Source organism: Halomonas tibetensis (genome assembly GCF_042643535.1).
Taxonomy (GTDB): domain Bacteria; phylum Pseudomonadota; class Gammaproteobacteria; order Pseudomonadales; family Halomonadaceae; genus Halomonas; species Halomonas tibetensis.
In genome coordinates this window covers 1-56401 of the sequence record NZ_JBHRSQ010000004.1, presented here as the reverse complement: position 1 = coordinate 56401, position 56401 = coordinate 1, and the positions used below count along the sequence as shown (strand labels likewise).

Here is a 56401-nt window from a genome sequence, read left to right as displayed (position 1 = left end):
GGAGCAAAATAAGGGCGGCGCAACGGTGCAGCATTAAAGGCATGCGAAGGTTCCTTGGCCGTCAAGGGGGCAGGAGTGAAAAGGGGCAATGGTGAGAGCCCCCGCGGGTTCAAGGGTGAGGGGCTGCTCCTCGATGGGCACGTACTGGAGATGGTCCGCCACTTCTTCAACCATGACAAGCCGGTGGTTGCTGTCTGCCATGCTCGACTGAGGCGTCCGGGCTCGGTTTGAAAAAGATAGACGACTGGTCTAATATTGACGTCATGAAAACACACGCCACCCGCGACAAGCTGATAGAGATTGGTGCCGAACTGATCGCCGAGCAAGGTTTCAACGCTACTGGTATCAATGCCGTGCTTAGTCGTGCGGGGGTCCCTAAAGGTTCCTTCTATCACTACTTCTCGAGCAAAGAAGATTTCGGCCTGGCCGTGATCGATGCCTTTGCGGAGCAGTATGACGGCCGGCTGGCGGCGATCTTCGAAGCCACCGACGCCTCGCCACTGGTGCGGTTGCGACGTTATTTTGCCGCCGGCAAGGCGGACATGCTTTCTTGCGACCATGCACGAGGCTGCTTGATCGGCAACTTGGGTCAAGAGCTTTCGGCGCGCAGTGAGGTCTTTCGAGCCCGCCTGGATCAAGTGTTTCGCGCCTGGGAGCGTCGGCTGGTGGCCTGCCTCGAGGAGGCCCGTTCCGCTGGGGAGTTGCCGGATGACCTCGACCCCGAGGCCCTGGCAAGTTTCATTATGGCCGGCTGGGAGGGCTCCATCCTGCGCGCCAAAACGGTTAAGTCGCTGGCGCCCATGGAGTGCTTCGAGGCGATTCTCTTCCGCCAGGTACTGGCCAGCAAGTTGCCCGAAACGGCCTGACGGCCCATGTTTGAGCCAAAAAGCAATGGGGCTTGCACCATAACTAGTAGACTGGTCTAAATAATTTGGACTCGGCAAAAATCGGCGTTAATGCTCATTCATGACCCGGTAACCCAACAGCGCTTTCCAAGGCCGTGACGAGAGCGGCTACACCGGCTATCCGAGTTTGTCCGTATGGCCGGCCTGACATCTTTGAAAATCCCCGCCGAGTTGGTCGGGGAGCAACACCACGAACTATTTCCAAGGAGAAGATTTTATGTCCGAGATCAATGGCAAGGTTGTCATCATTACCGGAGCCAGCAGCGGCCTCGGCGAAGCCACTGCCCACCGCCTGGCAAAAGGCGGCGCTAAGCTGGTGCTTGGCGCCCGCCGCGAGGAGCGTCTTGAGGCGCTGCGTGATGCCATCGTCGAGCAGGGCGGCGAGGCCATCTATCGTGTAACCGACGTGACCGACCGCGAGCAGGTCGAGGCACTGGCCACCGCCGCCAAGGAGGCCTATGGCCGCATCGACGTGCTGGTCAACAACGCCGGCGTGATGCCGTTGTCACCCCTTGATCAGCTCAAGGTCGACGAGTGGGAGCAGATGATCGACGTCAATATCAAGGGCGTGCTTTACGGTGTTGCCGCGGTGCTGCCGACCATGCGCGAGCAGCATGCCGGCCATATCATCAACCTCTCCTCGGTGGCTGGTCACGTGGTCTTTCCGTCTGCGGCCGTCTACTGCGCCACCAAGTATGCGGTCAAGGCGATCTCCGAGGGCATTCGCCAAGAAGGCGGCGAGGAGATCCGTTCCACCAACATCTCGCCAGGGGCGGTGGCCACCGAGCTGACCACCACGATCAGCGACTCTGACACCGCCAAGAATGTGAATGAGCTCTACGAGATGGCCATCGATGCCGATGCCATCGCCCGGGCAATCACCTACGCCATCGAGCAGCCGGCGGATGTCGACGTCAACGAGTTGATCATTCGGCCGACCAAGCAGCCGCTCTAAGTTCCATGTATCAGGTGCATGACCGCCCTGACACTTCGCCACCGCGACCGTGACACGGTCGCGGTGGCGTTTTCGTTCAGGACGGGTGTGGGTGGGGTGATGAGTCCCCAGCAGGCGGGCCGGCCCTCAGGTTCTGGACTGCAGACGTTCGAGCCCTGGGCTCAACTCGACCGGATAAGCGCTCTCGCCCTCTGCGAGATGCCGTATATCCTCGGGGAAGCGCTCGATGGCATCCGTGACCCGCTCCCGGGCGTCATCGGCCCGTGCCATCTCGTCATCGTCCAGCTTTCCTGCTCGCACCAGGGGACGCAGCAGCGGTTCACCCGAGATGCCCGACTCGTCGCGCAGGGCGATAATGTCGCCGACGTAACGGCCCTGAGCGTCAACCTGACGATAGATCTGCTTGCGGCAGGGGAGGTTGATTTTGCCGGGGGAGTGCTTGACCCGCGGGGTGCCGGCGTACTCCACCAGCTTGTAGGACAGATCGATCACCGGGGCATCCGCCGACACGCCCATCTGAGTGCCGACGCCGAAGGCGTCGATGGGGGCGCCGTCCTCGATCAGTGCCGCGATCTTGTGTTCGTCGAGGCCGCTGCTGGCGACGATGGTGATGTCATCGTGCCCCGCCTCGTCGAGCAGCGCGCGCGCGCCCTTGGCCAGTTCGCCCAGGTCGCCGGAGTCGAGCCTAATGGCCTTTACGCCGAGCTTGGGTTCGTCGCGCATTATCTCGATCACCTTGCGGACCCCTTCCAGGGTGTCGTGGGTATCGACCAGCAGGGTGGTGCCGGGGTAATGACGGGCAAAGGCACGGAAGGCCTCCCGCTCGTCGTCGTGGGCCAGGATATAGCTGTGTGCCATGGTGCCGTTGATCGCCAGGTCGTGTCGTAGGCCCCCGAGGACGTTGCTGGTTCCCGCCAGCCCCGCGGTGCGGTAGGCCCGCACGCCGCGAACCGCGGCGTCCACGCCATGCATGCGACGCATGCCGAAATCCACCACCGGGCGGCCCCGGGCGGCCATGACGAGGCGTACCGCCTTGGAGGCAAGCACCGTCTCCAGCTGCACCAGGTTCATCATCAGGCTCTCGAGCAGCTGGGCATGGGCGATGGGGGCATCCACTTCCAGCAGGGGTTCGTTGGCAAATACGGGTGTGCCCTCGGTAAGGGCCCAGATGTCGCCTTCGAAGCGCCAGTCTCCCAGCCAGTCGAGAAATCCCGGGTCAAACAGGCCGGTGCCGGCGAGGCGGTCTATGGCTTCGTCGCCAAAGCGCAACCGGCTGAGCAGTGCCGCTGCATGCTGCTGACCACAGGCCAGCATGAAGCGGCGGTTCGGAGGCATCTTGCGGAAAAACAGGCTGAAGGTGGCCCGCTCCTGCATGGATTCCTTCCAGTAGGCCTGGGTCATGGTCAACTGGTAGAGGTCGGTGAGCAGGGCCAGTTCGTTATCGTCCACCCGAGGGGAGTTTGTTCCGTTCATGAGCGTACCTCGGCACCGGCATCGCTGAATGCTTGTCGGCACTCGGTCACGGCATCGGAATCCACCGCCGCCGAGAGTCGCTCAAGCAGCAGGGTATCAAAACCTTCCCGACGGGCTTCGAGCACCGTGGCTCTGACGCAGACGTCCAGGGCCAGGCCGCAAACAATGACCCGCTTGATGCCCTTCTCCTTCAGATAGCCGCCGAGACCCGTGCCACCGAAGGCAGAGTAGGCGTCGGCATCGAAGGCGGTGGCTTTGCTGACGCGAATGGCGTCATCGGGAAGGGCGAGGTCGGGATGGAAGGCTGCACCCTCGGTGTCCTGCACACAATGCACCGGCCAGGGGCCACCGCGATGCGTGAAACTCACGTGGTCGACGGGGTGCCAGTCTCGTGTGGCCACCACCAGAGCGCCGGCTGCCTGCGCCGCGTCGATCTCGGCATTGATACCCGGCACCAGGGCGCTGCCTCCCTCCACTGCCAGGGCGCCGCCCTCGCAGAAGTCGTTCTGCATGTCCACGACCAGCAGAGCGTCGTGGGAACCATAATCCACTTGTATTGTCATCACTTACCTCCTTGGAGGCCGAAGACTGTCACGCGGTCAGCGTAAGGCCTGTGCCGGGCTTCGTGTAGGGTCGTGGCGTCGATCAGCTCAATAGCCAGCATCGGGGTCCACGGTCTCAAGAGGCTCGCCTGCTTCAAAGGCGAGCAGAGCTTCGGCTACCTGGTCCATGGCCTCGCCAAGCGGGGTGGGGCCGGCCATATGCGGAGTGATCCACACCCGCGGATGGCGCCATAGCGGGCTTGCCTCGGGCAGCGGCTCCTCGGGAAAGGCATCAAGGATGGCACCGCGCAGGCGCCCCACGCTTCCGGCGTCGTCGCCGGGTCCCAGGGCGGCGAGCAGGGCGGCCTCGTCGATCAGGGTGCCGCGGCCGGGATTGATCAGGCTGGCGCCCTCTGGCAGCCGGGCCAGCGCGCGGGTATCGATGAGTCGGCGGGTCGCGGGGGTATCCGGTAGCAGCAGCACCAGGGTGCGTACCTGGTGGAGCAGCGACTCGAGACCCGCGTCACCATGGTGGCAGTGAATGCCTTCCAGCGTTTTTTTCGAGCGGCTCCAGCCGTGAACCGGAAAGCCATCGGCAGCCACCATGGCGGCGACCTTGGCGCCGATGGCGCCCAGCCCCAGGACCCCTACCGGCCAGTCGGTCTTGTCGACCACTGCATGTTCGCGCCACTGGCGTGCGTGCTGCTGGCGGCGATAGCGGTCGAAATCGCGCTGGAAGTGCAGGATGCCGTAGCGCACATAGTCGCCGATCAGCTCCCCCATTCCCGCGTCCCGTAGCTTCACGATGGGAACCCCTTCGGGAAGCCCGGGATTGTTCAGCAGGGCGTCCACCCCGGCGCCGAGGTTGACGATGCCCTTGAGCGCTGTCGGATCTCGCAGCAGCGCCTCTGATGGCTTCCAGACCGCCAGGTAATCGACATCACGACGCTGCTCGGCGGGCGCAGAACTTGTGATGATCTCCGCCCCGGGCAGGCGTTTGGCCAGGGCGTTACGCCATTGCTCGGCATCATCGATATGTACCAGTACCTTCATGTCTTCTCCTGACTCATGGCGGGTGTCCATCATGGAAGCCATGGACGCGACGGACAAGCATTGCCGCGTCTGCAACGGCTACTGCAGTAAATGCTTGACCGCCTACCGTGGGTTGGCAGTAACCTCCTCCCATAGGCGGGTTATCCCGACTGCTGGTGCGACTTACCGGACTGCGGCCCATCGAGGCACAAGTTCGTGACATTGACCCTGGCCGGCCTTCTCCTCAACGAGAGGGCCGATTTTCTTGATGTTGCTTTGGCGAGTGGCCTAATGACCCAGGTAAACCTTCCCTTTACCCGAGACGAGTACGCCAGCCGGTTGTGGAAGGTGCGTGCCGAGATGGCCAGTCGTGGCATCGACGTGCTGATCATCAGCGACCCCTCCAACATGGCCTGGTTGACCGGCTATGACGGCTGGTCGTTCTACGTGCATCAGTGCGTGCTGCTCGGCCTCGAGGGCGAACCGGTATGGTATGGCCGGCGCATGGATGCCAACGGGGCGCTTCGCACCTGCTGGATCGACCCGGACAACATCACCTACTATCCGGATTACTACGTCCAGAACCCTGACATGCACCCCATGGATTACCTGGCCCAGTCGATCATGCCCGACCGTGGCTGGCACCTGGGCGTGATCGGCATGGAGATGGACAACTACTATTTTTCCGCCAAGGCCTACCAGAGTCTGCTTCGTGAGCTGCCCCATGCTCGCTTCATGGATGCCAACGCGCTGGTCAACTGGTGCCGCGCTATCAAGTCGTCTCAGGAGGTCGAGTACATGCGCGTCGCGGCGAAGATCGTCGAAGGCATGCATTCTCGGATCCTCGAGGTGATTGAACCCGGCCTGCCCAAGAGCAAGCTGGTTTCGGAGATCTACCGGGTGGGCATCGAAGGCTGGCGCGACGAGAATGGTCGGGTGTTCGGCGGTGATTATCCGGCCATCGTGCCCATGCTGCCAACCGGCAAGGACGCCGCGGCTCCCCACCTGACCTGGGACGACACGCCGTTCCGGAAAGGGGAGGGTACCTTCTTCGAGATCGCCGGGGTCTACAAGCGCTACCATGCACCGATGTCGCGCACCGTGTTCCTGGGGCGGCCCCCGGCGGAGTTCATCCGTGCCGAGTCGGCGTTGCTCGAGGGCATCGAGAAGGGGCTGGCCGTGGCCCGGCCCGGCAACCGCACCGCCGATATTGCCATGGCGCTGGGCTCGGCCATGGACAAGTACGGCTTCGACCGCGGCGGCGCTCGCTGCGGCTACCCCATCGGCATCAGCTACCCACCGGACTGGGGCGAGCGCACCATGAGCCTGCGTCCTTCCGACGAGACCATCCTGAAGCCGGGCATGACCTTCCACTTCATGCCGGGCCTGTGGGAAGACGAATGGGGTCTGGAGATCACCGAGAGCATCCTGATCACCGAGACTGGCTGCGAAACCCTGGCCGATTTCCCGCGCCAGCTCTTCGTACGTTGAACCTCTGCCGCTTAAGAACAAGGAGCCCAAGACAATGACCAAGCGTCCCAGCCCCATCTCTGCCACCGTCGACTTCGACGCCGATGGCGTCCAGCACGGTTTTCTCAAGCTACCGATCTCCGTGGATGATTCCGCCTGGGGCGCGGTGATGATTCCCGTCACCGTGGTCAAGAACGGCGACGGGCCCACAGCGCTGCTGACCGGTGGCAACCACGGCGACGAGTACGAGGGCATCACCTCGCTGCTCAAGCTCTCGAGCGCGCTGAAGGCCGAGGACGTCAAGGGCCGGGTGATCATCGTGCCCTGCATGAACACCCCCGCGGTGATGGCCGGCAAGCGCACCTCGGGGCTCGATGGAGGCAACCTCAACCGCAGCTTTCCTGGCGACCCGGACGGCACGGTGACCGAGAAGATCGCCGACTATTTCACCCGGGTAATGGTGCCCATGTGTGACGTGGTGCTCGACCTTCACTCCGGCGGACGCACTCTGGATATCATCCCCTTCGGCGCTTCCCACGTGCTGGAGGACGCCGAGCAGCAGCGCCAGGCCCTGGCGGGCGCCAAGGCTTTCGGTGCGCCCTACGCCATGATGATGTTCGAACTCGACGCCGCGGCTCTGTTTGACACTGCGGTCGAAAGCCAGGGGAAGATCTTCGTGGCCACCGAGCTGGGCGGTGGCGGCACTTCGACACCGGAGAGCATGGCGATCACCGAGCGCGGCGTGCGCAACTTCCTGGTGCACTATGGCCTGATGGGCGGCGAGGTGGAGATGCCCGAAGCGCCCCAGGTGTATCTCGATATGCCCGATGCCAGCTGCTATGTGCAGAGCCAGCATTCCGGCGTGCTGGAGCTGGCTTTTGCGCTGGGCGAGCGGGTGGAGAAGGGCGAAGTGGTGGCCCGGATCTTTGATCCGACGCGTAGCGGCACCCCTCCGGTGGAGTATCATGCTGCCCGCAGCGGGGTTCTGGCCGCCCGTCGTCACCCGGCCCTGGTCAACATGGGCGACACCATCGCGGTGATCGCCGACGTGGTGGACTCGCTGGACTGACCCCTTCACTAGAGAAATCCATGAAGCTCGATCGCTATGACCTGAAAATTCTCGAGATCCTCTCCCGGGACGGGCGCATCACCAAGTCGAAGCTGGGGGAGGCAATCAATCTCTCGGTCAGCCCCTGTTGGGAACGAGTGCGGCGCCTCGAGAAGGCCGGCATCATCGAGGGCTACAGCGCCCGCATCAACTCGGCGGCGCTGGTCAAGCGTACGCCGGTGTGGGTGCAGATCGAGCTCAAGGCCCACAACGCCGAGAGCTTTTCTCGTTTCGAAGCACTGGTCCACGCCACACCCGAAGTCACCGAGTGCGTGGCTGTGGGTGGCGGCGTCGATTATCTGATCAAGGTCGAGGCCGACTCCATCGATGCCTACCAGCGGCTGATCGATACCTGGTTGACCGGCGAGGCCGGCATCGAGCGCTACTTCACTTATATCGTCACCAAGACGGTCAAAAGCCCGGAATCAGGTTTTTCGGGCAACGATCTCGCCACATGATTCTCGCCTTCATATGCGTCCTCAGCGTCTGTGTTGCGCGAGCACAGCGTTGATTGTTTCCAGGGCTGTGTGGCATAAACTATTTCTAAAAGGTGGGTACGAGCTCACCTTGCCGGGCGATCTTTCCGGCATGCTGTAGACGGTGCCGGTCATGTTCGACAGATAATTGACAGCGCCCTCGAGGTTTCGAGATCGCCTGACGCAGAGAGATCAACATGTCTTATTTCACTATTGCCGGTGTGCAGATGCATGCCCTTCACCACGGCGACAATACCGAAGCCATGCGCCATCGGATAGACGTGCTGATGAGCCGCTTCCCTCAGGTACAGATGGTCCTGTTCAGCGAGCTGATGCCCATGGGCGCCTCGCCGCACCATGCGCAGACCATGCCCAGTCACGCCGAGCAGCTGTTCTGTCAGATGGCCGAGCAGCATCGCATCTGGCTGATTCCCGGCTCCATGTTCGAACAGACCGACGAGGGCATATTCAATACCCTGTCGGTGATTAATCCCCACGGCCAGGTCGTGGCTCGGTACCGAAAGATGTTCCCCTTCCTCCCCTATGAGGCGGGTGTGGAGAGCGGCAGTGAATTTGTGGTCTTCGATGTGCCCAACGTGGCGCGTTTCGGGGTGTCGATCTGCTACGACATGTGGTTCCCCGAAACCACCCGCACCCTGGCCGCCATGGGCGCCGAGGTAATCCTGCACCCCACCATGACCGACACTATCGATCGTGACATCGAGCTCTCCATCGCACGGACCAATGCCGCGGTGAACCAGTGCTATTTCTTCGATATCAACGGTGCCGGGGCCATCGGCAACGGGCGTTCCATTGTGGTTGGCCCCTCCGGTGACGTTATCCACCAGGCCGGCACCGGCGAAGAGGTCATGCCCATCGAGATTGACCTCAACCGTGTGCGACGCGAACGCGAAACCGGCCTACGTGGCCTCGGTCAGCCTCTCAAGAGCTTTCGTGATCGCCGCGCCGACTTTTCGGTCTATCGCAGTGAGAACAAATCTTCTCCCTTCCTCGACACTCTCGGGCCTCTGGTCAAGCCGCTGCGCGCCGACGTCGAAGAATATTGATCCGTTTTTCCCCGTCCGGTAAGGAGACCATGATGCTGGAGTCCCTCAAACGCGCCATTTGCCGCTTTTTCGGCCTACGGGACTCCGCAGCGACCCGGCCCGCCGCGAGAGCAGCCGCCCCCTCACCCTCCGCCATCGTTGGAGCGACAACAATGAACAAGATCACCAGCATCGCCGATGTCCGCCGTCACTTTCGAAATAACCAGGAGCCGATCTATTTTATTTCGGCGACCAATTTCAACCTGCTCGGCATCGGTGACTGGGTGGGCAACTTCCGCCACATCAACTACATCAATTGCTTCGACGGCCAGCAGCGCAATGTGTTTGTGCCGAAGGAGAAGTTTCCCCGAGACTTCGAGAGCATCGAGGACATCAATAACTACCTCTTGGAGCACAAGGAGGTCATCGATTTCATCCAGTCTCGGTCCGATGGAGATCACGCGGGAACCGCCGCCTTCCTGATGTTTGACGAGCACACCGAGGAAGTGTGCAAGCAGTTGGGGCTCAAAGTGGCCTTCCCGCCGGCGACGCTGCGACAGCGGATGGACAACAAGATCGAGACGGTGCGCATCGGCAACAAGGCCGGCGTGCCCAGCGTGCCCAACGTGCTGGCCAGAGTGGGTAGCTATCAGGAACTCTGCGAGGTGAGTCAGGAACTCGGCAATGACCTGGTGGTCCAGACCGCTTTCGGCGATTCCGGCCACACCACCTTCTTCATCGCCAGCGAGGACGATTACTACAAGCACGCCGAGGAGATCGAGGCCGAGGCAGAGGTCAAGATCATGAAGCGCATCAACTGCCGCGGCTCGGCTATTGAGGCCTGTGCCACCCGCTGTGGCACCGTGGTCGGCCCGCTCATGACCGAGCTTGTGGGCTTCAAGACGCTGACGCCCTACAAGGGCGGCTGGTGCGGCAACGAGATGTTTGCCGGCGCCTTCACTCAGGAGATCCGCGACAAGGCCCGGGAGTACACCTTCCTGTTCGGCGAGGCACTTCGTGAGGAGGGTTATCGCGGCTACTTCGAGCTCGACTTCCTGATCGACATGGACAACGGCGAGGTCTATCTCGGCGAGCTCAATCCGCGGGTCACCGGCGCCAGTTCGCTGACCAACGTGGCCGCCTTCGCCCACTCCGATATCCCGCTGTTCCTCTTCCACCTGCTGGAGTTTTCCGACGTCGACTTCGATCTCGATATCAACGAGATCAACGAGCGCTGGGCCCACCCCGAGAGCGTCGACAGCTGGAGCCAGCTGGTAATCAAGCACACCGATGAGAGCGTCGACCTGTTGACCGGCGCGCCACAAACCGGTGTGTGGAAGATGAGCGGCGACGGAAGTATTGCCTACGACCACTACAGCTATCATCCCCATGCCGCCGAGAACGACCAGGAGGGCTTCTTCCTGCGTATCAGTGGCGCCGGTGACTTCCGCTACGAGGGGGCCGACCTGGGCATTCTGATCACCCGCGGGCGGTTGATGGATGACGACTTCCAGCTCAACGAGCGAGCCAAGGCCTGGATCGACGGCATTCGCGGTCAGTATGCCGGTCAGTCGCTGCAGGATCCTGTGGTGGAAAAGGTCGCCGTCAGCCATGCCGTTGGCGGCGGCAACTTCAAGATCCTGTGAAGGGGGAGGGCGCCGTTCTCCTGAGGGCGGCGCCTACGGAAATGGACGACAAGACGCTGGTCTTTCGCACCTTGCACGAGGCGACACCGGGCCCCAAGTGGCGTTCGCTGTTTGATGCCCACTGGTCCGCCTACGAGTCGTGGTACCTGGCCGAGGGTGAACGCGAGCGTCCGGGATATCTGGCTTGTCTCAACGCACTGCGTCGGCATATGCCGGAGCTTCTGCCCACCTATCACGCGCTATGTGAGCTGGCGGGTGGAGGCGACCTGGCCTCCCGTTTCCTGAGCCTCTATCAGCCGCCGCCTTACATTACGGGGTGCTCCCAGGCAGTGCTTGCCCGGCCGGGTAGCACCCTGCTGGCGCGCAATTACGACTATCCGCCGGAGCTGTGCGAGGGATCCATTCTCTACACCCGATGGAATGACCGTGGCGTGATCGCCATGTCGGATTGCCTGTGGGGCGTGCTCGACGGCATGAACGACCGCGGGCTCGCGGTGTCGCTTGCCTTCGGGGGGCGCAAGGCGGTGGGTGATGGCTTTGGTGCGCCGGTGATCCTGCGCTATCTGCTGGAGTTCTGCGACAGTGTGCCCGAGGCCGCCGAGGTGCTGGCGCGCGTGCCTACCCACATGGCCTACAACATTACGGTGGCCGATGCCGCTGGACGCTATGTGACGGCGATGATCGGGCCGGATCGCCAGGCGAGCATCCGCCGAGTGCCGGTAGCTACCAACCACCAGAAGCGTATTGAGTGGTACGCGCATGCCCTGGCTTCGGAGACGCTCATCCGCGAACGCCAGCTCTCCATCCTGGTGGACGACGAGGCCACCAGCGAGTCGCGCCTGGAGGCGGCCTTCTCGGCGCCGCCGCTGTTTCGTCACGACTATCGCCGCGGCCTGGGCACCATCTATTCCGCTTTTTATCGCCCCGGAGAGGGTTGCGTTCGCTACCACTGGCCGGGCCTTGATCTGGATCTGAGCTTCGACCACTTCCCAGAGGAGCTGGTCACCGTGCGCTACGGCGTGCAGGAGAGGTTCGGCAGCTGATCGATATCGATTACGACATTCATCATGGAAGGGTATCGCCATGCAAGAGACCAGCCAGACAGAAACGCCCTACACCGCGTTGGGCTTTTATCACAAGATCTCCCAACTGCGTGCCGATACCTGGAACGCACTCAAGCGTGACCTGGGCCAGTTGATCCGCCTCACCGATGATAGCCGAGCCAAGAACCTGGTGAAGGCGATTGACGTCAAGCTGACGCGGCTCGAGATCATAGAGGACTACCACGCGTTCCCCTCAAAGGAGGACTTTCGCCACCTCTGGGCGCTGTTCAACCGCCAGGAGTACCTGCTGCTCGAGAAAGTGGTCAAGCGTCTGGTGCGAGCGCTGATCAGCGAATCCTATCGGCGCCGCCATGTCGACCTCAGCGAGACCGACGCCGATGCCGAGGACATGGAGACCCTGGATGCCCTGGCGCAGCTGCGGCGTGGCCATCCGACCTCCAACAGTTCTGCTCAGCCCTACTTCGAGCTGCTGATCGTCGACAATCTGTCGGCGCCGGAGGAGGAGGTCGTCCGCGAGGCCTTCCACAACATGCGTCGCCCCGAGGATCGCTTCGTCTACGATGTGGTGACAGTGAGAAGCTTCGAGGATGCGCTGATCGCGGTGCTGGTCAATCCCAACATCCAGGCCTGCCTGATCCGCTATGAATTCCCTTACAAGTCGAAGTACAACCTCAGCGCTCTGCGCAACTACCTCGAAGGGATCTCCGAGCAGTCCCTCGAGCACCAGTCCGAGGCCGAGCGAAGCATCCTGCTGAGCAGCATGATCCACGAGCTGCGTCCCGAGATCGACCAGTTCCTGGTCACCAGCGGCGACGTGGAAGCCACGGCCAGTCGTGACATCCGTCACTTCAATCGCATTTTCTATCGCGAGACGGATTATATCGAACAGCATCACACTATCCTGCGCGCCATCGACAATCGCTATCGCACGCCTTTCTTCGACGCGCTGCGCGAATACAGCAAGAAGCCCACCGGGGTCTTCCACGCGATGCCCATCTCGCGTGGCAAATCGATCACCCGCTCCCACTGGGCCGGGCAGATGATCGACTTCTACGGCATCAACATCTTTCTCGCCGAGACCTCGGCCACCTCCGGCGGGCTCGATTCGCTGCTGCAACCCTATGGACCGATCAAGAAGGCCCAGGAGTATGCCGCACGGGCCTTCGGCGCGCGCCAGAGCTTCTTTGTGACCAACGGCACCTCCACCGCCAACAAGATCGTGGTGCAGGCGCTGGTCAAGCCCCGGGATATCGTGCTGATCGATCGCGACTGCCACAAGTCGCATCACTACGGCATGGTGCTGGCCGGGGCTCATGTCAGCTATCTGGACTCCTACCCGCTCCACGACTATTCCATGTACGGTGCGGTGCCGCTCAAGGAGATCAAGAAGACGCTGCTTGGTTACAAGCGTTCTGGCCAGCTGCACAAGGTCAAGATGCTGCTGCTGACCAACTGCACCTTCGACGGCGTGGTCTACAATGTGCGTCGGGTGATGGAGGAGTGTCTGGCGATCAAGCCTGACCTGGTGTTCCTCTGGGACGAGGCGTGGTTCGCCTTCGCCGGTTTCAACCCCACCTACCGACCGCGCACCGCCATGCATGCCGCTCGCACCTTGCGCGACCGCTATCGCAGTGCGTCTTATCACGAGGAGTACGCTGCGTGGAAGGCGGAGTTCGACGCCTTGGATCCCGACGATGATGCGACCTGGCTCGATAGACCCCTGATGCCGGATCCCGAACAGGTCCGCATTCGCGCCTACGCCACCCACTCCACCCACAAGACCCTGACCTCCCTGCGTCAGGGCTCGATGATCCACGTCTGGGATCAGGACTATCGCCAGAAGGTTGAAGCGCCGTTCCACGAAGCCTACATGACGCATACCTCGACCTCGCCCAACTACCAGATCATCGCGTCGTTGGACGTGGGCCGTATGCAGGCCGAGATGGAAGGCTTCGAGCTGGTGCACGCCCAGGTGGAAGCGGCGCTGTCACTGCGCGAGCAGCTCTACACCCATCCGCTGCTGCAGAAGTACTTCCGCGTGCTGATCAACAAGGACCTGGTGCCGCTGGAGTACCGGCAGTCCGGGGTCGATACCTTCTATGACCCGGTCACCGGCTGGAACAAGATGGAGGAGGCCTGGGCCAACGATGAGTTCGTCGTCGACCCGAGCCGTATCACCATCGCCATCGGCGCCACGGGCATCGACGGGGATACCTTCAAGAACGAATACCTGATGAACAAGTACGGTATTCAGATCAACAAGACCTCGCGCAACACCGTGCTCTTCATGACCAATATCGGCACCACCCGGGGCTCCATCGCCTATCTGCTTGACGTGTTGATCAAGCTGGCCAAGGAGTTCGAGTATCGCTGGGAGGAGAGCAGCCGTCCGGAGCGCAAGATCATCGAGAATCGTGTCCACTCGCTGACCAAGGAACTGCCGCCGCTGCCGGATTTCAGCCGCTTCCACTCGGCCTTCCGCCCCAATCCCGACGGCATTACCCCGGAAGGAGATATCCGGTGCGCCTACTTCCTCAGCTATGACGAGGAGAACACCGAGTATCTGCGCTTCGATAACGGCGAGCTGCAGGCCGAGATGCGCGCCGGTCGTGACGTGGTCTCAGCGAGCTTCGTAATCCCCTATCCGCCCGGCTTCCCGGTGCTGGTGCCGGGGCAGGTCGTCAGCGAGGAGATTCTCTACTTCCTGCAGGCTCTGGATGTCACCGAGATCCATGGCTATCGTCCGGAACTCGGCCTGCTGGTGTTCACCGAAGCCGCACTGGCCAATCCCGGTGCGGGCTGACTGGTCGCATGGAAAATCTTCCTGTCAGGCGGCGGCGAACAAAAAAAAGCGCATCCGCTAAGGCGGCTAACGAAAAGTAACCGCCATCCATCTCCCTTAACATGAACCCATCGAGCCGCACTGGAGGAATTCCTTCAGGCGGCTCGACCGTTTCATCGCCGTCGGCCTCCAATGCCAACTCGGCCGGCGCGTCAGGGAGATACCGCATGAACCTATCCAGCAAGCTCAGCGATCCGCGCCTGTTCCGCCAGCACGCCTATGTCGATGGCAAGTGGACCCACGGCGAGGGGGGCCGCGAAGAGGCCGTGTTCGATCCGGCCACCGGCGATGCCCTCGGGTACATCCCCTGGCTCGAGCCCCACCAGATCCGCGCCGCCGTGGACGCCGCCGATGCCGCCTTCGTGCACTGGCGCGCGCTGCGCGCCGATGAGCGCTGCGAGCGCCTGCTGGCCTGGTACGATCTGCTCCAGGCCAACCGCGAGGACCTGGCCATCCTCATGACTCTGGAGCAGGGCAAGCCGCTGCCGGACGCCCGCGGTGAGGTGGAGTACGGCGCCAGCTTCGTGCGCTGGTTCGCCGAGGAGGGCAAGCGTACCTTCGGCGAAACCATTCCCAGCCACATCCCCAACGCCGCCCTGGGCACCCTCAAGGAGCCGGTGGGTATCGCTGCGCTGATCACGCCCTGGAACTTCCCGCTGGCGATGATCACCCGCAAGGCCGCCGCTGCCATGGCCGCCGGCTGCCCGGTGATCGTCAAGCCGGCCGGCGAGACGCCGTTCTCGGCGCTGGCCCTGGCCGAGCTGGCCGAGCGCGCCGGTATTCCGGCCGGCGTGTTCAACGTGGTGCTGGGCGAGCCCGCCGAGGTCTCGCAGCTGCTGTGTGCCGAGCCCCGCGTCAAGGCGCTCTCCTTCACCGGCTCCACCCGGGTCGGTCGCCTGCTGCTGGAGCAGTGCGCCAACACCGTCAAGCGGGTGTCGCTGGAGCTGGGTGGCGACGCGCCCTTCATCGTCGGCCCCGACATGGACCCCAAGGAGGCAGCCTTCGCCGCGGTGTCGGCCAAGTTCCAGACCTCCGGACAGGACTGCCTGGCGGCGGACCGTATCCTGGTCCACGAGTCGATCCATGACGAGTTCGTCGAGCACTTCGCCGAGCGCATGGCGGCGCTCACCGTGGGCAACGGCATGGAGAGCGAGGTCGACATGGGGCCGCTGATTCACGCCCAGGCGGTGGGCAAGGCTGCGGGCATCGTGGACGACGCCATCTCCAAGGGTGCGACCCTGGTGGCCGGCGACCAGAGCCAGGCGCCGGGCGAGAACTTCTTCATGCCTGTGCTGTTGACCGGGCTGACCCGCGACATGCGGCTGTGGCAGGAGGAGAGCTTCGCTCCCATCGCCGGTGTCATGGCCTATGCCGATGATGACGAGGCGATTGCCCTGGCCAACGACACCGAGTACGGTCTCGCCGCCTATGTCTATACCCACGATATCCGGCGCATCTGGAAACTGCTTCGGGCCCTGGAGTTTGGCATGGTGTCGGTCAATTCGGTGAAGATGACCGGCCCGCCGGTACCCTTCGGCGGTGTCAAGCAGTCGGGTCTGGGCCGCGAGGGCGGCATCACCGGAATCGATGAGTTCCTCGAGACCAAATACTACTGTCTCGGTGCCCTGGGTTCCGTATCGGGGAGCTGAGCAACAACCATTACCTATCATCCCAACCGATGGCCCTCCCCGGCAGGACGCCGGGGAGCCCCTCAAGAAGAGAAAACACGATGAGCCAGCAGCACCAGGACCTGATCGACCGCGACCGCAAGGTGACCTTTCACGCCTCCAGCCATCTGCGTGACTTCGCCCATGGCGATGCGCCGGGTCGCGTGATCACCGGTGGCAAGGGCATCCATATCCGCGACAAGGATGGCCGTGAGTTCATCGACGCCTTCGCCGGCCTCTACTGCGTCAACATCGGCTATGGGCGCACCGAGGTGGCCGAGGCCATCTACCAGCAGGCCCTGGAGCTCTCCTACTACCACACCTACGTGGGCCACTCCAACGAGCCGCAGATTGCGCTCTCAGAGAAGATCATCGAGCTCGCCGGCCCCGGCATGTCCAAGGTCTACTACGGCATGTCAGGGTCCGACGCGAACGAGACCCAGCTCAAGATCGTTCGCTACTACAACAACGTGCTGGGTCGCCCCCAGAAGAAGAAGGTGATCTCCCGGCTGCGCGGCTACCATGGCTCGGGCCTGGCCACCGGCTCCCTGACCGGCCTCAAGGCGTTCCACGACCAGTTCGACCTGCCCATGGCCGGCATCCTGCACACCGAGGCGCCCTACTACTACCACCGCGCCGCCGAGCAGGAGGGGATGACCGAGCGAGAGTTCTCCGCCCACTGTGCCCGCAAGCTCGAAGAGATGATCCTGGCCGAGGGGCCGGAGACCGTGGCCGCCTTCATTGGCGAGCCGGTGCTGGGTACCGGAGGCATCGTGCCGCCGCCCGAGGGCTACTGGGAGGCGATCCAGTCGGTGCTGGCCAAGTACGATGTGCTGTTGATCGCCGATGAGGTCGTCTGCGGTTTCGGGCGCATCGGTGCCGACTTCGGCAGCCATTTCTATGGTATCAAGCCCGACCTGATCACCGTGGCCAAGGGCCTGACCAGCGCCTATCAGCCGCTCTCCGGCGTCATCGTCGGAGATCGCGTCTGGACGGTGCTGGAGCAGGGTACCGGCCAGTACGGACCCATCGGCCACGGCTGGACCTACTCCGGTCATGCCCTGGGCTGCGCCGCGGCGCTGGCCAACCTGGCGATCATCGAGCGCGAGGGCCTCACTGCCAACGCCGCCGAGACCGGTGGTTACCTGCAGCAAGCCATGGCCACCGCCTTCGGCGATCATCCCATCGTCGGCAACGTGCGCGGTGTGGGCATGCTGGCGGCGCTCGAGTTCTCCGTCCACCCCGAGGCCCGCAAGCACTTCGACCCGGCACTCAAGGTCGGTCCGCGCATTGCTGCCGCCGCGCTGGAGGAGAATCTGATCGCCCGCGCCATGCCCCAGGGCGATATCCTCGGCTTCGCGCCGCCGCTGATCGCCACCCGCGACGAGATCGACGAGATCGTCACCCGCGCCCGCCGAGCGGTGGACAGGGTCACCGACGAACTGGTGCGCGAGGGCGTTGTCCAGGCCGTGCGCGCCTGACACGTAATCGTCGGTACCCCACCAAGGAGAGCGACGATGGCAACGGTATTGGCCTTCGATGTCTACGGCACCCTGATCGACACCCACGGCGTGGTCACCGAGCTGGAAGAGCGGCTCACCGCCAGCGGCAAGAAAGCGCTGGCTGCGGAGTTCTCGCGGCGCTGGCGCGACAAGCAGCTGGAGTACAGCTTTCGACGCGGCCTGATGGGCGCCTACGTGCCCTTCGGACAGTGCACCCGGGAGGCGCTTGAGTTCACCGACCGTGCCCTGCAGACGCGTCTCGCCGACGTTGACAAGGAGCACCTGATGGCCGTCTACGCGCGGCTGCCGGCCTTTGCGGAGACGGCCAGCGCCCTGGAGCGTCTGACCCGGGCCGGGTTGCGCTGCGTGGCCTTCTCCAACGGCACTCGGGAGGCGGTGGAGGGGCTGCTCACGCAAGCCGGCATTCGGGAGCACTTCGACGACGTGGTCAGCGTCGACGAGATCAAGCGTTTCAAGCCCGACCCGGCGGTCTATGCGCATCTGCGCAACCGTCTCGAAGTGGCGCCAGGAGATACCTGGCTGATCTCCAGCAACCCGTTCGATGTGATCGGGGCGCGGCACGCGGGACTGCATGCCGCCTGGGTGAGGCGCAGCCTGGATGCCCCCTTCGACCCCTGGGGTGTCGAGCCCGATATGACCGTCACCGATCTCGACGCCCTGGCCGAGCGGTTGGAATAGTGCCGGGGGCCTGTACGACAGGTCCGGAAGCACAGGCAAGACGCAAGCGCCCCGCGGCGATCATGCCGCGGGGCGCTTGCGTTCAGGGAAGCGCGGGGTGGCGTCAGTCGACCAGTTCGCCCACGCTGACGATGTCGCGATCGGCCAACTGCATGGGCCGCGCGTCGTCCTGTGTCCACTCGGCCATGGAGCCGTCATACATGGTGGCGTTCTCCAGACCGCCGAGTTCGCTGAGCTGGAACCAGCCGCTGGCGGCCCAGTGGCCGGTGTTGCAGAAGGCCACAGTGGGCGCCTGGCGATCCAGCCCCAGAGCATCGATGTTGGCATTCAACCGCTCGGGCTCCAGGTAGTAGGCGCCATCGCGCACGACCAGGGCGTCATCATGGGGCAGGTTCAGCGAGTCAGGGATGGTGCCGGGTGCCCGGGTCGCCGGCGACTGGGTCTCGCCGGTAAAGAAGCCTGGCGGGCGGGCATCGACCAGTGTTTCGCCGGCCTGGCGTGCTGCTTCTACCTCATCGGTGGTGGCCAGCAGATGCGCCTGCAAGGAGCCTTCGAAGTCGGCGGCCTCGTGTGCGTCGGGGGTGCCCGAGGCGATATCGAAGCCCTGGGCTTCCCAGCCGGCGAAGCCGCCATTGAGGATCGTCACTTCGTCGTGTCCCAGCACCTTGAAGGTCCAGTAGATCCGTGCAGCGCTGCCGAAATCAGTGGGGCCCGTTCCGCCGGCGACCACCACCACGGTGTCGTCGTTATCGATGCCCAGGTCGCCGATCAATGCCTCGAGATTGGCGACGTTCGGCATCAGCCCGGCTACCTCGCCGCGATTTTCGCGCCAGCCGGCATCGGTATAGCTGCTGTAGCGGCTGCCGGGAATGCGGGCGCCCTCGAAGGTGGCACGGTTGCCACCGTCGTCGATGGCAGAGCGTACGTCGAGTACCACCAGGCCATCGCTACCAAACTGCTCGTTCAGCCACTCGGCTTCGACCAGAGGAGAGGGGTGCAAGGCGTGGACAGGGCCGGCAATGGCCAGGGCGCCGGCGGCTAGCATCAGTTGGGGTCGCATCAAGGGTCTTCCTCGTCGGGAATGGAGCATGGCTGCCATCCTGCAACGGGATGGCGTTCCCTCGCCAAGAATGCTTCCTGACACATTTATTCTATAAAAATATATAAAGTAATTTTTATATGCTTTTAATATGATTCTGCTGAAGGCTTCATCGAGAAATGTGTCGACGCCAATTAAGGTTGTCCGCGACAGATCACACTCGAGTTGCTATCGCTGTAAGGAGCTCGTGCTTATGACGACACAATCACGAGAGCGCACTCCAGCTTGCGCCTCGGGGAAGAGGAGATGACCCGCATGACCGAGCAGCATTCGCCGACAAGGCGCTTCTGGCTGGGTGGCCAACGGGCCGCCGAGCAGGACCGGTTCTTCCGTGAGGCCCTGGAGCCCCTGGGCTGGGAGGTCGGGGACGAGCATGAGTGGGACACCGGATGGATCACCGGTATGCCGGCGTCCGCCCAGTTCCGGCGAGTCTCGCCGACGCGCCGGCTCAACCACTTCCCGGGCAATGCGGCGCTGACCGTGAAGAGCCGGCTACACGCGAGTCTCTCCACGCTGCGCGAACGCATGGTGGAGAGCCATGGCGCTGACAGCGAGCCGGCGTCGCGGCTGGCATTTTTTCCGCACTCCTGGGTGATGCCCCACAACTATCACGCCCTTCAGGACACCGCCCTGGCCAATCCCGACCAGCGCTGGATCCTCAAGCCCACCAATGCCTCCAAGGGTAAGGGTGTGCGTGTCCTGCGCGACGCCGGCGACGCGCCGCTGGCGGCCGACTGGATGGTGCAGGAGTACCTGGCGAATCCCCACACCATCCGCGGGCACAAGTATGTACTGCGTCTCTACGTACTGATCAGCTCGCTGGAACCGCTGCGGGTCTATCTCTACCGGCAGGGCTTCGCCAAGTTGGCCTCGGAGCCCTGGGATCCCGAGGATGTCGATAATCCCTACAGTCAGCTGACCAACCCCGACATCAACGCCCTCAACGACCGCGCCGACGTCCCGGTGGAATTCATCGATCTCGACCGCTATCGAGCCTGGCTGCGCGACCAGGGCCATGATGACGATCACCTTTTCGCCCGCATCCACGACCTGGTAGCCCTGACGGCCATTTCGGCGGTAGATGCCATGCGGGACCGCACCGCCGAGGTGGCGGCCGACCCGCGAGGCTGCTACGAGCTGCTGGGGCTGGACTGCCTGGTGGACGATACCCTCAAGCCCTGGATCCTGGAGTGCAATCTCAGTCCCTCGCTGGGTATCTGTGCCGCCCCGGAAAGCGGTGGACGCATCGAGGAGGCGGTCAAGGGTGGCCTGGTGCGGGACATGGTCGCGCTTCTGGATATCCCTGGCGCCGTTGCGACCGAGGCCGAAGAAGACATGGCCGCTGCACGCCTGGTCGCAGAGGCCGAGGCGGAGCAGGCCCGAGCCGGCGACTTCCTGCGCTTGCTGCCGGCCGAGGAGCCGGCCCGCTACCTGCCGTTTTTCACGCTGCCGACCCTGGCCGACCTGCAGCTGGCCGAGGGCCTCTCGGGTCGGCCCGTAACGCGGCCCGTGCTGCGCCGCCGCCAGGTAGCGGAACTGCTGGAGGATGACCAGCTGGCACTCTATGACACCCGCAGCGGACGTTACTATCGGCTCAATGACACGGCGGCAATGATCTGGCTGCTGGCCACGGAGGGGCTGGATCCCGACGCCATCGCTGACACGCTGACCCAGGCCGCCGCCCAGGCGGGAACGTCGCCGGACGTGGCGGCGCTGAGGCGGGATGTCTGGACCACCCTGGGTGAATGGTGCCGCGAAGGGCTGCTTTGCCAGCGTGGGGAGGCGCCAGTAGCTCGGCCGGTCGAGGCCACGGCAGAGATGGCGCCGGCGGCGGAGCCTCCCGAACGTTACCGCTTGCAGCTGAACCACGACGGACGGCGCTGGGCGCTGGACGTGGGCAGCGCCGCCGCCCTGGCCAGGCTGTCGATGCTTTTCGGGGAGCGACTCGCGCCGCTGGACGATGAAGCACAAAGCGAGCTGCCCCGCCTGGCCGTGCTGGTCGAGTCGGCCGGCTATGCCCTGGTGGCAGACAGTGAGGTGGTGAGGTCGCGGCTGACGCTGACCCAGCTTGCCCCGGCCCTGCTGGCCTACCTCGTCGGCCAGGCCGCGCGGCCCGGTCACCCGGTGGTCGATGCCCACCTGCTGGTCACTCCGGAAGGAAGTGGGGTGCTCTGCCTGCTGTCCGACGAGTCAGGGTGTTGGGACAGGCTGCAGCGATTGACGACCCAGGGCGCGACGCTGACCCGCGGCGTGCGGCTGTCCCTGACGGACCTCGACGCAGCCGAGCCGCTTGGCCTGCCGTTGACGATTCACGCCGGTGAGACCCGGCCAGTGCCTTTCCCCAAAGTGTCACTCCGTGCGGTGCTGGTGCCCACTGAAACGGGGGATCTCCTGGCCACCGCCGATGTGCTGGATGTTCTTGGTGCCCTGCTGCCGTGCTGTGTCTCGGCACCGGGCGAGCCCCTGACGCCTGATCAGGTGATTGCCCTGGGCGAGTGGGTGGCCCGGCTGGAGTGCCTTGGGGTGGGGGAGGCCGACCACATGCCCGCTACCGACCCGCTGGCCGACTGGCTGGCCAGCCGAGTCGCATCCGATGCCCCCGCGGAGGATCCCGCCGTGGCCAGGGAGCGACGAGAGTGGCGACGTCACAGTCACGAGTGAGTCGCCTGTCAGTTACCTGGCGACTACCGAGCAGAGGGCGATGCCCGTTCGAAGGGCGTCGCCGAGGGAAAGCCATCCCCGCCATGGGAGGCTGGCTTCACTGCACGGCGGCATGCTGGCATGCCGCCTACCGCATCGCGAGATGCACTATCGAGGAGGTCATGACAATGACACTGCAAGACGAGAAACGCCTTAGCCTGATGGGGCGGCTTGGCCGCCGGCTTGGCTACACGACCCCGGCGCTGCTGCTGGTCGCCAGCGGTGCCGCCTTCCAGGCGGTGGCCAGCGACACGGGCACCGAGCCCGCTTATACCAGCGGCCTGGAAGCCCCCCTGATGCTGGCGGAGGCCCACCACGCAGAGCCGGAAGCAGAAGGCGAAGCCGAAGGTGAAGCAGAAGGTGAAGCAGAAGGAGAGGCCGAGGGTGAAGCAGAAGGCGAAGCCGAAGGTGAAGCCGGAAACTGACGCGCCATAGGCGACAGGCTGAAGGCCGGGCCGCGCGTCATGGGCGCCGGTCCGGACTTCTCCGATGCCTTCGGCCCACCCCACCCAGGAACCTGGAGAGCCTTGCCATGACAACGCCTTTACCCGGAAGTCCCCCCTCCCTGGAGGGGCTTATCGAAGAGAATCGCCTGGCGATTGCCCAGCTAAGAGGCCTGCTGGATAAGCTGACACCCGTCATCTATCGGCAGCCTTTCGGTGCGGGCGGCCGTCATTCCCTGGGCAAGCACGTTCGGCATATCATCGATCACTATTCGGCCTTGTTCGGCGGCCTTGAGGGCGGTGGTGAGAGCATCGACTACGAGCATCGCCGCCGTGATGAGACCCTTGAGGCGTGGCCACACAGAGCTGCAGAGCGGTTGGTCTCCATCGAGACCTCGTTGCTGGCGCTGGCCGACCAGCCTCCAACTCGATTGACCCTGGACTACCCCCTCGATGAGGAGCGCCTGTTACTCGGTTCCAGTATCGAGCGTGAGCTGGCCTTCCTGACCAGCCACACCATCCATCATATGGCGATCCTTGGCCTGCTGGCCGAGCAGATCGGTGTGCCACTTCCCGAGTCGTTTGGCGTTCACCCCTCGACCCTGCGTCACTGGCGGCGGGAAGCCATGCTGTCACCCGTTACGGAGGAAGAAGCATGATGGCCATTCTATGTAAGGTCCGCCGGTCCGCTTCAGACCACTAGCCGGCGCGAGTCTCAGGGGCAGTCCGTGGGCTCGGCACTGACTGAGAAGCCGAGATTCGAGAACCAGGCGGTGGCATCGACGCCGGCATTGTCGCCATCGCTCATCAGCGCTACGCCGTCGATATGGTCGGCTCGGTCACCGAAGAGCGATGCGAAGTCCTCCCCGACGTGGCGGACCTCCGCTACCCACTCACCGACGCGTGATTCGCCACTCTGCAGCGCCAGCAGATGGGCGCGCGAGGTGAAGGCATTGGGCCAGTTCGCCCCCTCAGGCTGACTCGAGGCCCAGACATAGTTCACCGACTGGACCTGCCAGGGCAGGATGCCTGTCTTGCGTGCCACATAGACTCGGGCCGGATAATCATCACCGCCCCGGGTCGTCTCATCGAGGCCATGGTGGATGCCCGAGACCTGCCAGCACCAGTGGAGGTAGGGCGTCCTCGCAAGATCGACTTCCTTTTCCAGGTACTTTGCCGAGGCCTTCCCTCTCGATCTGGCCTGCAGCACCCGGGTGTCATCTTTATCGACTAGTCGGTATTCCGTTTCCCCCTCGAAGGAGCGCGTGGGCCAGGCCATGATCACCTCGGGGGAAAAGCTGTGGTCGGCCGCTGCAAGGGGCAGGCAGCTTGCCAGTAGAAGCATGCCGGCCGGGAAGTGAAAATTGATCACCGAAGCTTATTCCTGTCGCTTAGACCTGGGTCTGCGGTGTTCCGGTCGTCATCGGCGCCCTCATCGAGGCCGGTCTTGAAGCGCTCTCCTGACCGGTGCAGCAGAGAGAATTGTCGGTCGCATTGTCGGCACGCGCCGCACATCGATAGGTGGAAGCGCAGCGAGAGTCTCTCCTGGAACGTCAGCCGGCGATCCTGCTTGAGTGACATCAGGCGGGTTGCCCCCTTGCACATCATCATGCGGTTTCCTCCTTTAGCCAGCCCTGCTGTAGGCAAGCTCGCAGCCTCAGCCGTGCGCGATGCAGAATGACCCAGCAGTTGTTTTCCTTGATATCGAGCTCTCTACAGATCTCTTCGGTGGAGAGACCCATCAGCTCCCGCAGCGAGAAGACCCTGGCGATATTGTCCGGCAGCGTGATCATGCAGGCATCGAATACCTGCCAGAAATATTCGTTCTCGAAGACCTTGTCGGGGTTTCCCCAATGTTCCGGGCGGGCATCGTTCTGCCAACGTCCGTTCTGTTGGAACTGACGATCGATGGCATCGTCATCGCTCTCGTCATCCAGTGGCTGCAGGCGCCCCTGTCGCTTCTGGAAGCGCATCACATCGAGGATCTTGTACTTGAGTATGCCAAATACCCAGGTCTCATAGCCTGAGCGTCCGGCGAAGCTGGCATCCTTCTCGATAGCAGCCATCATCGCCTCCTGCACGGCATCTTCTGCCTGAGCGTTGTCTCTCAGGTGCAGTCGAGCGAAGGAGAGCAGCCGGGGCCTGACCGCCACCAGTCGCTCCATGCGAGTGGAGGGTGTCTCCGACACCTTGTCATCACCGAAAGTGGGCTCGTCTTTCATCGAATGCAGGCTCCAGTCTAGTGGGCGGATATTATTGTTGTGGGACGCGTTTTACCGGGTCCCGCTGCTCGTGACGCCACGATGTCTTCCACCAGCGTTGGGTGAAGGCGCGACAGCCTGGTCAAATCCTCGGGGCGGTCGACGTCCCACACCGTGGCGGGACAGGTCAGGCGCCAGCCGAGCGCCGTGATCCGTTCTCGCGTCCTGGCCATCACGCTCCCGGTCCCCCAGGGCACGTCGTCGAACAGACGCGGGTCGGGGTGTCGAACGCCGATCAGGCCATAGCCACCGTCCTCGGCGGGAAGGCAGACGACGTCGTGCTTCCCCAGCGCCTCGGCGCAGGTCCTCAGCAGCCCGGGGGATAGCATGGGACAGTCGCTGCCGATGACCAAGGCGGGCTCGCCTGCCTCTACCAGGGCGTGATGCATACGCTCGCCGAGATCTCCCGCCGGCTGGGGGCGGAGGGAGATACCGTGGCGTTCGGCCAGCTCGACAAACAGCGGATGGTCATGGTCCAGTGCCGTCCACAGGGTGATGCGATGGGTCGGCGTGGCGGCCACGGCGATCGCCAGCGTATGGCGCAGCAGTCGTTCGTGGAGTCTCGCGGCACCCTCGGGCCCGAGGGCAGGGATCAGACGGCTCTTGGCTTGGCCCGGAATCGGCGCCTTGGCCAGGATGGCCAGGGTGAAGCCGGCGTCAGCGCACATGGCGATACTCCCGGGCCAGGTGTTGTGGCGATGCGCCTCGCCAGTAGCGCCAGCGCAGTCGCCACATCAGGCGGATCGTGGGCCAGACACCCTGCTGTTCCCAGCGGCGGCCGCTGCTGACCACCTTCTGGCGCAGGCAGGCGGGGGAAGAGAGTCGCTGCAGTCGGCTCGATATCTCGACGTCCTCCATCAGCGGCTGGTCGGGAAAGCCCCCGACGGCGTCGAAGGCCTCACAGGTCATGAAAAACGCCTGGTCACCGGTGGCGATGCCGGTCAGCCGGGAGCGCAGATTCATCGCAGTGGCGATGATCGGCAGCAGAGGATGACGCCCCTCGAGCCGAATATCGAAGCGTCCCCAGCAGTGCCGACCTGATAGCGCCTCTTCGATCAGCCGTTCGGCGCCCCTGGGCAGGCGGGTATCGGCGTGCAGGAAGAGCAGCCTTTCGCCGCTTGCGGCCGCGGCTCCCCGATTCATTTGGCAGGCGCGACCGCGGGGGGCCTCGATGACCCGGGTGCAGAGGGGCGCAGCCAGGGTAGCGGTGGCGTCGCGGCTACCTCCGTCGACGACGATCACCTCCATCCCCCGCTGGATCAGCGGTTGAAGAGAGGCGAGCGTGGTCTCGATGTTGGCGGCTTCATCCAGCACGGGCATGATCAGGCTGAGCATTGGCGCTGTCATCCGGGTCTCTTTCGTCCAAAAGGTCGAGCTTGGTCGTCGCACGGCGGCGTGCCTTTCACCAGCAGGCACTCACAGGCGCTTTACCCCCGAAGGGGGCCTGGGCAATCGGATGGCTGTCCGTTCCCGGAAGAAAGTCGGGCCTTGTAAGGAAGCCGGGACCGCAGCGACCCAGAAGGCTAGCATACCCGTTCAGATCACCGAGGAACTCAGATGAGATCACGACGCCTGTTGTTGTTGCTGCTGGTGGCCGCCGCCGTGGCGGCCTTCTTCTTCTCGGGAGCCAGCGACTTCCTGGCGCTCGAGGCCCTGCAGACCGAACAGGTGAGGTTTCATGCCTGGCTGGAGAGAGAGCCGGTCACCGTGATCGGAGGCTTCTTTCTGCTCTATGTGGTGATCGCGGCGCTCTCTTTGCCCGGCGCGACCCTGATGACCCTGCTGAGTGGTGCCTTGTTCGGGTTGGGCTGGGGGCTGGTGATTGTCTCCTTCGCCAGCACCCTGGGCGCCACCCTGGCAGCGCTGATCGCGCGCACTCTGCTGCGCGGCCCCCTGGAGCGACGCTACGCTCGGCAACTGGAGCGCATCAATGCCGGCATCCGCCGCGAGGGGGCGCTCTATCTCTTTACGCTGCGCCTGATCCCGCTGTTTCCCTTCTTCGTGATCAACCTGGTGATGGGCTTGACGCGGATGCGGTTGACCACCTTCTACTGGGTCAGTCAGCTGGGCATGCTGCCGGCGACGCTGGTATTCGTGAATGCCGGCCGCGAGCTTGCCGAGCTGCAGGCCCTGGGCGATATCCTCTCGCCTTCGCTGGTGGCCTCCTTCGCGCTGATCGGCATCTTCCCCTGGCTGGCCAAGGGACTGGTGGCGCTGGTCAAGCGCCGCGCCCTGGCGCGTCGCCATCGGCGGCCGGCCAGCTTTGACCGTGACATCGTGGTGATCGGCGCCGGCGCCGCGGGACTGGTGGCCAGCTATATCGCGTCGGCCGTGCGGGCCAGGGTGACCCTGGTGGAGCGCGAGCGCATGGGCGGAGACTGCCTCAACACCGGCTGTGTGCCCTCCAAGGCGTTGATTCGCGCCGCGCGCTCGATCAGAGAGATACGGCGCGCCGGCCAGTATGGCGTGCGAGTTGCCGAGCCGAGCGTGGATTTCCCCGCCGTGATGGGGCATGTGCACGGCGCCATCGAGGCCATTGCGCCACACGACAGCGTCGAACGCTATCAGGGGCTGGGTGTGGAGGTGCTCAAGGGCGAGGCGAGCCTGATAAGCCCCTGGCAGGTTCGCGTGGTGACACCCAAGGGGGAGCAGACCCTGTCCACGCGCCATGTGATCATTGCCAGCGGGGCGCGGCCCCGGGTGCCCGATCTGCCCGGCATCGAGTCGGTGGAGGTGCTCACCTCGGACACCCTGTGGCGGCTCAAGGAGCTGCCCGAGCGACTGCTGGTGCTCGGCGGGGGGCCGATCGGCTGCGAGTTGGGGCAGAGCTTCGCCCTGCTGGGGAGCCGGGTCACCCTGGTGGAGTCGGCCGGCCAGCTGCTGCCCCGCGAGGATGCGGAGGTGGCCGAAGCGCTTCAAATTGCCATGGGCGAGGACGGCGTTCGGGTCCTGCTGGGTCACCGGGCGCTGGGGGTGGTGGCGGACGCGGCAGGCTCGGCACTGGAGGTGGCGAACGCCGACGGCCACCGCGAGCTCGTTCCCTTCACGCACCTGCTGGTGGCCGTGGGTCGCGAGGCCAACGTCACCGGCATGGGGCTCGAGGCACTTGGCATCGACACTCGCGGCAACGGCACCCTGGACGTGGACGAGACGCTGCGTAGCGTGCTGCCCAACGTCTGGGCCTGCGGCGACGTGGCGGGGCCCTACCAGTTGACCCATGCCGGGGCCCACCAGGCCTGGCATGCCACGGTCAATGCGCTGTTCGGGGAGTTCAAGCGCTTTCGGGTCAGCTACCGGGCGCTGCCGGCGGTGACCTTCACCACTCCCGAAGTGGCGAGGGTGGGGCTCAACGAGAGAGAGGCGCGCTCGCAAGGCACCGACTATGAGGTGACCCGCTATGCGCTGAGCGAGCTCGACCGCGCCCTGGCCGAGGCCGATAGCGGGGGCTTCGTCAAGGTGCTGACACCACCGGGGAGCGACCGCATTCTCGGTGCCACCATCGTCGGCGAGGGAGCGGGCGAGATGCTGGCCACCTTCACCCTGGCGATGACCCGCGGAATCGGGCTCAACCGCCTGCTGTCCACCATTCACCCCTATCCCACCCGCAGCGAGGCCGTAAAGGCGACCGCCGGCGTGTGGAAGAATGCCCACAAGCCCGAGCGTCTGCTGGGCTGGCTTGGGCGCTACTTCGCCTGGCGTCGCGGAGCGGGGCGCGTTACTCGAGGGTGATGATTCGACCGCCCGCCGCTGCGGCGTCCTGGTGGTCGTGGGTGACCAGCAGGCTGGGCAGCCCCGCTTCGCGCAGCCTGCTGAACACCAGCTCGCGCATCTCGTGACGCAGCGCCGTGTCGAGCTTGGAGAAAGGCTCATCGAGCAGCACGGCGCTGGGGGTCGAGAGCAGCAGACGCATCAGCGCCACCCGCGACTGCTGGCCGCCGGAGAGAGTCGCCGGGTCACGCTCGCCGAAGCCCGCCAGGCCGATCGCCGCCAGTGCCGCCTCGACCCTGGCGGCCTTGTCGGGAGTGGCGCGGGGCAGGCCGAAGCGCAGGTTGCCGGCCACCGAGAGGTGGGGGAAGAGCAGCGGATCCTGGAACAGCAGGCCGATGCCGCGCCGCTCGGCGGGTAGCGCGGTGATGTCATGACCATCCAGCAGAACCCGGCCCGCTGACGCGAAGGCGGGTGACAGGAAGCCGGCGGCGAAGGCCAGCAGGGTCGACTTTCCCGAGCCGGAGGGGCCCATCACGGTGAGCACCTCGCCGGGGGCGATCCGGACATCCAGCGCCAGCAGCGTCCTGCCCTGCAGGGCAATGTGCACCTTGTCAAACACCAGGTCGCATTCGGGTGAGGGGGCGGTCATGGTGATCCTCGCATTCCGCGTCGGTTGCTCCAGAGCAGCCGCGGCAATCCCACGGCGATGAGAAAGCCCAGCAGCGGCAGGCTGGCCTGGACCAGCGCCCAGACGCCGATCAGGCGGCGGTTGCCACCGGCCGCCAGGGCCACCGCCTCGGTGGTCACGGTGGGCACCCGTCCGGCGCCCAGCAGCAGGGTAGGCAGGTACTGACCGATGCTCACCGCCAGGCCCACCGCCATGGCGGTGAGCATCGGCGCCAGCAGCATCGGCAGGCGTACGCGCCAGAAGGCCCCGTCAGGCGTGGCGCCCAGGGTCAAGGCCACCCTCGACCAGCGCGGATCGAAGCGCCGATAGGCCTCCGATAATGACAGGAACACATAGGGCAGCACGAACAGCAGGTGGCCGAAGATCACCAGCCACGTTGTAGGGCGTGCCCCCAGTGCCTCCATGACCACCACCAGGCCGAACAGGAAGGCGATCTGCGGCACGATCAGCGGCAGATACAGCAGTCCCATGGCCGACAGGACACGGCCCTGGTCGGGATGTCGTCCGCTGCGCTGCTCGTGTTCCAGGGCGGCGAGGGTCAGACCCAGAGCGAGCAGCGTGGAGACGGTGGCAATCAGCAGCGTCGAGGCGACCGGCCCGGCCAGCGAGGGCAGGGCGCGTTGCCAGTGCTGCAGCGTGAAGGTCTGGGGCAGGCCGTCGGGAAAGCGCCAGAAGCCGGCCAGGGAGTTGAGCGCCAGACCGGCGATGCCGATCAGGGCGGTCCCCGCCGCCAGCAGGATCAGCGCCTTGCCGGCCACGCGCAGCGCCCCTTCGCCGCCGCGGCGATGCCCCCCCGCCACCCAGCTCCTACCCAGACGCCGCACCATGCCCTCCAGCCCCCACCAGGCGGCCAGCGCCGCCAGCGTGACCCCCAACTGAAGCAGGGCGCCGGCCGAGGCCATGAAACGCCGCGACAGGTCCGGGTCGTTGAACCAGGTAAGGATCGACACCGCCAGGGTCGGCGGCAGGGTCGGGCCGAGGATCATCGCCACGTCCACCACCGAGGAGGCGTAGGCGATGACGGCGAAGACCGGCAGGCGGATCAGCGGATAGAGCGAGGGCACCACCACCTTCAGCCAGGCAAGGGTCGGGCGGTAGCCCAGCGATCGGGCCATGGCCACGCGACGTTCGGCGTCGAGCTGGTACAGGGCGGCCAGGCTCATCAGCAGCAGGAAGGGAATCTCCTTGATGATGAGCCCCGCCATCAGCGAAAGCCCCCAGGGGTCCTGGACGATCAGCAGGTCCGGCGGTCGCTCCCAGCCGGTCAGCCCGGGGGAAGCCAGTCGCGCCAGCAGGCCCGAGGGGGCGATAAGGAAGGCCAGGCCGAAGGCCGCCGCCGCATGGGGAATCGACAGCAGCGGCGAGACCATGCGCCGGATCCAGTGGTCCAGTCGACTGCCCGAGGCCCCGGCGAGGAACAGGAGCACCACCGTCAGCGATATGGCCGTGGTGACCAGGCCGCTGGCGAAGCTTATCCCTACCGACCTTGCCAGGCCGGGCTGGGCGAACAGCTCCCGCCAGGGCGTCAGGCTGAAGGTTTCCCCACCCAGCGCCGGCAGGTAGCCGAAGGCGGGCAGCAGGGCCATGGCCAGACCGGCCAGGATCGGGCCCACCAGCAGAAGGGTGATCAGCCAGGGGGCGAGTCTGAGCATCGCGCTACCCGCCGATCAGCGGCCGACGTAGCGTTCTTGCCAGGCCTCGGCCAGGGCGTCGACCCAGGTCGGGTGGGGTTGGCCGAGCACCTCGCCGAGTTCGTCCGGCGAGAGGGTCGCGATGCCCAGATCGATACCCTCGAACCGGGCGCGGTCGTCGGGGGCGAGGGTCGCCAGCGAGAGCACGGTGTTGCTGCCCCAGACCCGGGGGTCCTGCTTGTGGGCCTGGGCCTCGGGACTCAGCAGGTAGTTGGCTACCACCATGGCGCCGGCCTTGTGCTGAGCGTTGTAGGGGATCGCCATGAAGCTCATGTTGCCGATCATGCCGTGGTCATGCACATAGCTGCGCACGCTGTCGGGCAGCTCGAAGTTGGCGATGGCGCCCGAGGCTTCGGTGGTGCTGAAGGATAGGGCGATGCTGATCTCGCTGTCGCCCATCAGGCGGCGCAGCTCCGAGCTGTTGGCGGGGAAGGCGCGGCCACTCCGCCACAGCAGCGGGTGCAACTCATCGAGGAAGCTCCAGAGCGGGGCCGTTACCGCGTCGAAGTCGGCTTCCTGCATGGGCCGATAAAGGATGTCTGTGTCTTCGGTCAGTTCGAGCAGCGCCTGGGTGATGAAGGCGTTGCCGAGAAAGTTGGGGACCCGGGCGTAGGTAAACTCGCCGGGGTTGTCCCGCGCCCAGTCGAGAAGGCCGGACATGCTGCGAGGATGGGCATCGACCAGGGCCGTGTCGTAGTAGAACACCACCTGGGAGCTGCTCCAGGGTGACTCCAGGCCGTCCACCGGGATCGTCCAGTCGTAGCGGACCGCCGGCGTGTGCTCCGGGTCGGTCAGGGGATAGTGCGGCAGCTGTTCCGACCAGGGGCCGAACAGGAGATCGTTGGCCTTCATGGTGGCGAAGTTCTCGCCGTTGATCCAGATCATGTCCACGTTGCCGCGATCGTCATTGCCGGCCTGCTTCTCGGCCAGCACTCGAGATACCGCCTCGGCGGTGTCGCTGAGTTTGACATGCACCAGATCGATAGCGAATCGCTCGGCGACCCGGTCGGCGGTCCACTGGATGTAGTCGTTGGTGCGCTCCTCCCCTCCCCAGGCATACCAGTAGACGCTCTGGCCGCGGGCTTCCTCGAGCACTCCGTCCCAGTCGGCGGGATCCGGGGCCGCCTGTAGAGGACCGGAGAGCAGCAGGGCAAGGGTGGATATCAGGGCAAGGGAGTGGGTCGGCATTCGGGCAGTCCTTGTTGGGAAGGTCGATAGAGGCATTAGTCGGCGAGGGCGACCTGGAGATCATCCAGTTCGTTGCGCACGCGGGCGATCACCGTCGGGGAGAGATAGTGGTCGACCCGTTCGCGGACATGGGCCACCAGGGCGTCGTCGCTGAGCTGGGCCGACCAGTCTTCGCCGGAGGCATCGGCATCGCGGTTACGGCCGTGCTGGGCTCGCCACTTGGCGCACCAGGTCAGGGACCACAGCCACATGGCCCGGCGACAGGCCAGCAGCGTGAAGGTGTCGCCGGCGAGGCCCCCAGCGAGCCGCCAGCGGCGATAGAAGTCTGCCACTTCTTCTGGGCTCAGCACGGCGGAGCTGTTCAGGTCCCAGGTGGTAGAGGTGTAGAGCGTGGCGTGGGCCAGATCGAACCCCGGCAGGCCATAGCGGCACTTTTCCAGGTCCACCAGCACGGCGCGGCCCGAGTCGGTCACCAGGAAGTTGCCGGGGTGGGCATCGAAGCTGATCAGGCGCGGTGCCGTGCCGGGCTCCGTCGGCAGGTGCTCCGGCAGGGCGGCAATCGCCTCCTCGATCTGCGCTCGTGCCTCCCGGCAGAGGCCGGCGTTGCCGAGCCACTCTGCCTGTCTGGCCACCTCCTCACGCATGGCTCGCCAGGGGTCTGCGGGGGTCTGGAGAGGAGGGCGGTCCGTCTCGGGCGGCACCTCCAGGCCGTGGATGGCGGCCAGCGCCTCGGCGATGGCGGGCAGGTCATCGGGCAGGCGGGCCGGCCGCCCCAGGACCGCGCTGACCAGCAGCCCGCCGCGGGGCAGCTCCGGACCGGGCGGCAGGACGCCGTGCAGCGCCGGCGTATGACCGCTCTGGCTGGCGCGGGCGAAGCAGGCCGCCTGGTATGCGAGGTTCTCGTCGGTCGGAAGCCCCATCTGGCTCTGCTTGGGCAGGCGTGCGACCCAGTCGATGGTGTCTCGCTCCAGCCACACGTGGGTATGAGCCAGGCCGGTATCGGCCATTGGGCGCATCGCGCGAATTTCGGCGGCCAGACCGCCCCGGGCCAGGGCCCCGGCCAGGGCAGCATGCGAGTCGAGTCGGGTGTCCGGGCAGGAGACGGAATCCGTCATGTGGTTCCTCGGTGTCGGGAAATCGGCGTCCATGGATGGTCGAGGGAAGTCGGCGTTCCTTACATTCTTGCCGGCCGGTGCGGCGATAGCGTCCAGATTCTGTCCATACTGAGCCTGTAAGCGATCCGGACCTGCCGCGACAGAACCAGACCGCGACCAGACGCGGTGGGCGAGGCCATCGGTGCCCGTCCGAACGACGCTCCAGCGTCGTCACGACTCGCCATCACGGAGGTAGATACCATGTCACAGCATGACGATAAACGCCGCAGGCTGCTAGGACGCCTGGGTCGACAGCTGGCCTACACGGCGCCGATGCTCGCCCTGATAGCGGGCGGCGTCACCTTTCACGGCACCGTCGGTGAAGATGTGACCTTGCCGGGCCTGTCCGGGTTCTCTGCCACCTCTCTGCTCGTCGCCAACGCCCATGCTGAGGCTCATGCAGAGGGAGGTGCCGAGGCCCAGGGCGAAGCTGAGGCAGAAGCCGAAGGTGAAGCGGAGGCAGAGGGCGAAGCAGAGGCAGAGGGCGAAGCAGAGGCAGAGGGCGAAGCAGAGGCAGAGGGCGAAGCAGAGGCAGAGGGCGAAGCAGAGGCAGAGGGCGAAGCAGAGGCAGAGGGCGAAGCCGAAGGTGAAGCGGAGGGTGAAGCAGAAGGGGAGGCCGAAGCCGGCGCTACCGATGCGGTAAAACGTCCAGAGGGCTACGAGCCGGTCTACAGCGAGAGCGGCAACAATGCGCCCGAATGGCTGGCACGTGGCGAGGCGCTCTACTACGACACCTCTCTGAGTACCAACGGCCTCTCCTGTGCCACCTGTCACGGCAGCGATGGTCAGGATATGGGTTACAGCGCAACCTTCGAGGAAGCCTTCCCCCATCGGGTGGCCATGGCCGAGAATCAGTTCGGTCTCTCCGAGGTTCACGCCGACGAGATGGTGCAGGTCTGCATGGTGGCACCGATGCAGGCGAGTCCCCTTGATTGGGGCGGCGAGGCGCTGCCGTCACTTGCTGCCTACATGGTGGAGGTGCAGCGACGCGTCGCCGGCCAATCCCACGACCTTTGACGCTCCGGCCGGCGTTTTTCGGGCACCGGTGTCTCCTTGGCCCGGTGTCCGTTCCTCCTCTCCTTTTCCCTTGCGCCTACCCCCGCCCCTTCCGCTTGATCGATGACGTGACGATTATCTCGATAGGCGTTGGCTGTTGCAGCCTGCGTATGTCACCACCTACGCTGACACCAGTATCGGCCACCTCCTTTTTTCGAGCCTTTATGTGAACGAGAGGCTTTGCCGGTACTCACATCTGTAGTGTGGGTCGCGCGGGGAACATCACCATGAGCCGAGTTCATGCCGCCCTGATTGGGCGACGCTTTCTGCTATTGAGCCTCTTTTGCCTGGCGCTGGGGGCGTCTCTGGCCCTCTTTCAGTCGGTGGTCCAGGCCCAGCAGAGTGAGCGCACGGCGCTGGTGATGACCGTCGAGGGAGCAATCGGCCCCGCCACCAGCGACTATTTTCAGCGTGGCCTGCGCCGGGCCGCCGAGGGCAATGCCGAGATCGTGGTGGTTCAGATGGACACGCCCGGCGGCCTTGATGCCTCCATGCGTGACATGATTCGCGCCATGCTCACGTCACCGGTACCGGTAGCCATCTACGTGTCGCCAAGCGGGGCCCGGGCGGCCAGCGCGGGCACCTACCTGCTCTACGGCAGCCACGTGGCGGCCATGGCGCCTTCCACCCACCTAGGCTCGGCCACGCCGGTGCAGATGGGCGGTGGTGGCCTGCCGGGTCTGGGTGGCGACGACGATGACGACAGCGACAGCGACAGCGGCAGCGGGGTCAGGGCCGATGAATCCGGGGAAAGCGCCGCTGAGGGCGACAACGACCAGGCCGCTGTTGAGAGCGAGGAGGCCGAGGCGGTCGACGAGGAAGCGTCCGAAACGGAGCCCCGCCGCGGCGAGACCGCCATGGAGCGCAAGGTGCTCGAGGACGCCGTCTACTATATCCGTGGCCTCGCCGAGCGCCACGGCCGCAACGCCGACTGGGCGGAGGAGGCGGTTCGTGAGGCGGTCAACCTCACTTCCCGGGAAGCCCTGGAGAAGAACGTCATCGACGTGGTGGCCAGCGACATCGAGGACCTGCTCGAGCAGATCGACGGTCGCACGGTGGTGATGGAGCGCGGAGAACTGACCCTCGAGACCGTGGATCTTGCCATCGAGCGCTTCGACCCCGACTGGCGCACCGAGCTGCTGTCGGTGATCACCAATCCCAACGTCGCCTACTTTCTGATGATCATCGGCTTCTACGGGTTGATCTTCGAGCTCTCCAATCCGGGCAGCCTGGTGCCGGGCACCATAGGGATCATCTGCCTGCTGCTGGCCCTGTTCGCCTTCCAGGTGCTGCCGGTCAACTATGCTGGCCTGGCACTCATCCTGGTGGGTCTGGCGCTGATCGTGGGAGAAGCCTTGATGCCCAGTTTCGGCATATTGGGAATCGGCGGCATCGTCGCCTTCGTGATCGGATCGGTGATATTGATGGATGCAGACAACCTGAGAATCTCGCTGCCGATGATTGGCGGCATCGCCCTGCTCGCCGCGGTCCTGATGCTGTGGGTCATGACCCGTTTCATGAGCATTCGCCGCCGCCCGGCCAAGGGGGGCCAGGAGGAGCTGATTGGCAGTGAGGCCCGGGTTCTCGAGGATTTCGAGGGCAGTGGCCATGTGCGCCTGATGGGTGAGCGCTGGAATGCCCGCAGCGACCGGCCGCTGGCCAAGGGCCAGATGGTGCGGGTCTCTCGCATCGACGGCCTGACCGTTGAGGTCGAGCCAATGGAAGAGCACCACTGAACCGTCGCGTTCGGCGCGTCAGGGTTTCACGCTGAACATTCCCGCCAACCCTTCCCCGCAAACCATTCCCTGTTAACCAAGGAGACAGGCCATGTTGATTTCCTATCTCGTACCGGTCGTCCTGCTGTTCATGCTGATCGCGGCCTCCATACGCATCCTGCCCGAGTACAAGCGCGGCGTGGTCTTCTTCCTGGGGCGCTTCCAGGGGGTCAAGGGACCGGGCCTGATCATCATTATCCCCGGCATCCAGAAGATGGAAGTGGTCGACCTGCGGGTGGTCACCATGGATGTGCCCGAGCAGGACGTGATCTCCCAGGACAACGTCACGGTGAAGGTCAATGCGGTGATCTACTTTCGGGTGGTCGATCCGGAGAAGGCGATCATCCAAGTGGAGAACTTCACCATGGCGACCAGCCAGTTGGCCCAGACCACCCTGCGTTCAGTGCTCGGCAAGCATGATCTGGACGAGATGCTCTCCGAACGCGACAAGCTCAACAACGACATCCAGGAGATCATCGACGGCTCGGCGGAGGGTTGGGGCATCAAGGTGGCCAACGTGGAGATCAAGCACGTCGACCTCGACGAGAGCATGATCCGAGCCATCGCCCGCCAGGCCGAAGCCGAGCGCGAGCGTCGCGCCAAGGTGATCCACGCCGAGGGTGAGCTTCAGGCCTCGCGCAAGCTGGTCGAGGCGGCTAACGTCATGTCCGAGAACTCGGCGGCCCTGCAGCTGCGCTACCTGCAGACCATGAGCGACATGAGCAACAAGAACGCCTCCACCATCTTCTTCCCGCTGCCCATGGACATCATGGAGGCCTTCAGGCACCTGAAGGCCTCGCCGGCCGCCCAGGCTCGCACCGGCGCCCGGTCGCCGGAAGAGGGCAGCGACAGCTGAGTCATCTCCCGTCCCCTTGCGCCACGGCCTTCCGGCCGTGGCGGCCCCTCCTGCATTAAGCTCCTGTTCCCCTTGAGCCCGGCCTCGGGGTGCGGTGCAGCAAAAGACCTGTTAAAATGCGCTGCTCGCTTTCTTGGCGACCTTGAACCCGGCTCATGCCGCGGTTCGGTGCCATAATGGATTTCCAGGCGCTTCCTTTGCGAGCGCCCTTCCAATACAAGGGACAGCACACCGTGATGACTCCCCTGGCAGGGCTGGCTACTCCGCCCTAGCGCACCTCCTCTCCCCCTTCGGCGACGTCCTCGTCATCGAGGCGCCACCGTGCGGCACCACCCTGTGGATGCCACGGCGCAACTGCGTCTACCCCCCGAGCGGCAATAACAACTAGCGTCAATACCGACTTAATGGTCACACCAGCATTGGCAACGCCTGACCCTGGCTGCCTGGTCCGTGCCGTCATAGTTACGGTCATAGGTACTGCGTTGCCCGCCACCTCCGGCGCCTGACGGCAAGACACTCACCCTGACTGGAACCCAGCATGTACGAAAAAATGAAGCTGAGTTGGTTCTCCAACTTGAAAGGCGACACCCTCGCGGGAATCGTGGTCGCACTGGCCCTGATTCCCGAGGCGATCGCCTTCTCCATCATCGCCGGCGTCGACCCCAAGGTGGGTCTCTACGCCTCCTTCGCTATCTGCGTGATCATTGCCTTCACCGGCGGCCGTTCCGGGATGATCTCCGGTGCCACCGGCGCCATGGCGCTGCTGATGGTCACCCTGGTTCGCGACCACGGCCTCGAGTACCTGCTGGCGGCTACCCTGCTTACCGGGGTTCTGCAGATCCTGGCGGGTTATCTCAGGCTCGCCGAGCTGATGCGCTTCGTGTCGCGCTCGGTGGTCACCGGCTTCGTCAACGCCCTGGCGATCCTGATCTTCATGGCCCAGCTGCCGGAGCTTACCGGGGTGACCTGGCATGTGTATGCCATGACCGCCGCCGGACTCGGCATCATCTACGGCTTCCCCCTCCTGCCCAAGATCGGCAAGTCGATTCCCTCGCCGCTGGTCTGCATCGTGGTGTTGACGTCGGTCTATCTGCTCACCGGCATGGAGATTCGCAGCGTGGGTGACATGGGCGAGCTGCCGGACAGCCTGCCGATCTTCCTGTGGCCAGATGTCCCCCTCAACCTCGAGACGCTTAAGATCATCTTACCTACTGCGCTGATGCTGACCGTCGTGGGCCTGCTGGAGTCGATGATGACCGCTACTATCATCGACGACCTGACCGACACCAAGAGCGACAAGAACCGCGAGTGCAAGGGCCAGGGCATCGCCAACATCGGCTCCGGCCTGATCGGCGGCATGGCGGGCTGCGCGATGATTGGTCAGTCGGTGATCAACATCAAGTCCGGTGGTCGCCGCCGCATGTCCTCGCTGATCGCCGGCGTGGTGCTGTTGCTGATGGTGGTGTTCCTCGCCGATTGGGTCTCGCAGATCCCCATGGCGGCACTGGTCGCGGTGATGATCATGGTCTCCATCGGGACGTTCAGCTGGAGCTCCATCAAGGACCTCAAGAAGCACCCCATGAGCACCAATATGGTCATGGTGGCCACGGTGGTGGTGACCGTCGGCACCCATAACCTGGCCATCGGCGTCTTCGTCGGCGTGCTGCTCGCCGCCATGAACTTCGCCAACAAGGTGGGCAACATTCTCTATATCGGCAGCGAGGAGGCCGAAGAGGGCAACGCGCGCATCTACAAGGTGGTAGGCCAGGTGTTCTTCGCCTCCTCCGAGCGCTTCAGCAACGCCTTCGACTTCAAGGAGACCGTGGAGAAGGTCACCATCGATCTGTCCCGGGCACACTTCTGGGACATCACCGCCGTCCAGGCGCTGGACCGTATCGTGATCAAGTTCCGCCGCGAGGGCACCGAGGTGGATATGATCGGCCTCAACGAGGCAAGCGCCACCATCGTCGATCGCTTCGCGGTGCATGATGATCCGGAAGCCGTCGAAAAACTGATGGGAGGACACTGATATGACCGAACAGGTGATGGCCGCCATCGACGGCTCGAAATTTTCCGAAGGGGTGTGCGACGCTGCCGCCTGGGCCAGCCTGGCTCTGGGCGCGCCGCTGACCTTCCTGCATGTGAACGACAACCATGCCGTTCCCGAAGAGCGCAATCTCTCCGGCAACCTCAGGGCAGGCGCCCGCGAGCGCCTGCTGGAGGAGCTTTCCCAGCTTGACGAGCAGCGCGCCAAGGTGGCCCAGGAGCAGGGCCGCCTGATGCTGCAGGCCGCCAAGGAGCGGGCGATCGAGGACGGTGTCGCCGAGCCTGGCACCCGGCAGCGCAACGGTACTCTGGTCGAGACCCTGGAAGAGCTGCAAAACGATATGCGCCTGTTGGTGATCGGCAAGCGCGGCGAAGGCGCCGAGCACAATGGCGATCACCTGGGCTCCAACCTGGAGCGGGTGGTGCGCACCCTGCACCGGCCGATCCTGATGGTGCCGGATGTTTTCAAGACGCCCGAGACGGTGATGCTCGCCTTCGATGGCAGCAAGACCACCCGCAAGGGCGTGGAGATGCTGGCCAAGAGCCCCCTGTTTGCGGGTATTCCGGTGCAGGTGGTGATTGTCGGCGCCGAGACCGGCGATAACCGCTCCCAGCTCGACTGGGCGCTGAAGACCCTGCGCGTCGCCGGCCATGAGGCCGAAGGTGCCATCCGCGCCGGCGAAGTGGAGGCCACTCTGCGCGGCTACAAGGAGGAGCAAGGCATCGACATGCTGGTGATGGGCGCCTATGGACACTCGCGCATCCGCCACCTGCTGGTGGGCAGCACCACCACCGAGATGCTGCGCCGCGCCAGCGTGCCGATCCTGCTGCTGCGCTGATCGTTCCCGAGCCGGCCCCGTCCTGCACGGTGTGCCGGCTTCCGTTATGACACTCCGCCTCGCTCATGGCGCCGCACGCCGTTTTGCCGAGTGCCTAATCCCTGGAGGGCATCATGTCCAGCAAGATCTACTGCATCGCCAGCTTCAAACCCAGGCCCGGTCGTGAAGAGGCCGTCTTCAAGGCCCTGCAGACGCTCGAGCCCAACGCCCATCGCGAGGATGGCTGCCTGCATTACACCGTGACCCGCCATATCGATCACCCCAACGCCCGGGGCACCAGCTACCCGATTGTCTTCCATGAGATCTGGGCCAGCCGCGAACTCTTCGAGGCGCACTGCAACCGTCGCGAGATCAGGGAGTTCTTCGCCCACCAAGTCGAATCGTCGAACGGCGACATCGAGGACGCCAACGTCTGCGTCTATACCGATGAACCCCTCGATTACGATGCGCCCCGGCAGTGAGCCCATCGCTCTCCGGAGCCCGAGTCAAGCCAGTCCCACAGGGTGCCAGCGGCATCTAGAAGCTGCCATCGCTACACACCGTTGAGCGATGGGGCTATGTTGGTTCCCTCGGTCGTTGGCGCGGCGATCGGCCGTGTCGCCGGCATTTGGGCCACTGAACGAGGAGGGCAAGCGATGAACCATCCGGAACTCGACATCCAGGCCATCATCCGCCAACTGGAGGACACCAGGGCTGTGCTGATCGACGACAGCCTCCAGAGCAAGGAGAGTCGCGCCACTGTCATGCTGGATCAGCAGTCGGTGGGGCGTCTGTCGCGCATGGATGCCCTTCAGGGCCAAGCCATGGCCAAGGCCGGGGAGGATCGCCGTCAGCTGTTGCTCCGTCGTATCGAGGCGGCGCTGGCCCGGATCGGCCGTGAGGAGTTCGGGGAGTGCATCGAGTGCGGCGAGTGGATTTCCGCCAAACGATTGCAGGGGGATCCGACCGTGCTCAAATGCATCGACTGCGCGGAGTGACATGAGCCAGAAAGACGTTGCCATTGACCGGGCGGCCGAGCGCCGCCATCTCGACCACACCCTGGAGCGCATCGAGGCCAACCTGGACGAGCTGGACCAGCGGCTGAAGGCCTATGCCCAGGAAATACAGTCGCAGAAGGAGTACCTCTGGTCGAACCGCGACGAGATGGACCATATCGAGAAGATCGCGGCGCGGGAGTCGATCGAGCAGTCCGTCATGTCCGGCGACAATGCCCTGGCCCGTCGCCAGAAGCTCGACAAGCTCCGCCACTCCCCCTACTTCGGGCGCTTCGATTTCGCCCGCGGCGGCAAGGCCGAACCGGTCTATATCGGCGTCCACCATTTCCATGACGACCTCGCCAGGGTCATCCGGGTGCATGACTGGCGGGCGCCCATCGCCTCGCTGTTCTACGACGTCGAGACCGGCCCGGCCACCTACGAGAGCCCCGAGGGCACGGTGGCCGGAGAGGTCACCCTGAAACGCCAGTTCCGCATCAAGGGCGGCGAGATCGAGCTGATGATCGAGAGCGCGGTGCACGTGGTCGATGAGGTGCTCCAGGATGAGCTCGGCCGCGCCTCCGACGAAGGCATGAAGAACATCGTTGCCACCATCCAGCGGGACCAGAACGCCATCATCCGCGACGATGAGTCCCAGGTGCTGGTGATCCAGGGGGTGGCGGGTTCCGGCAAGACCTCCATCGCCCTGCACCGCATCGCCTATCTGCTCTATCGCTTCAAGGACAGCCTGCGCTCCGAGGACATCCTGATCATCTCGCCCAACCGGGTGTTTTCCGACTACATCGCCAACGTGCTTCCGGAACTCGGGGAGGAGACGGTCAACCAGGTGGGCATGGAAGAGCTGGCCGATGAGCTGCTCGACGGCCAGTACCGCTTCGAGAGTTTCTTCGAGCAGACCGCCTCGCTGCTGGAGAAGAACGACGAGGCGATGAAGGCGCGGCTGCGCTTCAAGGCCTCGCCGGCGTTCCTGGCCGAACTCGATCGCTACGCGGGCCACGTGGAGGCCAAGCGCTTCGCCGCCGAGGACCTGTGGATCGCCCGGCGGCTGGTACCCGCCTGGCTGCTCGAGGAGGTGTTCCGCAAGCACCGGAACCTGCCCACCAATGAACGGCTCGGGCAGGTGAGCTGGGAGATCGAACGCAAGATCGGCAACCAGTACAACTACGACCTGATGCCGGAGGAGCGCAAGGCGCTCAAGGCCGCCGTGAAGACGATGCTGCGGCAGACCACCTTGCGCGAGACCTACAAGGGCTTCTATGACTGGCTGGAGCGGCCCGAGCTCTTCAGGACCGCCTCCAGGGGGCGGCTCGAGTACGCCGACGTCTTCCCTCTGATCTACCTGAAGATGCGCCTGGAAGGCGTGCGCTCGCGCTGGCGAGACGTCAAGCATCTGCTGGTCGACGAGATGCAGGACTACACCCCGGTCCAGTACGCGGTGATCGGTCGGCTCTTCGCCTGCAAGAAGACCATCCTCGGCGACGCCTTCCAGTCGGTGAATCCCCACAGCGCCTCCGGGGTGGAAGATATTCGCCGGGTGCTGCGCCAGTCCTCCTGCGTGACCCTCAACAAGAGCTATCGCTCGAGCATCCAGATTACCCGCTTCGCCCAGCGTATCTCACCCAACCCCGACCTTGAGGCGATCGAACGACAAGGTGAGGAGCCCGCGGTGATCCGCGCCCGCACCCGCAAGACGGAGCTTGCCACCATCGGCGAGCTGGCCCGCGAATTCACGACCTCCGAGCACAATACTCTTGGCATCGTCTGCAAGACCCAGAAGCAGGCGAAGCGGATCTTCGAGGCTCTGGAGGGTGGTGAGCACGGTGAGTTCCGGCGGCTTCAGATACTAGGCGAGAAGAGCGCCGCCTTCGGTCAGGGCATCGTCGTCTGTACCGCCCATATGGCCAAGGGCCTGGAGTTCGACCGGGTCATCGTGCCCGAGGTCACGGCCGGCAACTACGCTACCGACATGGAGCGCAACCTGCTCTATGTGGCCTGCACTCGGGCCATGCACCGGCTGGCGCTGACCCATGCCGGTCCCCTGACCTCCTTCCTGGACGAATCGTCGTTACGATGATCCACGTCCTATGCAAGGCACCGGTGATGGGGTAGAAACGTCAGGACAGATAACGACATACGCCAGCCAGGAAGTGACACGATGACCGAACAGGTGATGGCCGCCATCGACGGCTCGAAGTTCTCGGAAGGGGTGTGCGACTCCGCCGCCTGGGCCAGCCAGGCCCTCGGCGCGCCGCTGACCTTCCTGCACGTGGTGGATAACCATCCTCAGACCGTCGAGGCCGATCTCTCCGGCAATATCGGCCTGGGCTCGCGGGAGCACCTGCTCGAGGAGCTCTCCCAGCTTGATGAGCAGCGCGCCAAGGTGGCCCAGGAGCAGGGCCGGCTGACGCTCAAGGCCGCCAAGGAGCGGGCTATCGAGGTGAGGATTGCCGAACCGGGCACCCGCCAGCGCAATGGCACCCTGGTGGAGACCCTGGAGGAGCTTCAGGAAGAGATTCGTCTGCTGGTCATTGGCAAGCGCGGCGAGACGGCCCACCAGGACAGCGGTCACCTGGGCTCCAACCTAGAGCGGGTGGTGCGCACCCTGCACCGGCCGATCCTGATGGTACCGGACGCCTTCCAGGCCCCGAAGACGGTGATGCTCGCCTTCGACGGCAGCAAGACCACTCGCAAGGGCGTGGAGATGCTGGCGAAGAGCCCGCTGTTCGATGGCATCCCGGTGCACGTGGTGATCGTCGGCGCCGAGACGGGCGATAACCGTTCCCAGCTCGACTGGGCGTTGAAGACCCTGCGCGATGCCGGCCATGAGGCCGAAGGTGCCATCCGCGCCGGTGAGGTGGAGGCGACACTGCGCGGCTACCAGGAGCAGCAGGGCATTGACCTGCTGGTGATGGGCGCCTACGGCCACTCCCGTATTCGCCACCTGCTGGTGGGCAGCACCACCACCGAGATGCTGCGCAAGGCGAAGGTGCCTGTGCTGCTTCTGCGCTGATCGCGGCGATCCCCGGCCCACGACGCCCCGGTGCCCCTGAACTGATCAAGGGAGCCCGGGGCGTTGTCGTTTATCCGCCCTGCGTCTTTAGCCTGCCGAGCAGGCCCTGAGCCAGCCACCAACTCAGCATCAGAAAGGCCAGCATGCCGGCGAGGATCGCGGTGAAGCCGGCGCCGAGATCCAGGGCGATTCCCAGCACCGCGGGCGCCAGGCCGGTGGAGAAGACCATGGCCGCGCTCAGGGTGGCGCGTACCGTGCCGAGATGCTCGACGCCCCAGATGCGTACCAGGATGCTGGTGGCAATGGGCTCCTGGGCCCCGATAGCCAAGCCGCCCCCCACCATCAGTGCCCAGACGCCAAGGTCGCCTCCCACAGAGATCGCCAACACCAGGGCCAGCGCGTAGGGCAGTAGATAGAGCCGCGCCAGGCGGATGGGACCCAGGGTGTCCACCCAGCGCCCGCCGAAGAGGGCCCCGGGTAGCTTGGCGATGCCCATGCCGGCCAGCGCCATGGCATAGACACCCAGCGTGGAGCCGAGGTCGGCGGTCATCTGTGCCTGATAGATAAAGAGCCCGGTCATGGTGATCGGTAGCACCATCAACAGGGGCAGCAGTCGCCAGAAGCGTGCCTCGCGGAACGGGCGTGGGCCGTCGCGACGCTCTCCCTTGCGGGGGCGCTGGCCGGGCGCAGATGGCCACGGAGCGAACAGCAGGAGCGGCACCCAGAGCAGTGCAAGAAAGGCCACAAATAGCCACCACAGCTCTCGCCAGCCCAGCCACACCAGCAGCGTGGCCATCAGCGGCGGTAGCACCGTCTCGCCAAGCATGACCCCGATTCCCACCAGCCCGAGGGCACGGCCGCGCAAGGCGGTAAATTCGCGACCCGCCAGGGTGTTGCCCAGGTGAGTCATCATCCCCTGGCCGCAGAAGCGCACCAGGCCGAGCCCGAGCAGCCCCAGTCCCCACCAGGGCGCAGCGGTCAGCAGCAGGATACCGACAAGCAGCGCGGCGATCACCAGCAGCGCAAAGCGGCGCGGGGCCACCCAGTCGATGCTGGGGCCCAGACGCAGCACGGCGAAACCCGACACCAGGGTCACCGTGGCGTAGGCGGCGCCGAACTGCCCGGCAGAGAGCCCCAGATGCTCGCTGATCGGCGCCTGGAACAGGCCGATGAAGAAGCTCTGGCCCAGGCTCGAGGTGAACATCGCCAGGAAGGCGATGCCAACAAGGCCTCGATGGTGGCGCAGCAGAATGGCGTAGCTCATGGGTGCAGTGGCCTCCAGGCATCGACCTCGCGCGGTGATGCGGCGATACTTTCCCTCGTGTTTTTCATGATCGTCTCTCTACCCTTCTTTTTATCCAACCTCTAACGCTGCGAGATTGCCCATGACTATCGTTCGTCACGACACCAAGGCGCGCATGAGCCGTGCCGTCATTCACAACGGCATTGCCTACCTGTGCGGCCAGGTGCCCGGCCCCGAGGCGCGCCACGGCGATATCACCGAACAGACCCAGAGCATGCTGTCGCGCGTCGATGCCTTGCTGGCCGACATCGGTTCGGGCCGGGAGCACCTGCTCACCGCGACCCTCTACCTGAAGGACGGCCACGACGTCGCCGACATGAACGCGGTATGGGACGCCTGGATACCCACTGGCCACGCCCCGGCGCGCACCTGCGTCTGCGCACCGCTGCCCGCCGACGAGCTGCGGGTCGAGATTACCGTCACCGCCGCGGTGGTGAACGGCGAATACAGCTTCTGAAATGGGGCCCTAGCGCGCACAGGGGTCGTCCATGACGACCCCCTCCCGCGGCCGCCATCGCCGCGACAGCGCGTCCACGGCGATGTTGAGCAGTGCCGTGATCAGCAGCAGGAAGAAGGCCACGTCGAACATCAGGTAGTCGAAGCCCTCCTCGATGTAGAAGCCCAGCGTGGCCACCCCCAGCATCCCCAGGATCGCCGTCTCGCGAAGGATGACTTCTGCGCGGTAGTAGAGCAGCGCCAGCATTCCCGGGTAGAGTCGCGGCAGCAGCTCGTAGGCCAGGCGGCTTGAGCCGGAAAGCCCCGGCATGCCGGGCGTCAGGGCATCGGCATGGCGCGCCACCAGGAAGGCGATCAGCGCCCCGTTGTGCAGCGCCAGCGCCAGCCAGGCCGGCAGCAGCGAAGGCCCCAGCAGGAGCAGGAAGAGAAACGCCAGCATCAGTTCCGGGGTGGAGCGCAGGAAAATCAGCAGGCCGTGCCCGGCCAGGCGGGTGCCGCGGTTGCCGAAATGGCGGCAGGCCAGGGGCCACAGCACCATGGCCACCAGCAGCGCCCCCACGCTGCCCAGCAGCCCCAGCATGAGGGTGTTCCCGATGGCGGGGCCCAGGTCCGGTATGCGCGCGAACCATTCGGCCAGTCCCGCCCAGTCGCCGGCCAGCAGCGCCGCCGGCCAGATATCCTCCGACACGAAGCGCCACACCAGGGCACCATCCACGCTGGGCCAGGGCCCCAGCAGCCAGACGCCCCCGATCAGCAGCACCGGAATCAGCCGGCGGTGGCTCCACCAGGGAAGACTGGCGATCAGCAGGTAGAAGAGCCACATCAGCGCGCCCGCCTCGTGGTAGCGCCCCTCCCGGAAGGTGGTTTCCAGGTGGAAGCCCAGCGTCGGCAGCCCCACGAAGCCCAGCAGCACGCTGGCGCGCAGGGCGCACTCGAAGCGGTAGCGGGTATAGGCCAGAAGCTGCGACCAGACCAGCGGCAGCTCGGCATAGACGAAGCGCATGAGGCGCCCGGTGCCCGGTGGCAGGGCATCGCGTGGCGCGCGGGGTGTCTGCTCGAGGATCTCCGCATAGACCTTGGCGAAGATGCCGGCATAGGGAATCGCCAGCGCGGCCAGCGCGGTCAGTGCCGACAGCCCGAACACCTGCAGAAACAGCAGGGCCCAGAACAGCTCGTGGATGGCCCGCACGAAGGCGCAGCCGGCCCGCACCAGCCGCGAGTGGGCGAACAGCAGCGCCAGCGGAAAGCCCAGCACCACACCGGCCAGTGTTCCCCAGATCGCCACCGCCACGGTCAGCCCGATGGCGGTGAGCGGTGACTCCAGCGAGCCCCAGGCGGGCCAGGCCATGCCCATGGCCATGCGACCCAGTTCCGTCCAGGGGTCTCGGGTGTGAATGGCAAGATCCGCGAAGGGGGCAAGCACCACGGCCAGCGCCACCAGCGCCAGGGTGTGGCGGGCCAGTCTCAGCCCTGGCGTGTGCCCCAGCCACCAGTGGCGACCGTGACCGTGCTGGTGCGAGTGCGCGGTGCTCACGGGCGGCCCCGAGAGCAGGGCAGGGCCTCCGGGCCCGGCATGACCGCGGGGGCTTCCTCGCCGGGAGAAGAGGCGGGCGCCTCGGCATCCGGATAGAGACTATCGAGGTCGGCCAGCGTCAGCTCATACGCCGGCGCATCGATCACCAGACGGCCGTCACGTAGACCCCACACCCGATCGAAGTGGGTGAGTGCAAGTTCGCGCTGGTGCAGGGCGACCACCGAGGTGGTGTGGCGCTCATCGATCAGCGCCAGAAGGCGCAGTGCCTGGTGGGGGTCGACGCTGGCCACCGGTTCATCGCCGAGAAAGAGAGTGCGGCCCTGGTAGAGCGCGCGGCCGATGGCCACCCGCTGGCGCTGGCCGCCCGAGAGCTGGCCGACCGGGCGCCTCTCGAGCCCCTCCAGGCCGAGCAGCGCGCACAGCTCGCCCACTTCCCGCCAGGGGCGGGCCAGGGGGCGTACCAGATTCCACAGGCCCGCCAGCATCGAGTGCTCAGGTAGCCGCCCCATGAAGATGTTGTGGTAGACGGCAAGTGCCGGTACCAGCCCGTGGTGCTGGGGGCACCAGGCAGCTTGGTGAGCGAGGCGTGCACGCAGTTCGACGAGCAGGGTCGATTTCCCCGAGCCGCTCTGGCCCAGCAACGCCACTCGTTCACCGGCGTGCAGGGTCAGCGTCAGCCGGGGCAGTACCACGCTGTCGAGCCGTGCCTTTCGGCCGGATTGGCTGCCGTAGCCAAGGTCCTCGCCTGCGAAGGTGACCAGGGCTTGGCCGATCCGGGAGTGATATGGCTCGCTCTCCATGACGTCAGCCCTCAGCGCAGCAGACCGAGATCCTCGGCCACTTCCCCGATGGGCGCGTAGAGGGCGTTGTCGGCGGGGATGAAGGCTTCCCGGGGAAAGCTGGCCAGCAGATCGGGGTCGTCCATCTCCAGGAAGGCGGCCTGCACCCGGTTGGTGAAGCCCTCGCCGAAGCGCTCGTCGGCATCGCCGCGCAGGGTCCAGTTGTAGTCGGGGTAGGGCGGGGTGGCCCAGATCACCGAGACCTTGTCGGTATCCACGCGCCCATCGGCCACCGCGGCTTCCCATACGGTGTAGTTCACCGCGCCGATGTCCCAGGTGCCTGCTTCCACCAGGGCGATGGTGCGGGAGTGGTCGCCCGAGTAGCCGACACGGGAGAAGAAGTCTCCGGGGTCGACGTTGTCGAAGCGCTGGCGGAAGAAGTGCTCAGGCATCAGCCGCCCGGAGGTCGACGTGCGCGAACCGAAGGTCAGGCTCATCCCCTCGAGCTCGTCGGGTAGCTCGTCGGTCAGCGTCAGGCCGCTGGACGCATGAGCAATGAAGTAGCTCTTGAAGGCATCGTCCTCGCTGCCCTGGGCCAGGGCCAGGGAGCCCGGTACCAGGCGTCGTGCCTGCACGCCCGAGAGGCCGCCGAACCAGGCAAGCTGGACCTGGTCGTTGCGAAAGGCGGTCACGGCGGCGCTGTAGGATTTCACCGGCACGTACTCCACCTCGACGCCGAGACGCTCCGCCAGGTAGTCGGCGACCTGGCCGAAGCGCTCCACCAGGCGCGCCTGGTCCTCGTCGGGAATGGCGGTGAAGCGGAAGGTCTCGGCGGCCGCGCCCTGGGTGAACAGGACGACTGCGGCGGCGACAAGGGCAATGTGGCGCATGTGGCGGCTCCGGTAACGGGAATCGGGCCGCTATTGTTGTCGCTGGGTAGGTGTCTGGCAAGCCTGCGGAGGCACTCAGTCCCGCCTGGTGGCAGGGTAGCGGGTATCCTTAAGGCTATCCTTGATCTTCTTGAGATGCCCGAGGAAGTCCTCGCCGCGGCGCAGCGTCACGCCGGTCGCCAGCACGTCGATGAGCGCCAGCTGGATCATCCGCGAGGTCATCGGCATGTAGTAGTCGGTGTCCTCGGGCGTGGCCACCTCCAGGGTCTCGGTACACTCCTTGGCGAGCGGCGAGTCGGGCGCGGTGATGCCCAGCACCACGGCACCGCTTTCCCGGGCCAGGCGGGCGATATCCACCAGCTCCCGGGTGCGGCCGGTCCAGGAGAGCACCACCACCACATCGCCGGTGTGGCAGCTCGCGGCCACCATGCGCTGCATCAGCACGTCCACATAGGCGGTGACCGGCAGGTTGAAGCGGAAAAACTTGTGCTGGGCGTCCTGGGCCACGGCGCCTGAGGCGCCCAGTCCGAAGAAGTGCACCTGCCTGGCCTGGATCAGGTAGTCCACCACTCGCTCGATGCGCACCGGGTCGGTTTGACGGCGTGCGTTGTCCAGTGCGGCGATGGTGGCGCCGAAGATTTTCTCGGTGTAATCGGCGGCCGTATCGTCGGGCTCCACCGCCTGACTGACATAGGGGGTGCCGCCGGCCAGGCTCTGGGCCAGCTTGATCTTGAAGTCCGGGTAGCCCTTGGCCTCGAAGCTGCGACAGAAGCGATTGACGGTAGGCTCGCTCACCGAGGCGGCCTGTGCCAGGGTGGCGATGCTCATGCCGGTGGCGGCAGCCGGATCGGCGAGGATGACATCGGCAACCTTGCGCTCGGAGCGGTTGAGCTCCTCGAGGCGCTGACGCATGCGATCGATTAGGTCATGACGGGCCATGGCGCGTTGGGGTTCTCCGTGATGGGCGGCGTGAGGCCGCAGAATGACGCCTGAACAGGTGATGTAGTGATTTAACTACATTATGCTGATTATCTTAGCGTGCGGAGAGCGACCGCGGCCAATTGTCCGCGTAAAGCGGCAAATTATTATGTAAGTTTACTTTATTAGATTGCTTTTTTGCGTTGCTTTGGGTATTTTTTTGGTAATCCAACGAAAAGAGGGTCGAGCATGAGTCACTCCAGCCGGTCCAGTCAGGCGGTCAGGACCGATATCGACCTGGCCCTGTTCGGCGCCCTTGGCGACCTCGCGCAGCGCAAGCTCTTTCCGGCGCTGTTCCACCTTGACCGCGAGGGGCTGCTCGACCCCAGTACGCGCCTGATGGGTCTAGCGCGTCAGGCGCTTGACCTCGACGCCTTCAAAGCCCGCGTCGAGCAGACGCTCACAACCCATGTCAAGGCCGAGGAACTCGATCGCCAGGCGCTGACGCGCTTCCTGGCGCGACTCGATTATCGCCACCTCGATTTTACCTGCGCCGAGGGCTATGCGGCGATCCATGAATGGCGTAAGGCGGGACGGGAGCGTCCCATGGTGGTCTACCTGTCGGTGGCAGCGAAGATCTACGGCGACATCTGTCAGAACCTTGAGGCAAGCGGTAGCCTGGACGATCAGAGCCGGGTGGTGGTCGAAAAGCCGATCGGCCATGACCTGGCGTCGTCGGCGCAAATCAACGATGCCATCGGCGCCGTCTTCCCCGAGTCACGCATCTATCGCATCGACCACTATCTGGGGAAAGAGACGGTGCAGAACCTGATCGCGCTGCGTTTCGCCAACCCGCTCTTCGGCACCCAATGGAACCAGAACCACATCTCCCATGTGGAGATCACCGTGGCCGAGCAGGTTGGCATTGAAGGGCGCTGGGGCTATTTTGACGATGCCGGCCAACTGCGCGACATGGTGCAGAACCACCTGCTGCAGCTGGTCTGCCTGATTGCCATGGACCCGCCGGCCAATCTCGACGCCGACGCCATCCGCGACGAGAAGGTCAAGGTGCTGAAGGCGCTTCGGCCTTTTTCCGAGGACATGCTGGGACGCGATGTGGTGCGCGGGCAATACATCGCCGGCAGCATCGACGGCAAGGGCGTGCCCGGCTATCTCGAGGAAGAGGGCGCCAACACCGAGAGCCATACCGAGTCCTTTGTGGCGATGAAGACCGGTGTGGAGAACTGGCGCTGGGCCGGCGTGCCTTTTTACCTGCGCACCGGCAAGCGCATGCCAGAGAAGCTTTCACAGATCATCATCCACTTCCGACAGCAGCCCCACTATATCTTCGACCCGGACCAGCGCGGCCTGGCAGCCAACAAGCTGGTGATCCGCCTGCAGCCGGAGGAGGGCATTGCCCTGGAGGTGCTGACCAAGGACAGCGGCCTGGACAAGGGCATGCGCCTGCGACGCGGCCCGCTGCACCTGGATTTCAACAGCGCCTTCCCCAAGTCGCGGATTCCCGATGCCTATGAGCGTCTGTTGCTCGAAGTGATGAAAGGGCAGCAGTATCTCTTCGTGCGCCGCGACGAAGTCGAACACGCCTGGCAGTGGTGCGACAACCTGATCGCCGCCTGGGCCGATCGCGACGAGCCGCCGCGGCGCTATCCGGCGGGCTCCTGGGGCCCCGTGGCCTCCATTGCGATGATCACCCAGGACGGCCGCAGCTGGTATGAAGACTATTGAGGATTCCCAACGATGAGCGAGCTTTGCCGAGAACGGCTGGCCACCCAGCTGGCCGAGGCAGTCGCCGAGGCGCTGCGACAGGATCTGACCCGGCAGGCGCGTGCCTTGCTGGTGGTGTCGGGTGGCACCACGCCGTTGCCCTTTTTTCGTGCGCTGTCTCTCTGCACGCTGCCCTGGTCGCGGGTCGAGGTGACCCTGGCCGATGAGCGCTGGGTGCCGGAAGACCATGCCGACAGCAACGCCCGGCTGGTGCGCGAGCATCTGCTGCAGGGGCCCGCGGCCGAGGCGACCTTTGTGCCCCTGACCACCCGCGACGTCACCCCGGAGCAGGGCGTCGAGGCGTTGGTCCAGCGCATCGCCGGCCTGGCCTGGCCGGCCAGCGCGGTGGTGTTGGGCATGGGTGGCGATGGCCATACCGCTTCGTTGTTTCCCGACAGCCATGAATTGTCGCTGGCGCTTTCCACCGGCGAACCGGCGGTGGCGGTGCGTGCCGCGAGTCAACCTCAGCCGCGGCTGACCCTGAGCGCCGACCGTCTGCACAGGGCCCACCGCCACTTTCTGCATATCACCGGCGGCGACAAGCGCAACGTGCTGGCGAGGGCGCTGGCCGGTGACGACAGCCGCGAGCTGCCGATACGCGCCTTCCTTGCCTGCCCCTTGGCCGTTTACTGGGCGCCCTGATCCCATGGAGAGACATCAATGACCTTCGACAAGAGCATCGAAAAGCAGCTGCCGTCCACCCGGACCACCGAACTCGACAGCATCTGCCTGAAGGCCGAGGTGATCCCGGTGCTGGCCATCCAGCGCGTCGAAGACGCCGTTCCCCTGGCCGCGGCTCTGGTGGAAGGGGGCCTTAGCGTGCTGGAGGTGACCCTGCGCACCGACTGCGCTCTGGAAGCGGTCCGCCGCATCAAGGCGGCGCTGCCCCAGGCCAGTATCGGGGTGGGCACCGTGCTGACGCCGGCCCAGTACCGACAGGCTGAGCAGGCCGGCGCCGATTTTGTGGTCACCCCGGGGACCACCGAGGCGCTCTATCGTTACGGCGTGACCAGTCCGGTGCCGATGCTGCCCGGCATAGCCACCGTCTCCGAGCTGATGACCGGCTGGCAGTATGGCTACCGCCGCTTCAAGTTCTTCCCCGCCGAGGCCAGCGGCGGCGTCAAGGCGCTCAAGGCCTTCGCCGGCCCCATCGCTGAGGCGCGCTTCTGCCCCACCGGTGGCATCAATCTCGATAATGCCGAGGACTATCTGGCGCTCAAGAACGTCATGTGCGTGGGCGGTTCATGGCTGACGCCCAACTCCCTGGTGGAGGCCGAAGACTGGGACGGAATCCGCCATCTGGCTCGCGAGGCGGCGCAGCGCTTCCACCACTGACCGGTCTGCCTGTTTCGGTCACCCTGTGCTCGCTCGACAGCCTGTCGCTGCCTTCTCTTTCCGGCCCCTGTGGCCGGGTTTCTTGCCCCCGTAACGAGCAGTAACCACCAGGAAGGGCCGGTTTTCACCGGCCCTTCCGCTGCACGTCTGCCTCAGCGCCTGACTCAGCGCCCTGTCGGCTTGCCGCCCTTGCCCCGGGAGCGCTCGGCAGGCCCGGCGGCGTCGACCGTTGCCCCGGCCGTTGCTTCGGTCGTGAAGTGACCGCGCACTAGCGCCAGCAGGCCCTGGGTAGACGCGTCGAAGTCCTGGCTCTGTTCGTCGATCCGCTCGCTGATCTCGCCGGCGATCTGCTTGCCCAGCTGCACACCCCACTGGTCGAAGGAGTTGATGTTCCAGATCACCCCCTGGACGAACACCTTGTGCTCGTAAAGCGCGATCAGCGCGCCGAGGTTCCTCGGCGTCAGCTCGTCGAGCAGCAGCACGCTTGAGGGGCGATTGCCGGGGCAGCTGTAGGGGTCCAGCCGGCTGCCGCTCTGGCTGCCCTCCATGAAGGCGTTGGCCTGGGCCAGCATGTTGGTGAGCAGGGCGAAGTGGTGCTCTTCGACGCCGGGCTCCGGCTTCAGCGAGGCGATGAAGTCGATGGGTACATAGCGGGTGCCCTGGTGGAGCAGCTGGAAGAAGGCGTGCTGGCCGTTGGAGCCTGTCTGGCCCCAGACGATAGGGCCGGTCTTGTAGTCCACCGGGTGGCCGAAGATGTCCACTGACTTGCCGTTGGACTCCATGTCGAGCTGCTGCAGAAAGGCCGGCAGCTGATGCAGGGCCTGGTCGTAGGGCACGATGGCCTGGGTTTCGGCACCGACGAAGTTGATGTACCAGATCCCGATCAGCGCCATCAGTACCGGCATGTTCTCGCGGAAGGGGGCCTGGAGAAAGTGCTGGTCCATTTCGTAGGCCCCCTCCAGCATCGCCATGAAGCCTTCAAAGCCGACGGAGAGTGCGATGGGCAGGCCGATCGACGACCACATGGAGTAGCGCCCGCCGACCCAGGCCCAGAACTCGAAGACGTTCTCCTCTCGGATGCCGAACGCCATGGCCGCCTTCTTGTTGGTAGAAGCGGCAACGAAGTGGGCCCCCACGTCGGCGTCCGGGCCGGCGTTCTCCAGGAACCATCGCCGAGCGGTATGGGCGTTGAGCAGGGTTTCCTGGGTCGAGAAGGTCTTGGTGGAAACGATGAACAGGGTGGTGGCCGGGTTGAGACGGCTGAGCACCTTCTGGATGTGGGTGCCATCGACGTTGGAAACGAAGTGGAATTTCAGCTCCGAATGGCGGTACTTGAGCAGGGCTCGGCTGGCCATGTTCGGTCCCAGGTCCGACCCGCCGATGCCGATGTTGACCACGTCCTTGATGCGCTCGCCGCTGTAGCCCTGCCACTCGCCGCTGCGCACTGCCTCGGAGAACTGCCGGATCTGCTCGCGGGTGCGCTGAATCTCCGGCATCACGTCCTGGCCGTCGACCATCAGCGGTCCCTCGCCGAGGTTGCGCAGGGCGGTGTGCAGTACCGGGCGGTTCTCGGTGACGTTGATGATGTCGCCCGAGAACATCTGGGCGCGGCGCTGTACCAGCGCGGAGTGATTGGCGAGTTCGATCAGCTTGTCGAGTACCGCGTCGGAGACCTGGTGCTTGGAGTAGTCGAGGAACAGGCCGCCCACCCGCAGGCTCATCTTCTCGAAGCGCTGCGGGTCGGCGGTGAAGTAGTCGCGGATGCGTTCATTGACGGTCTGATCATGCAGGCGCTTGAGGGCCTGCCAGGTCACGCTGCGGGTCAGCTGAAACATCGGAAGCCTCGCCTCCTGGAGTCGGTGGGGGTTAAGCGTGTCAGTCGGCGGTGCGGTCGGAGACCCAGGCGCTGGCATCGGGAATGGTCATTTCATAGGCCTCATCGAGCCATGGCGAGCTCACCATGAAGTCGGCGCTTGCGGCGTTGCAGGCCACCGGCACGTTCCACAGCGCCGCCAGGCGCAGGAGCGCCTTGACATCGGGGTCATGGGGCTGCGGGGCGAAGGGGTCCCAGAAGAAGATCAGCAGGTCGAGTTCCTGCTCGGTGATCAGCGCGCCGATCTGCTGGTCGCCGCCCAGGGGGCCGCTCATCACTCCTCGCACGGGCAGCTCCAGCGCGCTGGCCACGCGCCCGGCCGTGGTGCCGGTACCGGTGAGCGCATGTCGGGCCAGAGTCTCCTTCCAGCGACCGGCCCACGCCAGCAATTCCTCCTTCTTTCCGTCGTGGGCGATCAGGGCGATGCGTTTGCGCGCCGGCAAGATGCGAGTCACCGTCTGGCGGGGGCGGATTACATTCATGTTGTTATGCCTCCAGGATTTTCAGTGTGTTGGTGCCGCCGTGGGCGTTCATGTGGTCGCCGCGGGTCAGGATCACATGGTCGCCGGCGGCGGCGATACCCTTCTCCACCAGCAGCGACAGTGCCCGCTCGTTGAGTTCGAGCGGGGTCATGTCGCGGGTGTCGAAGGGCAGCGAGACCACCCCGCGGTAGAGCGCCATGCGCCGCTGGGCGATGGCGCTGTGGGCCAGGCCGACAATGGGCAGCCCCGAGCGGATGCGCGAGGCGATCAGCGGCGTGTAGCCGGTGGAGGTCATGCAGGCGATAGCGGCCACGCCCGACAGGTGGTTGGCGGCGTACATGGCGGAGAGCGCGATGGTCTCGTCGATCCGCGAGAAGCCCTCGTGGATGCGGTGGCCGGACTCCTGGGCGATCTTCTCGCGCTCGGCGCCCAGGCAGACCCGGTCCATGGCCTCGATGGTCTCCACCGGGAAGTCGCCGGCGGCGGTCTCGGCGGAGAGCATCACCGCGTCGGTGCCGTCGAGCACCGCGTTGGCCACGTCGAACACCTCGGCCCGGGTGGGCAGCGGCGACTCGATCATCGACTCCATCATCTGCGTGGCGGTGATCACCGCGCGGTTCAGCGTGCGGGCGCGCTTGATGATGCGCTTCTGCATGCCGATCAGCTTGGCATCGCCGATCTCAACGCCGAGATCGCCGCGGGCCACCATGACCGCCTCGCAGGCCTCGATGATGCCGTCCAGGGTGGCCTCATCGGCCACCGCCTCGGCGCGCTCCAACTTGGCCACCAGGCCGATCTCGGCCCCGGCCTCGCCAAGCAGCGCGCGGGCCTCCTGCATGTCGGCGGCGCAGCGCGGAAACGACACCGCCAGGTAGTCGACGCCGATCTCGACGGCGGTGGTGAGATCCGCGCGGTCCTTGTCGGTGAGCGCCGGCGCCGAGAGGCCGCCGCCCTGCTTGTTGATGCCCTTGTTGTTAGAGAGCTTGCCGCCCACCACCACGGTGGTGTGGATCTCGCGGCCCCGGATAGCGGTGACATCGAGCACCACCCGGCCGTCGTCGAGCAGCAGGCGATCGCCCGGGGCGACGTCGTCGATCAGCTGCTGATAGT

At 65.0% G+C, this 56401-nt stretch carries 51 protein-coding genes (1 of these 51 cut by a window edge); 29 read left to right on the top strand and 22 right to left on the bottom strand.

Annotated features, from left to right (window positions below; genetic code table 11):
• A protein-coding gene (locus ACFODV_RS00455; RefSeq protein ID WP_379752983.1) for a hypothetical protein crosses the window boundary here: on the bottom strand, positions 1 to 43 show its 5' end (the start). It extends 614 nt beyond the left edge of the window; only the first 43 of its 657 coding nucleotides appear in the window; the start codon lies at positions 41 to 43; the stop codon falls past the left edge of the window.
• A gap of 220 nt (positions 44 to 263) precedes the next feature.
• On the opposite strand from ACFODV_RS00455, the gene ACFODV_RS00450 reads away from it, so the two are divergent.
• Both ACFODV_RS00450 and ACFODV_RS00445 read left to right on the top strand, forming a co-directional pair.
• Positions 264 to 866 carry a TetR/AcrR family transcriptional regulator gene (locus ACFODV_RS00450; protein WP_379752980.1) on the top strand — a complete coding sequence of 201 codons (603 nt, stop codon included), beginning with the start codon at positions 264 to 266 and terminating at the stop codon, positions 864 to 866.
• A gap of 256 nt (positions 867 to 1122) precedes the next feature.
• Entirely contained in the window at positions 1123 to 1860 is a 738-nt protein-coding gene (locus ACFODV_RS00445) for an SDR family oxidoreductase (RefSeq protein WP_379752977.1), read from the top strand.
• A gap of 126 nt (positions 1861 to 1986) precedes the next feature.
• Here the strand turns inward: ACFODV_RS00445 and ACFODV_RS00440 are convergent, their stop codons facing one another.
• The 3 genes from ACFODV_RS00440 to ACFODV_RS00430 form a co-directional block, all read right to left on the bottom strand.
• Positions 1987 to 3333, bottom strand: a complete 1347-nt coding sequence (locus tag ACFODV_RS00440) for a nicotinate phosphoribosyltransferase (protein ID WP_379752974.1) — start codon at positions 3331 to 3333, stop codon at positions 1987 to 1989.
• Positions 3330 to 3896, bottom strand: coding sequence for a nicotinamidase (locus ACFODV_RS00435; protein ID WP_379752971.1), 567 nt, complete (start codon positions 3894 to 3896; stop codon positions 3330 to 3332). Before ACFODV_RS00435 ends, ACFODV_RS00440 begins: the two co-directional genes overlap by 4 nt.
• An 87-nt stretch (positions 3897 to 3983) precedes the next feature.
• Positions 3984 to 4928: a 2-hydroxyacid dehydrogenase gene (locus tag ACFODV_RS00430; protein ID WP_379752968.1), complete on the bottom strand. Its 945-nt coding sequence runs from the start codon at positions 4926 to 4928 to the stop codon at positions 3984 to 3986.
• 270 nt (positions 4929 to 5198) lie between these two features.
• On the opposite strand from ACFODV_RS00430, the gene doeA reads away from it, so the two are divergent.
• The 10 genes from doeA to ACFODV_RS00380 all read left to right on the top strand — a co-directional run bounded on the left by doeA (position 5199) and on the right by ACFODV_RS00380 (position 18427).
• Positions 5199 to 6398: an ectoine hydrolase DoeA gene (gene doeA, locus ACFODV_RS00425; protein WP_379752965.1), complete on the top strand. Its 1200-nt coding sequence runs from the start codon at positions 5199 to 5201 to the stop codon at positions 6396 to 6398.
• Positions 6399 to 6432: 34 nt separating this feature from the next.
• Positions 6433 to 7446, top strand: a complete 1014-nt coding sequence (doeB, locus tag ACFODV_RS00420) for a N(2)-acetyl-L-2,4-diaminobutanoate deacetylase DoeB (protein WP_379752962.1) — start codon at positions 6433 to 6435, stop codon at positions 7444 to 7446.
• A gap of 20 nt (positions 7447 to 7466) precedes the next feature.
• Positions 7467 to 7943: an Lrp/AsnC family transcriptional regulator gene (locus ACFODV_RS00415; protein ID WP_379752959.1), complete on the top strand. Its 477-nt coding sequence runs from the start codon at positions 7467 to 7469 to the stop codon at positions 7941 to 7943.
• Between the two features lie 215 nt (positions 7944 to 8158).
• Positions 8159 to 9028, top strand: coding sequence for a carbon-nitrogen hydrolase family protein (locus tag ACFODV_RS00410; RefSeq protein ID WP_379752956.1), 870 nt, complete (start codon positions 8159 to 8161; stop codon positions 9026 to 9028).
• A 152-nt stretch (positions 9029 to 9180) separates the two neighbouring features.
• Positions 9181 to 10653 (top strand): biotin carboxylase, encoded by a 1473-nt coding sequence (locus ACFODV_RS00405; protein WP_379752953.1) that lies wholly within the window; start codon positions 9181 to 9183, stop codon positions 10651 to 10653.
• Between the two features lie 41 nt (positions 10654 to 10694).
• Positions 10695 to 11696 carry a C45 family autoproteolytic acyltransferase/hydolase gene (locus ACFODV_RS00400; RefSeq protein ID WP_379752950.1) on the top strand — a complete coding sequence of 334 codons (1002 nt, stop codon included), beginning with the start codon at positions 10695 to 10697 and terminating at the stop codon, positions 11694 to 11696.
• Between the two features lie 40 nt (positions 11697 to 11736).
• Positions 11737 to 14520 carry an aminotransferase class I/II-fold pyridoxal phosphate-dependent enzyme gene (locus ACFODV_RS00395; protein WP_379752947.1) on the top strand — a complete coding sequence of 928 codons (2784 nt, stop codon included), beginning with the start codon at positions 11737 to 11739 and terminating at the stop codon, positions 14518 to 14520.
• 206 nt (positions 14521 to 14726) lie between these two features.
• Complete coding sequence (locus ACFODV_RS00390) at positions 14727 to 16208, top strand: NAD-dependent succinate-semialdehyde dehydrogenase (RefSeq protein WP_379752944.1); 1482 nt, start codon at positions 14727 to 14729, stop codon at positions 16206 to 16208.
• A gap of 80 nt (positions 16209 to 16288) precedes the next feature.
• Complete coding sequence (locus ACFODV_RS00385) at positions 16289 to 17707, top strand: aminotransferase (protein ID WP_379752941.1); 1419 nt, start codon at positions 16289 to 16291, stop codon at positions 17705 to 17707.
• Positions 17708 to 17743: 36 nt separating this feature from the next.
• A complete protein-coding gene (locus tag ACFODV_RS00380) occupies positions 17744 to 18427 on the top strand; it encodes a haloacid dehalogenase type II (protein ID WP_379752938.1) in 684 nt (227 codons plus the stop codon).
• Positions 18428 to 18530: 103 nt separating this feature from the next.
• On the opposite strand, the gene ACFODV_RS00375 is transcribed toward ACFODV_RS00380, so the two are convergent.
• Positions 18531 to 19487 (bottom strand): sulfurtransferase, encoded by a 957-nt coding sequence (locus ACFODV_RS00375; RefSeq protein WP_379752935.1) that lies wholly within the window; start codon positions 19485 to 19487, stop codon positions 18531 to 18533.
• 294 nt (positions 19488 to 19781) lie between these two features.
• Here ACFODV_RS00375 and ACFODV_RS00370 point away from each other — a divergent pair, with 294 nt between their 5' ends.
• The 3 genes from ACFODV_RS00370 to ACFODV_RS00360 all read left to right on the top strand — a co-directional run bounded on the left by ACFODV_RS00370 (position 19782) and on the right by ACFODV_RS00360 (position 23328).
• Complete coding sequence (locus ACFODV_RS00370; RefSeq protein ID WP_379752932.1) at positions 19782 to 22187, top strand: PqqD family peptide modification chaperone; 2406 nt, start codon at positions 19782 to 19784, stop codon at positions 22185 to 22187.
• Positions 22188 to 22354: 167 nt separating this feature from the next.
• Positions 22355 to 22651: a hypothetical protein gene (locus ACFODV_RS00365; protein ID WP_379752929.1), complete on the top strand. Its 297-nt coding sequence runs from the start codon at positions 22355 to 22357 to the stop codon at positions 22649 to 22651.
• A gap of 107 nt (positions 22652 to 22758) precedes the next feature.
• Positions 22759 to 23328 carry a DinB family protein gene (locus tag ACFODV_RS00360; protein ID WP_379752926.1) on the top strand — a complete coding sequence of 190 codons (570 nt, stop codon included), beginning with the start codon at positions 22759 to 22761 and terminating at the stop codon, positions 23326 to 23328.
• 56 nt (positions 23329 to 23384) lie between these two features.
• Here the strand turns inward: ACFODV_RS00360 and ACFODV_RS00355 are convergent, their stop codons facing one another.
• Genes ACFODV_RS00355 through ACFODV_RS00335 form a run of 5 tightly spaced genes read right to left on the bottom strand, consistent with a single transcriptional unit; the run spans position 23385 to position 26277 of the window.
• Positions 23385 to 24041 (bottom strand): DUF3047 domain-containing protein, encoded by a 657-nt coding sequence (locus tag ACFODV_RS00355; protein ID WP_379752923.1) that lies wholly within the window; start codon positions 24039 to 24041, stop codon positions 23385 to 23387.
• A complete protein-coding gene (locus ACFODV_RS00350; RefSeq protein ID WP_379753292.1) occupies positions 24038 to 24274 on the bottom strand; it encodes a zf-HC2 domain-containing protein in 237 nt (78 codons plus the stop codon). Before ACFODV_RS00350 ends, ACFODV_RS00355 begins: the two co-directional genes overlap by 4 nt.
• A 2-nt stretch (positions 24275 to 24276) precedes the next feature.
• On the bottom strand, positions 24277 to 24891 hold the full coding sequence (locus ACFODV_RS00345) for a sigma-70 family RNA polymerase sigma factor (protein WP_379752921.1): 615 nt from the start codon (positions 24889 to 24891) through the stop codon (positions 24277 to 24279).
• Positions 24892 to 24908: 17 nt separating this feature from the next.
• Complete coding sequence (locus ACFODV_RS00340) at positions 24909 to 25598, bottom strand: TIGR04282 family arsenosugar biosynthesis glycosyltransferase (RefSeq protein WP_379752918.1); 690 nt, start codon at positions 25596 to 25598, stop codon at positions 24909 to 24911.
• Positions 25588 to 26277 carry a TIGR04283 family arsenosugar biosynthesis glycosyltransferase gene (locus ACFODV_RS00335; RefSeq protein WP_379752915.1) on the bottom strand — a complete coding sequence of 230 codons (690 nt, stop codon included), beginning with the start codon at positions 26275 to 26277 and terminating at the stop codon, positions 25588 to 25590. The genes ACFODV_RS00340 and ACFODV_RS00335 overlap by 11 nt, the downstream gene beginning before the upstream one ends.
• Before the next feature lie 210 nt (positions 26278 to 26487).
• Between ACFODV_RS00335 and ACFODV_RS00330 the strand changes: the two genes are divergently transcribed.
• Positions 26488 to 28659, top strand: coding sequence for an FAD-dependent oxidoreductase (locus ACFODV_RS00330; protein ID WP_379752912.1), 2172 nt, complete (start codon positions 26488 to 26490; stop codon positions 28657 to 28659).
• Here the strand turns inward: ACFODV_RS00330 and ACFODV_RS00325 are convergent.
• The 4 genes from ACFODV_RS00325 to ACFODV_RS00310 are packed head-to-tail and all read right to left on the bottom strand — an operon-like array spanning position 28646 to position 33320.
• Complete coding sequence (locus ACFODV_RS00325) at positions 28646 to 29287, bottom strand: ATP-binding cassette domain-containing protein (protein WP_379752909.1); 642 nt, start codon at positions 29285 to 29287, stop codon at positions 28646 to 28648. The genes ACFODV_RS00330 and ACFODV_RS00325 overlap by 14 nt on opposite strands.
• Positions 29284 to 30978 carry an ABC transporter permease gene (locus ACFODV_RS00320; RefSeq protein WP_379752905.1) on the bottom strand — a complete coding sequence of 565 codons (1695 nt, stop codon included), beginning with the start codon at positions 30976 to 30978 and terminating at the stop codon, positions 29284 to 29286. Before ACFODV_RS00320 ends, ACFODV_RS00325 begins: the two co-directional genes overlap by 4 nt.
• A 15-nt stretch (positions 30979 to 30993) precedes the next feature.
• On the bottom strand, positions 30994 to 32205 hold the full coding sequence (locus tag ACFODV_RS00315; RefSeq protein ID WP_379752902.1) for an ABC transporter substrate-binding protein: 1212 nt from the start codon (positions 32203 to 32205) through the stop codon (positions 30994 to 30996).
• A 35-nt stretch (positions 32206 to 32240) separates the two neighbouring features.
• A complete protein-coding gene (locus ACFODV_RS00310; protein WP_379752899.1) occupies positions 32241 to 33320 on the bottom strand; it encodes a phosphotransferase in 1080 nt (359 codons plus the stop codon).
• A 240-nt stretch (positions 33321 to 33560) separates the two neighbouring features.
• On the opposite strand from ACFODV_RS00310, the gene ACFODV_RS00305 reads away from it, so the two are divergent.
• The 9 genes from ACFODV_RS00305 to ACFODV_RS00265 all read left to right on the top strand — a co-directional run bounded on the left by ACFODV_RS00305 (position 33561) and on the right by ACFODV_RS00265 (position 43936).
• Positions 33561 to 34376 (top strand): hypothetical protein, encoded by an 816-nt coding sequence (locus ACFODV_RS00305; RefSeq protein ID WP_379752896.1) that lies wholly within the window; start codon positions 33561 to 33563, stop codon positions 34374 to 34376.
• Positions 34377 to 34642: 266 nt separating this feature from the next.
• The gene (locus ACFODV_RS00300; protein WP_379752893.1) at positions 34643 to 36151 is read left to right on the top strand and encodes an NfeD family protein; all 1509 of its coding nucleotides are present in this window, start codon (positions 34643 to 34645) and stop codon (positions 36149 to 36151) included.
• Between the two features lie 91 nt (positions 36152 to 36242).
• Positions 36243 to 37046, top strand: coding sequence for a slipin family protein (locus ACFODV_RS00295; protein ID WP_379752890.1), 804 nt, complete (start codon positions 36243 to 36245; stop codon positions 37044 to 37046).
• A gap of 538 nt (positions 37047 to 37584) precedes the next feature.
• Entirely contained in the window at positions 37585 to 39075 is a 1491-nt protein-coding gene (locus tag ACFODV_RS00290; RefSeq protein WP_379752887.1) for a SulP family inorganic anion transporter, read from the top strand.
• A gap of 1 nt (position 39076) precedes the next feature.
• A complete protein-coding gene (locus tag ACFODV_RS00285) occupies positions 39077 to 39931 on the top strand; it encodes a universal stress protein (RefSeq protein WP_379752884.1) in 855 nt (284 codons plus the stop codon).
• Positions 39932 to 40044: 113 nt separating this feature from the next.
• Positions 40045 to 40392 carry a putative quinol monooxygenase gene (locus ACFODV_RS00280; protein ID WP_379752881.1) on the top strand — a complete coding sequence of 116 codons (348 nt, stop codon included), beginning with the start codon at positions 40045 to 40047 and terminating at the stop codon, positions 40390 to 40392.
• Between the two features lie 174 nt (positions 40393 to 40566).
• On the top strand, positions 40567 to 40908 hold the full coding sequence (locus tag ACFODV_RS00275; protein WP_379752878.1) for a TraR/DksA family transcriptional regulator: 342 nt from the start codon (positions 40567 to 40569) through the stop codon (positions 40906 to 40908).
• A gap of 1 nt (position 40909) precedes the next feature.
• Entirely contained in the window at positions 40910 to 43000 is a 2091-nt protein-coding gene (locus ACFODV_RS00270; RefSeq protein ID WP_379752875.1) for a HelD family protein, read from the top strand.
• 81 nt (positions 43001 to 43081) lie between these two features.
• Positions 43082 to 43936, top strand: a complete 855-nt coding sequence (locus ACFODV_RS00265; protein ID WP_379752872.1) for a universal stress protein — start codon at positions 43082 to 43084, stop codon at positions 43934 to 43936.
• A 70-nt stretch (positions 43937 to 44006) separates the two neighbouring features.
• Here the strand turns inward: ACFODV_RS00265 and ACFODV_RS00260 are convergent, their stop codons facing one another.
• A complete protein-coding gene (locus ACFODV_RS00260) occupies positions 44007 to 45200 on the bottom strand; it encodes an MFS transporter (protein ID WP_379752869.1) in 1194 nt (397 codons plus the stop codon).
• A 121-nt stretch (positions 45201 to 45321) separates the two neighbouring features.
• Between ACFODV_RS00260 and ACFODV_RS00255 the strand changes: the two genes are divergently transcribed.
• The gene (locus ACFODV_RS00255; protein ID WP_379752865.1) at positions 45322 to 45696 is read left to right on the top strand and encodes a RidA family protein; all 375 of its coding nucleotides are present in this window, start codon (positions 45322 to 45324) and stop codon (positions 45694 to 45696) included.
• A 9-nt stretch (positions 45697 to 45705) separates the two neighbouring features.
• On the opposite strand, the gene ACFODV_RS00250 is transcribed toward ACFODV_RS00255, so the two are convergent.
• From ACFODV_RS00250 to ACFODV_RS00235, 4 genes are all read right to left on the bottom strand, one after another.
• A complete protein-coding gene (locus tag ACFODV_RS00250; RefSeq protein WP_379752862.1) occupies positions 45706 to 47229 on the bottom strand; it encodes a PhnE/PtxC family ABC transporter permease in 1524 nt (507 codons plus the stop codon).
• On the bottom strand, positions 47226 to 48029 hold the full coding sequence (locus ACFODV_RS00245; RefSeq protein WP_379752859.1) for an ATP-binding cassette domain-containing protein: 804 nt from the start codon (positions 48027 to 48029) through the stop codon (positions 47226 to 47228). Before ACFODV_RS00245 ends, ACFODV_RS00250 begins: the two co-directional genes overlap by 4 nt.
• Positions 48030 to 48040: 11 nt before the next feature.
• Positions 48041 to 48898 carry a putative selenate ABC transporter substrate-binding protein gene (locus tag ACFODV_RS00240; protein WP_379752856.1) on the bottom strand — a complete coding sequence of 286 codons (858 nt, stop codon included), beginning with the start codon at positions 48896 to 48898 and terminating at the stop codon, positions 48041 to 48043.
• Between the two features lie 75 nt (positions 48899 to 48973).
• The gene (locus tag ACFODV_RS00235) at positions 48974 to 49837 is read right to left on the bottom strand and encodes a MurR/RpiR family transcriptional regulator (RefSeq protein WP_379752853.1); all 864 of its coding nucleotides are present in this window, start codon (positions 49835 to 49837) and stop codon (positions 48974 to 48976) included.
• A 228-nt stretch (positions 49838 to 50065) separates the two neighbouring features.
• On the opposite strand from ACFODV_RS00235, the gene zwf reads away from it, so the two are divergent.
• From zwf to ACFODV_RS00220, 3 genes are read left to right on the top strand one after another with little or no spacing between them, the layout of a single operon-like run.
• Positions 50066 to 51562 (top strand): glucose-6-phosphate dehydrogenase, encoded by a 1497-nt coding sequence (zwf, locus tag ACFODV_RS00230; RefSeq protein ID WP_379752850.1) that lies wholly within the window; start codon positions 50066 to 50068, stop codon positions 51560 to 51562.
• 12 nt (positions 51563 to 51574) lie between these two features.
• Positions 51575 to 52243: a 6-phosphogluconolactonase gene (gene pgl / locus ACFODV_RS00225; RefSeq protein ID WP_379752847.1), complete on the top strand. Its 669-nt coding sequence runs from the start codon at positions 51575 to 51577 to the stop codon at positions 52241 to 52243.
• Between the two features lie 18 nt (positions 52244 to 52261).
• Positions 52262 to 52936 carry a bifunctional 4-hydroxy-2-oxoglutarate aldolase/2-dehydro-3-deoxy-phosphogluconate aldolase gene (locus tag ACFODV_RS00220; protein WP_379752844.1) on the top strand — a complete coding sequence of 225 codons (675 nt, stop codon included), beginning with the start codon at positions 52262 to 52264 and terminating at the stop codon, positions 52934 to 52936.
• 164 nt (positions 52937 to 53100) lie between these two features.
• On the opposite strand, the gene pgi is transcribed toward ACFODV_RS00220, so the two are convergent.
• The 3 genes from pgi to pyk form a co-directional block, all read right to left on the bottom strand.
• A complete protein-coding gene (gene pgi, locus ACFODV_RS00215; RefSeq protein ID WP_379752841.1) occupies positions 53101 to 54771 on the bottom strand; it encodes a glucose-6-phosphate isomerase in 1671 nt (556 codons plus the stop codon).
• Between the two features lie 40 nt (positions 54772 to 54811).
• A complete protein-coding gene (locus tag ACFODV_RS00210) occupies positions 54812 to 55291 on the bottom strand; it encodes a methylglyoxal synthase (protein ID WP_379752838.1) in 480 nt (159 codons plus the stop codon).
• Between the two features lie 4 nt (positions 55292 to 55295).
• On the bottom strand, positions 55296 to 56401 hold a 1106-nt coding region (pyk, locus tag ACFODV_RS00205; protein ID WP_379752835.1), incomplete at its 5' end, for a pyruvate kinase.

Coding starts and splice junctions, on each gene's coding strand:
- ACFODV_RS00350 (WP_379753292.1), bottom strand. CDS start 24,274: ATGTGCAAGGGGGCAACCCGCCTGATGTCACTCAAGCAGGATCGCCGG.
- pgl (WP_379752847.1), top strand. CDS start 51,575: ATGAGCGAGCTTTGCCGAGAACGGCTGGCCACCCAGCTGGCCGAGGCA.
- ACFODV_RS00220 (WP_379752844.1), top strand. CDS start 52,262: ATGACCTTCGACAAGAGCATCGAAAAGCAGCTGCCGTCCACCCGGACC.
- ACFODV_RS00370 (WP_379752932.1), top strand. CDS start 19,782: ATGACCGAGCAGCATTCGCCGACAAGGCGCTTCTGGCTGGGTGGCCAA.
- ACFODV_RS00440 (WP_379752974.1), bottom strand. CDS start 3,333: ATGAACGGAACAAACTCCCCTCGGGTGGACGATAACGAACTGGCCCTG.
- doeB (WP_379752962.1), top strand. CDS start 6,433: ATGACCAAGCGTCCCAGCCCCATCTCTGCCACCGTCGACTTCGACGCC.
- ACFODV_RS00260 (WP_379752869.1), bottom strand. CDS start 45,200: ATGAGCTACGCCATTCTGCTGCGCCACCATCGAGGCCTTGTTGGCATC.
- ACFODV_RS00445 (WP_379752977.1), top strand. CDS start 1,123: ATGTCCGAGATCAATGGCAAGGTTGTCATCATTACCGGAGCCAGCAGC.
- ACFODV_RS00330 (WP_379752912.1), top strand. CDS start 26,488: ATGAGATCACGACGCCTGTTGTTGTTGCTGCTGGTGGCCGCCGCCGTG.
- ACFODV_RS00395 (WP_379752947.1), top strand. CDS start 11,737: ATGCAAGAGACCAGCCAGACAGAAACGCCCTACACCGCGTTGGGCTTT.
- ACFODV_RS00240 (WP_379752856.1), bottom strand. CDS start 48,898: ATGCGCCACATTGCCCTTGTCGCCGCCGCAGTCGTCCTGTTCACCCAG.
- zwf (WP_379752850.1), top strand. CDS start 50,066: ATGAGTCACTCCAGCCGGTCCAGTCAGGCGGTCAGGACCGATATCGAC.
- ACFODV_RS00380 (WP_379752938.1), top strand. CDS start 17,744: ATGGCAACGGTATTGGCCTTCGATGTCTACGGCACCCTGATCGACACC.
- ACFODV_RS00340 (WP_379752918.1), bottom strand. CDS start 25,598: ATGTGCGCTGACGCCGGCTTCACCCTGGCCATCCTGGCCAAGGCGCCG.
- doeA (WP_379752965.1), top strand. CDS start 5,199: ATGACCCAGGTAAACCTTCCCTTTACCCGAGACGAGTACGCCAGCCGG.
- ACFODV_RS00320 (WP_379752905.1), bottom strand. CDS start 30,978: ATGCTCAGACTCGCCCCCTGGCTGATCACCCTTCTGCTGGTGGGCCCG.
- ACFODV_RS00385 (WP_379752941.1), top strand. CDS start 16,289: ATGAGCCAGCAGCACCAGGACCTGATCGACCGCGACCGCAAGGTGACC.
- ACFODV_RS00270 (WP_379752875.1), top strand. CDS start 40,910: ATGAGCCAGAAAGACGTTGCCATTGACCGGGCGGCCGAGCGCCGCCAT.
- pgi (WP_379752841.1), bottom strand. CDS start 54,771: ATGTTTCAGCTGACCCGCAGCGTGACCTGGCAGGCCCTCAAGCGCCTG.
- ACFODV_RS00235 (WP_379752853.1), bottom strand. CDS start 49,837: ATGGCCCGTCATGACCTAATCGATCGCATGCGTCAGCGCCTCGAGGAG.
- ACFODV_RS00275 (WP_379752878.1), top strand. CDS start 40,567: ATGAACCATCCGGAACTCGACATCCAGGCCATCATCCGCCAACTGGAG.
- ACFODV_RS00435 (WP_379752971.1), bottom strand. CDS start 3,896: ATGACAATACAAGTGGATTATGGTTCCCACGACGCTCTGCTGGTCGTG.
- ACFODV_RS00245 (WP_379752859.1), bottom strand. CDS start 48,029: ATGGAGAGCGAGCCATATCACTCCCGGATCGGCCAAGCCCTGGTCACC.
- ACFODV_RS00360 (WP_379752926.1), top strand. CDS start 22,759: ATGACAACGCCTTTACCCGGAAGTCCCCCCTCCCTGGAGGGGCTTATC.
- ACFODV_RS00375 (WP_379752935.1), bottom strand. CDS start 19,487: ATGCGACCCCAACTGATGCTAGCCGCCGGCGCCCTGGCCATTGCCGGC.
- ACFODV_RS00345 (WP_379752921.1), bottom strand. CDS start 24,891: ATGAAAGACGAGCCCACTTTCGGTGATGACAAGGTGTCGGAGACACCC.
- ACFODV_RS00255 (WP_379752865.1), top strand. CDS start 45,322: ATGACTATCGTTCGTCACGACACCAAGGCGCGCATGAGCCGTGCCGTC.
- ACFODV_RS00305 (WP_379752896.1), top strand. CDS start 33,561: ATGTCACAGCATGACGATAAACGCCGCAGGCTGCTAGGACGCCTGGGT.
- ACFODV_RS00315 (WP_379752902.1), bottom strand. CDS start 32,205: ATGCCGACCCACTCCCTTGCCCTGATATCCACCCTTGCCCTGCTGCTC.
- ACFODV_RS00310 (WP_379752899.1), bottom strand. CDS start 33,320: ATGACGGATTCCGTCTCCTGCCCGGACACCCGACTCGACTCGCATGCT.
- ACFODV_RS00285 (WP_379752884.1), top strand. CDS start 39,077: ATGACCGAACAGGTGATGGCCGCCATCGACGGCTCGAAATTTTCCGAA.
- ACFODV_RS00300 (WP_379752893.1), top strand. CDS start 34,643: ATGAGCCGAGTTCATGCCGCCCTGATTGGGCGACGCTTTCTGCTATTG.
- ACFODV_RS00430 (WP_379752968.1), bottom strand. CDS start 4,928: ATGAAGGTACTGGTACATATCGATGATGCCGAGCAATGGCGTAACGCC.
- ACFODV_RS00280 (WP_379752881.1), top strand. CDS start 40,045: ATGTCCAGCAAGATCTACTGCATCGCCAGCTTCAAACCCAGGCCCGGT.
- ACFODV_RS00415 (WP_379752959.1), top strand. CDS start 7,467: ATGAAGCTCGATCGCTATGACCTGAAAATTCTCGAGATCCTCTCCCGG.
- ACFODV_RS00450 (WP_379752980.1), top strand. CDS start 264: ATGAAAACACACGCCACCCGCGACAAGCTGATAGAGATTGGTGCCGAA.
- ACFODV_RS00365 (WP_379752929.1), top strand. CDS start 22,355: ATGACACTGCAAGACGAGAAACGCCTTAGCCTGATGGGGCGGCTTGGC.
- ACFODV_RS00325 (WP_379752909.1), bottom strand. CDS start 29,287: ATGACCGCCCCCTCACCCGAATGCGACCTGGTGTTTGACAAGGTGCAC.
- ACFODV_RS00405 (WP_379752953.1), top strand. CDS start 9,181: ATGAACAAGATCACCAGCATCGCCGATGTCCGCCGTCACTTTCGAAAT.
- ACFODV_RS00290 (WP_379752887.1), top strand. CDS start 37,585: ATGTACGAAAAAATGAAGCTGAGTTGGTTCTCCAACTTGAAAGGCGAC.
- ACFODV_RS00390 (WP_379752944.1), top strand. CDS start 14,727: ATGAACCTATCCAGCAAGCTCAGCGATCCGCGCCTGTTCCGCCAGCAC.
- ACFODV_RS00295 (WP_379752890.1), top strand. CDS start 36,243: ATGTTGATTTCCTATCTCGTACCGGTCGTCCTGCTGTTCATGCTGATC.
- ACFODV_RS00335 (WP_379752915.1), bottom strand. CDS start 26,277: ATGACAGCGCCAATGCTCAGCCTGATCATGCCCGTGCTGGATGAAGCC.
- ACFODV_RS00265 (WP_379752872.1), top strand. CDS start 43,082: ATGACCGAACAGGTGATGGCCGCCATCGACGGCTCGAAGTTCTCGGAA.
- ACFODV_RS00410 (WP_379752956.1), top strand. CDS start 8,159: ATGTCTTATTTCACTATTGCCGGTGTGCAGATGCATGCCCTTCACCAC.
- ACFODV_RS00210 (WP_379752838.1), bottom strand. CDS start 55,291: ATGAATGTAATCCGCCCCCGCCAGACGGTGACTCGCATCTTGCCGGCG.
- ACFODV_RS00400 (WP_379752950.1), top strand. CDS start 10,695: ATGGACGACAAGACGCTGGTCTTTCGCACCTTGCACGAGGCGACACCG.